This is a genomic window from Pandoraea sp. PE-S2R-1 (assembly GCF_002179865.1).
Taxonomy (GTDB): domain Bacteria; phylum Pseudomonadota; class Gammaproteobacteria; order Burkholderiales; family Burkholderiaceae; genus Pandoraea.
In genome coordinates this window covers 170,613-228,283 of record NZ_NGUR01000017.1, presented here as the reverse complement: position 1 = coordinate 228,283, position 57,671 = coordinate 170,613, and the positions used below count along the sequence as shown (strand labels likewise).

The 57,671-nt window shown below is 64.6% G+C and carries 48 protein-coding genes (2 of these 48 cut by a window edge); 30 read left to right on the top strand and 18 right to left on the bottom strand.

Features of this window, described 5'->3' with window-relative positions; translation table 11 throughout:
- The 6 genes from CDV44_RS25005 to CDV44_RS24980 form a co-directional block, all read left to right on the top strand.
- Nucleotides 1-517 carry the end of an ABC transporter ATP-binding protein gene (locus CDV44_RS25005; RefSeq protein WP_087691351.1) on the top strand. Its footprint begins 536 nt before the window's first position, so the window shows 517 of its 1,053 coding nt (coding positions 537-1,053); the start codon falls outside the window, past its left edge; it ends in the stop codon at nt 515-517.
- Nucleotides 518-592: 75 nt separating this feature from the next.
- The gene (locus CDV44_RS25000; protein ID WP_087691350.1) at nt 593-1,657 is read left to right on the top strand and encodes an extracellular solute-binding protein; all 1,065 of its coding nucleotides are present in this window, start codon (nt 593-595) and stop codon (nt 1,655-1,657) included.
- A gap of 35 nt (nt 1,658-1,692) precedes the next feature.
- Nucleotides 1,693-2,604 carry an ABC transporter permease gene (locus CDV44_RS24995; RefSeq protein ID WP_249277707.1) on the top strand — a complete coding sequence of 304 codons (912 nt, stop codon included), beginning with the start codon at nt 1,693-1,695 and terminating at the stop codon, nt 2,602-2,604.
- 100 nt (nt 2,605-2,704) lie between these two features.
- Nucleotides 2,705-3,901, top strand: a complete 1,197-nt coding sequence (locus CDV44_RS24990) for a Xaa-Pro peptidase family protein (protein WP_058375844.1) — start codon at nt 2,705-2,707, stop codon at nt 3,899-3,901.
- 104 nt (nt 3,902-4,005) lie between these two features.
- Nucleotides 4,006-5,247 (top strand): amidohydrolase family protein, encoded by a 1,242-nt coding sequence (locus tag CDV44_RS24985; RefSeq protein ID WP_087691349.1) that lies wholly within the window; start codon nt 4,006-4,008, stop codon nt 5,245-5,247.
- A 66-nt stretch (nt 5,248-5,313) separates the two neighbouring features.
- A complete protein-coding gene (locus tag CDV44_RS24980; RefSeq protein WP_087691348.1) occupies nt 5,314-6,228 on the top strand; it encodes a LysR substrate-binding domain-containing protein in 915 nt (304 codons plus the stop codon).
- A gap of 25 nt (nt 6,229-6,253) precedes the next feature.
- Here the strand turns inward: CDV44_RS24980 and gstA are convergent, their stop codons facing one another.
- Nucleotides 6,254-6,880, bottom strand: a complete 627-nt coding sequence (gene gstA / locus CDV44_RS24975) for a glutathione transferase GstA (RefSeq protein WP_087691347.1) — start codon at nt 6,878-6,880, stop codon at nt 6,254-6,256.
- 121 nt (nt 6,881-7,001) lie between these two features.
- Between gstA and CDV44_RS24970 the strand changes: the two genes are divergently transcribed.
- Nucleotides 7,002-7,340, top strand: a complete 339-nt coding sequence (locus CDV44_RS24970) for a helix-turn-helix domain-containing protein (RefSeq protein ID WP_087691346.1) — start codon at nt 7,002-7,004, stop codon at nt 7,338-7,340.
- A 9-nt stretch (nt 7,341-7,349) separates the two neighbouring features.
- Here the strand turns inward: CDV44_RS24970 and CDV44_RS24965 are convergent, their stop codons facing one another.
- Entirely contained in the window at nt 7,350-8,231 is an 882-nt protein-coding gene (locus CDV44_RS24965) for a LysR substrate-binding domain-containing protein (protein WP_087691345.1), read from the bottom strand.
- A gap of 206 nt (nt 8,232-8,437) precedes the next feature.
- Between CDV44_RS24965 and CDV44_RS24960 the strand changes: the two genes are divergently transcribed.
- On the top strand, nt 8,438-10,027 hold the full coding sequence (locus CDV44_RS24960) for an MFS transporter (protein ID WP_087691344.1): 1,590 nt from the start codon (nt 8,438-8,440) through the stop codon (nt 10,025-10,027).
- Between the two features lie 125 nt (nt 10,028-10,152).
- Here the strand turns inward: CDV44_RS24960 and purM are convergent, their stop codons facing one another.
- Nucleotides 10,153-11,199 (bottom strand): phosphoribosylformylglycinamidine cyclo-ligase, encoded by a 1,047-nt coding sequence (gene purM / locus CDV44_RS24955; RefSeq protein WP_058375851.1) that lies wholly within the window; start codon nt 11,197-11,199, stop codon nt 10,153-10,155.
- Nucleotides 11,200-11,313: 114 nt separating this feature from the next.
- Here purM and hda point away from each other — a divergent pair, with 114 nt between their 5' ends.
- From hda to CDV44_RS24920, 7 genes are all read left to right on the top strand, one after another.
- On the top strand, nt 11,314-12,057 hold the full coding sequence (gene hda, locus CDV44_RS24950) for a DnaA regulatory inactivator Hda (RefSeq protein WP_305790820.1): 744 nt from the start codon (nt 11,314-11,316) through the stop codon (nt 12,055-12,057).
- Nucleotides 12,058-12,097: 40 nt separating this feature from the next.
- Nucleotides 12,098-12,778, top strand: a complete 681-nt coding sequence (locus tag CDV44_RS24945) for an HAD family phosphatase (protein WP_058375853.1) — start codon at nt 12,098-12,100, stop codon at nt 12,776-12,778.
- Nucleotides 12,775-14,334 carry a polynucleotide adenylyltransferase PcnB gene (pcnB, locus tag CDV44_RS24940; RefSeq protein ID WP_087691343.1) on the top strand — a complete coding sequence of 520 codons (1,560 nt, stop codon included), beginning with the start codon at nt 12,775-12,777 and terminating at the stop codon, nt 14,332-14,334. The genes CDV44_RS24945 and pcnB overlap by 4 nt, the downstream gene beginning before the upstream one ends.
- Nucleotides 14,331-14,843 (top strand): 2-amino-4-hydroxy-6-hydroxymethyldihydropteridine diphosphokinase, encoded by a 513-nt coding sequence (folK, locus tag CDV44_RS24935; RefSeq protein ID WP_058375855.1) that lies wholly within the window; start codon nt 14,331-14,333, stop codon nt 14,841-14,843. The genes pcnB and folK overlap by 4 nt, the downstream gene beginning before the upstream one ends.
- Nucleotides 14,844-14,850: 7 nt before the next feature.
- The gene (locus CDV44_RS24930) at nt 14,851-15,507 is read left to right on the top strand and encodes a deoxynucleoside kinase (RefSeq protein ID WP_087691342.1); all 657 of its coding nucleotides are present in this window, start codon (nt 14,851-14,853) and stop codon (nt 15,505-15,507) included.
- 117 nt (nt 15,508-15,624) lie between these two features.
- Nucleotides 15,625-16,443 (top strand): 3-methyl-2-oxobutanoate hydroxymethyltransferase, encoded by an 819-nt coding sequence (gene panB / locus CDV44_RS24925; RefSeq protein WP_087691341.1) that lies wholly within the window; start codon nt 15,625-15,627, stop codon nt 16,441-16,443.
- 11 nt (nt 16,444-16,454) lie between these two features.
- The gene (locus CDV44_RS24920) at nt 16,455-16,976 is read left to right on the top strand and encodes a hypothetical protein (protein ID WP_087691340.1); all 522 of its coding nucleotides are present in this window, start codon (nt 16,455-16,457) and stop codon (nt 16,974-16,976) included.
- 29 nt (nt 16,977-17,005) lie between these two features.
- On the opposite strand, the gene CDV44_RS24915 is transcribed toward CDV44_RS24920, so the two are convergent.
- Nucleotides 17,006-18,394 carry a sensor histidine kinase gene (locus tag CDV44_RS24915; RefSeq protein WP_087691339.1) on the bottom strand — a complete coding sequence of 463 codons (1,389 nt, stop codon included), beginning with the start codon at nt 18,392-18,394 and terminating at the stop codon, nt 17,006-17,008.
- A complete protein-coding gene (locus CDV44_RS24910; protein ID WP_087691338.1) occupies nt 18,391-19,053 on the bottom strand; it encodes a response regulator transcription factor in 663 nt (220 codons plus the stop codon). Before CDV44_RS24910 ends, CDV44_RS24915 begins: the two co-directional genes overlap by 4 nt.
- A 144-nt stretch (nt 19,054-19,197) precedes the next feature.
- Here CDV44_RS24910 and CDV44_RS24905 point away from each other — a divergent pair, with 144 nt between their 5' ends.
- The 3 genes from CDV44_RS24905 to CDV44_RS24895 all read left to right on the top strand — a co-directional run bounded on the left by CDV44_RS24905 (nt 19,198) and on the right by CDV44_RS24895 (nt 22,041).
- Complete coding sequence (locus tag CDV44_RS24905; protein ID WP_058375861.1) at nt 19,198-19,995, top strand: ABC transporter ATP-binding protein; 798 nt, start codon at nt 19,198-19,200, stop codon at nt 19,993-19,995.
- Between the two features lie 4 nt (nt 19,996-19,999).
- On the top strand, nt 20,000-20,932 hold the full coding sequence (locus tag CDV44_RS24900; protein ID WP_371328819.1) for an ABC transporter permease: 933 nt from the start codon (nt 20,000-20,002) through the stop codon (nt 20,930-20,932).
- 80 nt (nt 20,933-21,012) lie between these two features.
- Nucleotides 21,013-22,041, top strand: coding sequence for an ABC transporter substrate-binding protein (locus tag CDV44_RS24895; RefSeq protein WP_058375862.1), 1,029 nt, complete (start codon nt 21,013-21,015; stop codon nt 22,039-22,041).
- On the opposite strand, the gene pabB is transcribed toward CDV44_RS24895, so the two are convergent.
- The 5 genes from pabB to grpE form a co-directional block, all read right to left on the bottom strand.
- Entirely contained in the window at nt 22,029-23,930 is a 1,902-nt protein-coding gene (pabB, locus tag CDV44_RS24890) for an aminodeoxychorismate synthase component I (RefSeq protein ID WP_170936097.1), read from the bottom strand. The genes CDV44_RS24895 and pabB overlap by 13 nt on opposite strands.
- 4 nt (nt 23,931-23,934) lie before the next feature.
- Nucleotides 23,935-25,083: a molecular chaperone DnaJ gene (dnaJ, locus tag CDV44_RS24885; RefSeq protein WP_087691337.1), complete on the bottom strand. Its 1,149-nt coding sequence runs from the start codon at nt 25,081-25,083 to the stop codon at nt 23,935-23,937.
- A gap of 135 nt (nt 25,084-25,218) precedes the next feature.
- A complete protein-coding gene (dnaK, locus tag CDV44_RS24880) occupies nt 25,219-27,144 on the bottom strand; it encodes a molecular chaperone DnaK (RefSeq protein ID WP_087691336.1) in 1,926 nt (641 codons plus the stop codon).
- A 95-nt stretch (nt 27,145-27,239) separates the two neighbouring features.
- Nucleotides 27,240-27,647 carry a co-chaperone YbbN gene (locus CDV44_RS24875; protein ID WP_087691524.1) on the bottom strand — a complete coding sequence of 136 codons (408 nt, stop codon included), beginning with the start codon at nt 27,645-27,647 and terminating at the stop codon, nt 27,240-27,242.
- A gap of 234 nt (nt 27,648-27,881) precedes the next feature.
- Nucleotides 27,882-28,427, bottom strand: coding sequence for a nucleotide exchange factor GrpE (gene grpE, locus CDV44_RS24870; protein WP_058375866.1), 546 nt, complete (start codon nt 28,425-28,427; stop codon nt 27,882-27,884).
- 306 nt (nt 28,428-28,733) lie between these two features.
- On the opposite strand from grpE, the gene CDV44_RS24865 reads away from it, so the two are divergent.
- Nucleotides 28,734-28,922: a hypothetical protein gene (locus CDV44_RS24865; protein WP_306439732.1), complete on the top strand. Its 189-nt coding sequence runs from the start codon at nt 28,734-28,736 to the stop codon at nt 28,920-28,922.
- Nucleotides 28,923-29,099: 177 nt separating this feature from the next.
- Here CDV44_RS24865 and CDV44_RS24860 read toward each other — a convergent pair whose 3' ends face one another.
- The 4 genes from CDV44_RS24860 to hrcA form a co-directional block, all read right to left on the bottom strand.
- Nucleotides 29,100-29,501, bottom strand: a complete 402-nt coding sequence (locus CDV44_RS24860; protein WP_087691335.1) for an RNA-binding S4 domain-containing protein — start codon at nt 29,499-29,501, stop codon at nt 29,100-29,102.
- Complete coding sequence (gene hemH / locus CDV44_RS24855; protein WP_087691334.1) at nt 29,498-30,655, bottom strand: ferrochelatase; 1,158 nt, start codon at nt 30,653-30,655, stop codon at nt 29,498-29,500. The genes CDV44_RS24860 and hemH overlap by 4 nt, the downstream gene beginning before the upstream one ends.
- Before the next feature lie 99 nt (nt 30,656-30,754).
- A complete protein-coding gene (locus CDV44_RS24850) occupies nt 30,755-33,217 on the bottom strand; it encodes a DUF6600 domain-containing protein (RefSeq protein WP_141118806.1) in 2,463 nt (820 codons plus the stop codon).
- A 303-nt stretch (nt 33,218-33,520) separates the two neighbouring features.
- Entirely contained in the window at nt 33,521-34,552 is a 1,032-nt protein-coding gene (hrcA, locus tag CDV44_RS24845) for a heat-inducible transcriptional repressor HrcA (RefSeq protein WP_058375870.1), read from the bottom strand.
- 93 nt (nt 34,553-34,645) lie between these two features.
- Between hrcA and CDV44_RS24840 the strand changes: the two genes are divergently transcribed.
- Both CDV44_RS24840 and recN read left to right on the top strand, forming a co-directional pair.
- On the top strand, nt 34,646-35,590 hold the full coding sequence (locus CDV44_RS24840; RefSeq protein WP_058375871.1) for an NAD kinase: 945 nt from the start codon (nt 34,646-34,648) through the stop codon (nt 35,588-35,590).
- 196 nt (nt 35,591-35,786) lie between these two features.
- Nucleotides 35,787-37,451, top strand: a complete 1,665-nt coding sequence (gene recN / locus CDV44_RS24835; protein WP_087691332.1) for a DNA repair protein RecN — start codon at nt 35,787-35,789, stop codon at nt 37,449-37,451.
- A gap of 104 nt (nt 37,452-37,555) precedes the next feature.
- Here recN and glnE read toward each other — a convergent pair whose 3' ends face one another.
- A complete protein-coding gene (gene glnE, locus CDV44_RS24830; protein WP_249277732.1) occupies nt 37,556-40,354 on the bottom strand; it encodes a bifunctional [glutamate--ammonia ligase]-adenylyl-L-tyrosine phosphorylase/[glutamate--ammonia-ligase] adenylyltransferase in 2,799 nt (932 codons plus the stop codon).
- A gap of 403 nt (nt 40,355-40,757) precedes the next feature.
- On the opposite strand from glnE, the gene CDV44_RS24825 reads away from it, so the two are divergent.
- The 4 genes from CDV44_RS24825 to aroG all read left to right on the top strand — a co-directional run bounded on the left by CDV44_RS24825 (nt 40,758) and on the right by aroG (nt 49,114).
- On the top strand, nt 40,758-45,089 hold the full coding sequence (locus CDV44_RS24825) for a YhdP family protein (RefSeq protein ID WP_087691330.1): 4,332 nt from the start codon (nt 40,758-40,760) through the stop codon (nt 45,087-45,089).
- A gap of 32 nt (nt 45,090-45,121) precedes the next feature.
- Nucleotides 45,122-46,042, top strand: coding sequence for a carbon-nitrogen hydrolase family protein (locus CDV44_RS24820; RefSeq protein WP_087691329.1), 921 nt, complete (start codon nt 45,122-45,124; stop codon nt 46,040-46,042).
- Between the two features lie 53 nt (nt 46,043-46,095).
- A complete protein-coding gene (tldD, locus tag CDV44_RS24815; RefSeq protein ID WP_087691328.1) occupies nt 46,096-47,556 on the top strand; it encodes a metalloprotease TldD in 1,461 nt (486 codons plus the stop codon).
- A gap of 484 nt (nt 47,557-48,040) precedes the next feature.
- The gene (gene aroG, locus CDV44_RS24810; protein ID WP_058375876.1) at nt 48,041-49,114 is read left to right on the top strand and encodes a 3-deoxy-7-phosphoheptulonate synthase AroG; all 1,074 of its coding nucleotides are present in this window, start codon (nt 48,041-48,043) and stop codon (nt 49,112-49,114) included.
- Between the two features lie 63 nt (nt 49,115-49,177).
- Here aroG and CDV44_RS24805 read toward each other — a convergent pair whose 3' ends face one another.
- Nucleotides 49,178-49,741 carry a cob(I)yrinic acid a,c-diamide adenosyltransferase gene (locus tag CDV44_RS24805; RefSeq protein ID WP_087691327.1) on the bottom strand — a complete coding sequence of 188 codons (564 nt, stop codon included), beginning with the start codon at nt 49,739-49,741 and terminating at the stop codon, nt 49,178-49,180.
- 321 nt (nt 49,742-50,062) lie between these two features.
- Here CDV44_RS24805 and CDV44_RS24800 point away from each other — a divergent pair, with 321 nt between their 5' ends.
- From CDV44_RS24800 to glcE, 4 genes are read left to right on the top strand one after another with little or no spacing between them, the layout of a single operon-like run.
- The gene (locus CDV44_RS24800; RefSeq protein WP_058375878.1) at nt 50,063-51,484 is read left to right on the top strand and encodes an FAD-binding oxidoreductase; all 1,422 of its coding nucleotides are present in this window, start codon (nt 50,063-50,065) and stop codon (nt 51,482-51,484) included.
- 7 nt (nt 51,485-51,491) lie between these two features.
- Complete coding sequence (locus CDV44_RS24795) at nt 51,492-53,015, top strand: FAD-linked oxidase C-terminal domain-containing protein (protein WP_087691326.1); 1,524 nt, start codon at nt 51,492-51,494, stop codon at nt 53,013-53,015.
- A 1-nt stretch (nt 53,016) separates the two neighbouring features.
- On the top strand, nt 53,017-53,886 hold the full coding sequence (locus tag CDV44_RS24790) for an ion transporter (RefSeq protein ID WP_087691325.1): 870 nt from the start codon (nt 53,017-53,019) through the stop codon (nt 53,884-53,886).
- The gene (glcE, locus tag CDV44_RS24785; RefSeq protein WP_058375880.1) at nt 53,886-54,968 is read left to right on the top strand and encodes a glycolate oxidase subunit GlcE; all 1,083 of its coding nucleotides are present in this window, start codon (nt 53,886-53,888) and stop codon (nt 54,966-54,968) included. The genes CDV44_RS24790 and glcE overlap by 1 nt, the downstream gene beginning before the upstream one ends.
- 45 nt (nt 54,969-55,013) lie before the next feature.
- Here glcE and CDV44_RS24780 read toward each other — a convergent pair whose 3' ends face one another.
- Nucleotides 55,014-56,582, bottom strand: coding sequence for a PLP-dependent aminotransferase family protein (locus CDV44_RS24780; protein ID WP_249277706.1), 1,569 nt, complete (start codon nt 56,580-56,582; stop codon nt 55,014-55,016).
- Nucleotides 56,583-56,740: 158 nt separating this feature from the next.
- Here CDV44_RS24780 and CDV44_RS24775 point away from each other — a divergent pair, with 158 nt between their 5' ends.
- Entirely contained in the window at nt 56,741-57,166 is a 426-nt protein-coding gene (locus CDV44_RS24775) for a hypothetical protein (protein WP_087691323.1), read from the top strand.
- A gap of 45 nt (nt 57,167-57,211) precedes the next feature.
- Here CDV44_RS24775 and CDV44_RS24770 read toward each other — a convergent pair whose 3' ends face one another.
- Nucleotides 57,212-57,671 carry the 3' portion of a glutathione peroxidase gene (locus tag CDV44_RS24770; protein ID WP_087691322.1) on the bottom strand. 56 nt of this gene lie beyond the right edge of the window, so only the last 460 of its 516 coding nucleotides appear in the window; its start codon lies beyond the right edge, outside the window — the gene reads right to left on this strand; it ends in the stop codon at nt 57,212-57,214.

Below are 57,671 nucleotides of genomic sequence, written 5' to 3'. Positions count from 1 at the left end.
GCAACAGCGTCTCGGCCTGACTACGATTTTCGTCACCCACGATCAGGAAGAAGCGCTCGCCATTGCCGACCGTCTCGCCGTCATGCACGACGGCCGCGTGCAGCAGATCGGCACCGCCGACGCCCTATACGAGCGTCCCGCCAACCCGTTCGTGGCGAACTTCCTCGGCAAGATGAATTTCCTCGCCGGCCGCATGAACGATGGCCACTTCGTCACCGCGAAGGGCGAGCGATTTGCCCTCGCCAACGCTGCGCCCGACGCCACCACGCTCGGCATTCGGCCGGAGCGCCTGCGCCTGACCGATGCGCCGGTCGGCAATGAAAGCGCCGTGCCGGTGACCGTCGATCAGACGATCTATCTCGGCTCCACGCTCGAGCTGCGCCTGAAGAGCCCGCAGGGCGAGATGCTGGTCGCGCATGTGCCGAACACGGCGAGCGACAGCGCCGGGCGGTATGCGCCGGGCCAGGTGCTCAAGGCGTGTTTCGCCCCCGGCGACTGCCTGCTGTTCAACGCCTGACCCTCTGTTTTCTTACCCGCGGTCCCGCACCGGTGCCGCCCTTTGTTTCGGCCTCACGTTAGGAAGGATGACGACATGACGCACGCCCTGAACCGCCGCACGTTTCTCAAGACCGCCTCCGGCCTGGTGCTCGCCCCGGCGCTCGGCCTCGAAGCCCTCTCGGCACGCGCGGCCGATGCCTGCCCGAACGTGGTGGTCGGCACTTGGGGTGGCGACTATCTGAATCTGCTCGAGCAGAACATCGGCAAGCCGATCATCGAAGCGGCCGGTGGCAAGGTCACGTACGACTCGGCCGATCAGGTCGCGCGCATGACCAAGCTGCGCGCCGAAAAAGCGTCGCGCCGCGGCTCGCTCGACGTCGCCTGTCTGGCCGATCTCGATATGTACGACATCAACCGCTCGGGCATTCTCGAACCCATCGACGCGAAGCTCGTGCCGAACCTCGCCAACACGCTCGAATCGCTGCGCCGTCCGTACTCGATTCCGCACATCTTCAGTGCGATGGTGATCGTGTACAACCCCGAAAAGCTCGGCACGAAGCCCGACTCGTTCATGGCCGCGCTCGATCCGAAGCTCAAGGGCAAAGTCGGCTTCTCCGACATCCTCTACAACTTCAACGTGGTGAGCAGCTCGCTCGCGGCAGGCCACAAGGACGGCGATACCGCAGGTGGCATGCAGTTCTTGCGCGAGTTGCGCAAGTCGCAGCAACCGAAGGTGTACCCGTCGAACGAAGCTGTGGCGTCCGCGCTCAAGAGCGGCGACATCTGGTTCACCTGCATGTGGAAAGCGCGCGCGCTGCAATGGAAGAAGGCCGGCGTGCCGATCGAATACGTGGTGCCGAAGGAAGGTGCCGTACCGGTGACGTTCGAAGCGGCCGTGCCGAAAAACTCGCAGTCGAAGATGTGCGGTTTCAACTATCTGAACGCAATGCTCGACCCGCGCGCACAGATCGGTTTTGCGGAAACGATGGGCTACGCGCCGACCGTGAAAAATGCCAACCTGCCGCCGGCGCTGCAACAGAGCGTGGGCTTCACGAACGCCGAACTCGATCGCATGGTCAAGCTCGACTACGCCAAATTCACCGCCGACAAGCCGGCGCTGCTCGACTTCTGGAACAAGGAATTCAAGGTGGGCCTGTGAACGCCGCAGCCGCGCCAGAATCGCCTGAGCCAACCATGCCATCGCCGACCCGCCTCTCTCCGACATCCCGAGCCGCCACCGCCCGCGCGGTGCGCGGCGCCTTCACGGGCGGTGCGCTGGCGTTTCCCGCCACGCTCGTCGTGCTGGTCGTGATCGTGTTGCCGGGGCTGCAACTGCTGCGCTACAGCCTGAACCGGTTCGATCCGGTCGACATGATGCAGGCCGCCATCACCGGCGAGAACTACATCAAGTTCTTCACCGACCCGTATTACCTGTCGGTGTTGTGGACCACCATCAAGGTCGCCACGCTGTGCACCGCGCTCGCGCTCGTGCTCGGCTTTCCGGTCGCTTATGTGCTGGCGCGCACGCAAAGCCGCTTCAAGAGCCTGCTGGTGATCTTGCTGGTGTTCCCGCTGCTGGTGGGCAATGTGGTGCGCGCGGCGGGCTGGATGGTGATGCTCGGCAATGCGGGCTTCGTCAACTCGTTGCTCGTCTCTCTGGGCATCGTGCCGCAGCCGATTCGCCTGCTTTACACGCCGTTTGCCGTGGTCGTGGGCACTACGGCGGTGGTGCTGCCGTACATGATTCTCACGTTGCAGAGCGTGCTCGAAGGCATGGACTTCTCTGTCGAGGAAGCCGCCCGCAACCTCGGCGCCACCTTCCGGCAAACGCTGACCCGCGTGATTCTGCCTATGGCAGCGCCCGGCATTGCGGCGGGCACGATGCTCGTGTTCATCCTGTGCATGAACGCTTATGCGACGCCCGTGCTGCTCGGCGGCACCGGCATCACGATGATGACGCCCTCCATCTACGACCAGATCGCGAAGGCGAACAACTGGCCGTTCGGTGCCGTGCTCTCGCTGGTCTCGATGGTGGTGACGTTTGCGCTCGCCATCGCCTCGCACTGGGTCATTCAGCGCCGCTATGCGAAGACGATGATGACCTGACTGATCTGATTGAGTTGAAGAACTGAATGTGCTGATCCCCACCGGCTCAGGGCCTGTTCACCCGACGCTGCCGGACATTACCGATCGAAAGGATTTCGCCATGCCGACACTCTCCGATGCTACCCGCCAGTACCGCCGCGATCTGATGAACGATCTGATGGATCACACGCGCGTCGATGCCCTGATCTTCACCGCCGCCGACTTCTTCCAGTGGGCGACCAACTTTCACGTCGACGTGCAGACGTGGGAGCGCCCGATTGCGGTGTGTGTGCCGCGTGACGGCGAGCCGTTCGCGGTCATGAACGAGCTGTCCACGCACCACCTGATGATGGCGCGTGAACGGGGCCATCTGTGGCTCGATCTCGATCGCGTCTCGCTGTACGCAGAGCATCCGCGTGTGACGCAGCGTCTGCCGTTGCTTGCCGAAGTGCCTTCGCTCATCGCCGAACGTCTTCGTGCCGCCGGGCTCGCGGGCGCGCGCATCGGCGTGGATGCGGCGGGCGGCCCGCTCGCGCGTGCCAGTGCGTCGCTGCCCGATGCGAAGCTGGTGCCGATGCTCGCCGAGATGCGCTCGCTGCGCTGGGTCAAGCATGCGGAAGAGATTGCGATCATGCGCGCGGCGTCCGAACTTGCCGACTGGGTGCAGGACCGCTATCGCGAGAACATTCGCCCGGGACGGCTCGTGCAGGAACTCGATTACTCGATGGCGGCACTGATGGTCACCGAAGGGGCGAAGCGGTTCCCCGGCGAGAATCTGGAAGTCATGCGTTGCTGGACACTCTCCGGCCCCGCGTCGGCTTCGCCGCATGGTGATGGCGCGTCGTGTGGTGCAGTGATCCGCGAGGGCGACGGGCTGGTGAATATCGTGATCCCGCGCTTGAACGGGCTCGTGATCGAGAACGAACGGACGTGGTTCTGCGGCAAACCGTCGAGCGATCAGGCGAAGTTTTACGAAGTGGCCCGCGCCGCCAACGAAGCCGCCGTGAACGCGGCGGTGACCGGCCGGCCCGTCTCGGGCATCGACGCCGCCGCGCAGGCGGTCATTGAAAAGGCCGGTTGCGGCGAATACATCCGCCATCGCACCGGGCACGGCATGGGCATCATCGGCCATGAATATCCCGACGACATGGCGTTCAATCATCGTCCGCTGCTGGCCAACGAGGTCTATTCCGCCGAGCCGGGCATCTACGTCTACGGGCTGGGCGGCTTCCGACTGGACGACTCGGTCGTCACCGGCGACACCCCTGAAATGCTCACGCGTACGCCGCGCACGCTGGCCCACGCCACCATTGACTGAGCGCGCACGAGACGCACACGAGAGACACACGAGAGACATAGGCATGGCACCGCGCACCCCATGCGTGCACGGTGCTTGAGAGACACCGTCTGGGAGGAGAGGTTATGGAGTCGATTCTGTTGTCGAACTGCGCGTTGCTCGATCCGGTCAAGGGCGAGTTGCGCGGTGATCACGCGGTGCTGATCGAAAATGGCCGCATCAAGGAAGTCTCGGACAAACCGATTCGCAGCCAGAGCGCGCGCGAAATCGACGTGCGCGGCAAGACCGTCATGCCGGGCCTGATCGATCTGCACGTGCATGTGCATGCCACGCAGCTCAATCTGTCGGCGCAGGCGCATCTGCCCAACGTGCTGGTCACGCTCAAGTCGGTGCCGATCCTGCAAGGCATGTTGCGGCGCGGCTTCACGACCGTACGCGATGCCGGCGGCGCCGGGCACGCGATCAAGCACGCGGTGGAAAGCGGCTTGGCCGAAGGCCCGCGTCTGTTCGTGTCGGGCCGCGCCATCAGTCAGACCGGCGGACACGGCGACGGCCGCCCGCGCACCGACTACATCGGCACCGACGGCCCGTGCCCGTGCTGTGTCCGTGTGGGCGCGCTGTCGCGTGTCGCCGACGGCGTGGACGAAGTGCGCCGCGCCGTGCGCGAAGAACTGCAAATGGGGGCCGATCAGATCAAGATCATGGCCTCAGGCGGTGTGGCGTCACCGACCGATCCCGTGGGTGCATGGGGCTATTCGGAAGACGAGATCCGCGCCATCGTGGCCGAAGCGCGCGGGCGCGGCACGTATGTACTCGCGCATGCCTACACGGCTGCCGCCATCGAGCGCGCCGTGCGATGCGGTGTGCGCACGATTGAACACGGCAATCTGGTCGATGCACCGACGGCTCGCTTCATGGCCGAACAGGGCGCGTACGCGGTACCCACGCTCGTGACTTACGATGCGCTCGCGAATGAAGGCAAGTCGCTAGGTCTGCCCGACGACAGCGTGGCGAAAATTGCCGACGTGCACGCCGCCGGGCTGCGTTCGCTCGAAATCTTCCGCGAAGCGGGCGTCAAGATGGGTTACGGGTCGGATCTGCTCGGCGAGTCGCAGCGGCTGCAATCGGATGAATTCCGGCTGCGCGCCGAAGTGCTCTCGCCTGCGGAGATTCTGCGCAGCGCGACGGTGGTCGGTGCCGAGGTGTTGGGACAGTCGGGCCAGTTGGGCGAAATCGTGCCGGGCGCACACGCCGACATCCTGATTGTCGACGGCGATCCGTTGCGCTCGCTCGACTGCCTGCTGGGTCAGGGCGAGCGGATTCCGATGGTGATGAAGGGCGGTAAAATCCACGCTTTTGCGCTCTAGGGTCTGCTCACCTTAGGCAAACGCGTCGGGGCACTCGGGTGCCCCGCCCTCTCTTCGGGAGACCTGATGGATTTTCGGCACGTCGACGCCTTTCGGGCGCTGATGCTCACGCGCACGACCACCAAGGCCGCGCAAGTACTCGGCACGTCGCAGTCGGCAGTGAGCCGGCTGGTGGCCGACCTTGAGCGGCTGACACGGCTCACGCTGTTCGATCGTGCACGGGGCCGGCTGGAGCCGACTGCCGAAGCGTTGGCCTTGTTCGAAGAGGTCGAGCGGCGCTACGCCGGGCTCGAGAACATCCGTGAGTTCGCGCTGAACCTGCGCAACCCCGATCAGGCCGTCATTCGTGTGGGCTCGGTGGTGTCGTTCGGGCTGGGCTTCTTCGCCCGCGTGATGGCCGGGTACCGCGCGGTGCATCCGAGTGTGCAGCTTGCGCTGGTCACGGGGGCATCGGATCTGATTCGCGATCAGGTCGTCACGCGTCAGATCGCGCTCGGGCTGCTCACCGACACCAAGGATGTGGCCGCCACCGACGCCGTCTCGTTCGCCAAGCTCGACGCCATTTGCGCGCTGCCGGCCGGTCATGCGCTGGCCCGCAAGAAGGTCATACGGCTCGCCGATCTGAAAGGGCAGCCGATCCTCTCATACGAGCCCACGGACATGGTGCGCTGGGGCATGGACCAACTCTTCATCGAGGGCCGCCTGCATGAGCAGGTCGTGGCCACGGCGCGCTACTCCGTGAACATCGGCACGATGGTCAAGGAGAAGCTCGGCATCGGCCTGCTGCACCCGGTAGCGGCCTACGACTTCCTCGACTCCGATCTCGTGCTGCGACGCTTCGAGCCGTCGATGCCCTTTCATACCTTGCGCGTGACGCCCCGCTCGGCGGCACCGAGCGCGCAGATCGACGACCTCGTGCGCGTGATGGAAACCACGCTCGACGATGTGATGCGCGCCGTCGAAGATCGCATGAAGCGCTGAGCGCGAGGCGCCACGGCAAAGCGCCTTATGCCGCGTCTTGCGCAAGCGCCTCACGAACCGACGTGCGCTCGCTCACGCGCGCAAACCATGCGCGCAGGTGGCGGTATTCGCTGAGATCAATGTCGGCGTTGTAGACCGACGTCATCCAGCTCGCCTTGCCCCAGCGCGTAATGGCGAACAGGTACGCGTCTGCTACCGTGAACGACTCTCCCATGAGGTACGCCTTGCCTTCGAGTTGGCGATCGACCCATGCGAATCGCGACGCCAGCTTCGGGCGCGCCGTCTCCACATACTTGCCTGCGGCCACCGCATACAGCAGCGGAATAAAGCCCTTGTGGATCTCCGCGCTCAGAAAATTGAGCCATTCGAGCAGACGGTATCGGGCAAGCGTGCCGTGCGCGGGCACCAAACCGGTTTCCGGGCGCTGATCGGCCAGATACTGCGCGATGACCACGCCTTCTCGCAGACACGTCCCGTCATCGAGTTCCAGCACCGGCACGTAGCCAAGCTCGTTGACGTCGTAGAAGCTGCTGCCATCGTTGAGCAGATGCTTGCGCGCGTCGACGCGAATCACTTCCGCGGCCAACCCCGTCTCCTGCAAACCGATGCAGATCGCCAGCGAACAACTTCCCGGTGCGTGATACAGCTTCATTGCGTTCTCCTTTTGAACCCTGATAGCGGTGAAGAAGCGACTATCGCTCACCCGGTATAAAAAGAGAAGAAGGCAAATGTTTGTGATATAGGTACAAAAAATATACCTACTCAGGTGCCCAATGAAGGAAAGTGCGACCGGTTGTTCTGTCGAAGAATCGATGCGTTTGCTCGGTGGACGCTGGCGATTGCTGATCGTCTCCTACCTGCTCGACGGGCCGAAGCGATTCAATGATTTGCGGCGCGACGTTCCGGGTATTTCACAGCGCATGCTCACGCTCGATCTGCGTGCGTTGGAAGACGCCGGATTGGTCAAGCGAACCGTGTTCGCCGAGGTGCCTGTCAGAGTTCAGTACGAACTCACCGAAGACGGTGAGCGCCTGCGCCCCGTGGTCGCCGTGATGCAGGAATTCGGCCTCTGGCTCAAGGCGCGTCCGGCGGCGGCTGACGGCGCACAGTGAGGTCAGCGTCTACAGCATCCGGTCGCACATGAAGTCCACGAACACGCGCAGCTTGGGCGAGAGATGACGGCTCGACGGCCACAGCATCCAGAACTGACCGGGATTCTCCAGATAGTCACCGAGAAAAACCTGAAGCTCGCCTGCGGCAAGCGCGTCGCGTGCGAGAAAGTCGGGCATGTACGAGATGCCGAGCCCGTGCGTAGTCGCACTCAGCAATGCCTCCATGTTGTTGCACGTGAGGCCGGTAGGCAGCTTGGGCTCGCGCGTGACATCAGCGACGAACGCCCACGGCTGCAACTTTCCGGAAGTCGGAAAGCGAAAGCGGATGCACGTGTGGGTTTCGAGATCGTTCGGTGTTTGCGGCGTGCCGTGCTTGGCAAGATAGGCGGGCGATGCGCACAGCACGAAGCGAAACGGCCCCGCGCGACGCGACATGAGCGTGGAGTCCGGTAGATCGCCGCTGCGAATGACGGCGTCCAGCCCGCTTTTGATCAGATCGACGATGCGGTCGTCGAAGTCCAGATCGAGTTCGATCTCCGGGTACTTGGCAGCGAACGCGGGCAACAACGGCATGACGAATCGATAGGCCGTCACCGGCAGCCCGATGCGCAACTTGCCGCGTGGCGTCTGCGATACCTGCGAGAGCATGGCGCGCGCATCGGCCAGTTCATCGAGCACGCGCCGGCAGCGTTCGTAGTACATCTGGCCAGCTTCGGTCAGATTCACCCGCCGCGTGCTGCGCTGAAAGAGCCGTACGCCAAGCGTCGCTTCCAGCCGCGCAATCTGCTTGCCGACTGCGGAAGCCGACACCCCGGTCGCCTGCCCCGCCGCCACGAAACTCAACGTTTCTGCCGCTCGCACGAACGCGGTGATTTCCGCCAGATTGTCCATCCTCATGCCCTCCAGTTCGGATTGCGGCGCATCGCCCGCGACCAGTCGACGCTAGCGCCATCCATCGACGCGTATTGCGGAATATTATTCCTTAATCTACGAACTCTCCGCCTATTTATCCCGCATTCACGATTTTTTAGCATGTATGGGCTGGTCCCCCTCTGCGTTTCGATGCGCGTCAGCGCGTCATCTTCAGGACTCTCTTCATGTCGCTCACCACTTCCCAGCCTTGGCCGCCCGCTGACGCGTCATTGCGCCGCCGGCTGCTGGGCTTGTTCTCCGCTTGTCTGGCCGCGTTGTTGCTGCCGATGAGCTTCTCCGGTGGTGCCGTCGCCACCCCGGCCATCGGCGCCGCATTGCACGGCAGTGCTTTGGAGATGCGATGGATTACCAGCGCGTTCATGCTGGCCTTCGGCGGGTGCCTGATGGCCGCTGGCGCGTGCGCCGACGCCTTCGGGCGCAAACGCATCTTTCTGCTGGGTGTGGGATGTTTGCTGCTCACTTCGCTGGCCCTCGCGATGTCGCATTCGGCGCTTGCCGTCGACTGGCTGCGGGCATTGCAGGGCGTCGCAGCCGCTGCCACGCTCGCGGGCGGTGGCGCGTCACTGGCGCAAGACTTCGACGGACATGCCCGGGCGCGCGCCTACGGTTTGCTGGGCACGACCTTCGGCGTGGGGCTGGCGTTCGGCCCGCTGCTCGCTGGGGTGCTCATCGCGCGCTTCGGCTGGCGGGGCGTGTTTGCCGCTACCGCGGCAATCGCTGCGTTCGCGCTGTGCATCGGCGCACGCTGCATGCGCGAGTCACGCGATCCGGCCGCCGCCGGGCTCGACTGGCCCGGCACGTTGTCCTTCACCGGCGCGCTCGCGTGCTTCACGTACGGCGTGATTCAAGCACCCGCCATCGGCGCGACGGCACCGGAGGTCATTGGCTCGCTCGTATTCGCGCTGGCGCTGACCATCGCGTTCGTCGTCATCGAGCGGCGTGTCGCGCATCCGATGCTGGACCTGACACTGTTTCGCTACGTGCGTTTTATCGGCGTGCAGATGCTGCCCATCGCCACATGCTGCTGTTACATCGTGCTGCTCGTGTTGTTGCCGTTGCGCTTTATCGGCGTGCATGGCGACAGCGAGATCGTGGCCGGGCTGCGCATGATGGCCATGTCGCTGCCGATGCTCGTCGTGCCATTCATCGCAACGCAACTGGCGCGGCGCATTCCGGCGGGCGTGTTGTGCAGTTCGGGATTGGTACTGGCGGCCGTGGGGTTGGTGTGGCTCGCGCGCACCGCAGGCGCACCGGGCACGTTGCACAGCGGTGTGCTGAATCCGGCGTTGTGGCCGATGCTGCTGATTGGCGCGGGCAGCGCGGTGCCGTGGGGACTGATGGACGGGTTGTCGGTGAGCGTGGTGCCGACCGAGCGCGCAGGCATGGCGATGGGTATCTTCAATACGACGCGCGTCGCAAGCGAAGGCGTCGCGCTGGCGCTCGTCGGGGCGGTGCTGATTGCGCTGATCGGCACGCATTTGCCTGATCTGCACGGCGCGGTGGCGCCCGACGTGGCACGTGAAGCCGTCAACCGGCTAGTAGCAGGCGACATGCGTGGCGCGATGGCCAGCGTTCCGGCATGGGGCGAAGCGGCGTTGCGCGAGGCCTACGAACAGGCTTTCGCGACCCTGCTCGACCGGCTCGCCATCGTCACCCTGCTGTGCGCGGCGGTCGTGTTCGCGTGTCTGGGCGGCAAACGCCGCGCGGGTGCCGCTGATCTGGGCGAACCGTCGACGGACATGAGCCCACGCTGACGCGCACGCCACGGCTACAAAGCTGCAAAAAAAGAAAGCCCGCCGAGGAGATCCCCGGCGGGCTTTTCTTGCATTCCTTGCCGGGAGGGCGGGCCCTCCCCGGTGTCTTGCGAGACGATCGAAACTTACGAAACGATCGTCTGCGCTTCACCTTCGCGGCGCTCGCGGACCGTGCCCAGACGGTAGACCGTCTCGCCCGAGGCTTCGAGGTGCTTGACCGCAGCGTCGGCATCCGCCGCCGAGACGATCACGGCCATGCCGATACCGCAGTTGAACACGCGGTGCATTTCAGCGTCGGCGACCTTGCCGTGTTCTTGCAGCCACTGGAACAGCGGCGGCAGCGTCCACGCGTCCTTCGACAGGTCGGCGGTCAGGTTGTCGGCCAGCACGCGCGGAATGTTCTCCACGATGCCGCCACCCGTGATGTGGGCCATGCCCTTGACCGGCAGCGTTTCCATCAGCGCCAGCAGCGGCTTGACGTAAATGCGCGTCGGAGCCATCAGCACGTCGCGCAGCGGTTGGCCGTGGAAGTCGGCGTCCAGATCCGGCTTGGCCACTTCGATGATCTTGCGCACCAGCGAATAACCGTTCGAATGTGCGCCCGACGAGGCCAGACCCAGCACCACGTCGCCCGGGGCGATGGTCGTGCCGTTGATGATCTTGCTCTTTTCCACCGCACCGACCGCAAAACCGGCCAGATCGTACTCGCCGTCCGGGTACATGCTCGGCATTTCCGCCGTTTCGCCGCCGATCAGGGCGCATCCGGCCAGCTCGCAGCCTTGGGCAATGCCCTTGACCACGGTTGCGGCCGTGGCCACGTCCAGCTTGCCGCAGGCGAAGTAGTCGAGGAAGAACAGCGGCTCGGCGCCTTGCACCAGAATGTCGTTCACGCTCATCGCGACCAGATCCTGGCCCACGGTGTCGTGCTTGTTCAGGGTGAAGGCAAGCTTGAGCTTGGTGCCGACCCCGTCGGTGCCCGAAACGAGTACCGGCTCCTTATAGCGCTTGGGCACTTCGAAGAGCGCGCCGAAGCCGCCAATGCCACCCAGCACGCCGTCGCGCAGGGTTTTCTTCGCAAACGGCTTGATCGCTTCGACCAGTGCGTCGCCTGCTTCGATATCGACGCCGGCGTCGCGATAGGAAAGTCCGGAAGTTTCGTTAGGGTGTGACATGACGGGAATGCATCAAGGTTCGGTAAAATGCGATTTTACCCGATGCGCGGCCCCTGCTGGCACGCAAACGGGATATCGGACGCCGGCCCAGTGCCGGCGTGCCCTGCAAACCGTATGGCGCCGGCCTTCCGCCGGCTTTCTTCGTTCGTGATCCAGCAACTGTTTCTCGACCTCGGCACACCGCCGCCCGCCACGTTCGACAATTTCATTGTCGGGCCCAATCGCGAGGTGGCGCAGACGCTCGCCGGTTTGCCTGCCGATTTGTCGGCCGGCACCGCACGCGACCGCGGCATCTACCTTTGGGGGAGCGCGGGGTCCGGGCGCACCCATCTGATGGAAGCGCTGGTTCATGCCGTGGGCCCGGGCGCGCGCTATCTGCGCCCCAACAGCCCGCTGGCCGCCTTCATGTTCGATGAATCGAGCACCGTCTACTGTGTGGACGACTGCGACAACCTCTCGCCGAACCAGCAGATCGCCGCCTTCAACCTGTTCAACGAAACCCGCGCCCGGCCGCACTGCGCCTTTGTCGCCGCCGGGTCACAGCCCCCGGTTGACATGCCGCTGCGCGAAGATTTGCGTACGCGACTGGGCTGGGGTCTGGTTTTTCATATTGTGGGTCTCGACGACGACGGCAAGAAACAGGCGCTGCAAAACGCCGCACGCGAGCGCGGCCTGCAACTGGCGGCCGACGTGCCGGCCTATCTGCTGACCCACTTCCAGCGCGATATGTCGAGCCTGATGGCCCTGCTCGACCGGCTGGACCGTTTTTCCATGGAGCAGAAGCGGGCCGTGACCCTGCCGCTGCTGCGCCAGATGTTGACTCACGCCGATCCCGCTGCCCCCGACAGCAAACACTGACTGGCACTGAGTGCTGTCCGCTTCAGGTAAAATTCGCGCAATGACCAATTTAGCTCTCTTCGATCTCGACCACACCCTGCTGCCTACGGACAGCGACAAGGAGTGGGGCCGCTTCCTCGTGCGCCAGGGCGCCGTCGACCGCGACACGTACGCGCAGGCCAATGAGGCCTTCTACCAGGACTACCGTGCAGGCCGGCTCGATATGCCGGCCTATCTGCGTTTCTGCCTCGCGCCGCTCGCCCGCTACCCGCGCGATCAGCTTGACGCCTGGCACGCGCAGTACATGGAAGAGTCGATCCTGCCGCACGTGCGCCCCGAAGCGCTCGAATTGCTCGACATTCACCGCAAGGCCGGCGATCTGTGCGCCATCGTGACCGCGACCAACACGTTCGTCACGCGCCCGATCGCCAAGGCCTTCGGCATCGATCACCTGATCGGCACTGAACCGCAAACCGTCGGCGACGACCCGCAGGCCCGTTACACCGGTGCCTACGTCGGTACGCCGAGCTTCCGCGAGGGCAAGATCACCCGCACCGAAGCCTGGCTCGCGAGCCTGGGCAAGACGTGGAGTGACTTCGACCACGCATTCTTCTATAGCGATTCTGCCAACGACGTCCCCCTGATGGAGAAAGTGAACCATCCGGTGGCGACCAATCCCGATGAAGCTCTGCGCGAAATCGCGCTGGCGCGTCGCTGGCCCATTCTCGAGTTGTTCCAGTGATACGCAAACTCATCAAGAAGCTGCTCGGCAAAGAAAGCGGCACCCCCGACGCCGCCTACAGTGCCACCCCTGCCGGCACGCCGGTCGTCATTCCGGTGTCGGTGCACGGCATCGACCCGACGCTGCTCTCGAAGAACGCCGTGCGCGTGACCGACACGCTGCAACAAGCCGGCTTCAAGGCGTTCATCGTCGGCGGCGCGGTCCGTGACCTGCTGCTGGGCATCGCACCGAAAGACTTCGACGTCGCCACGAGCGCCACGCCCGAGCAAGTGCAGCGCCTGTTCCGGCGCGCGCGCATCATCGGCCGCCGCTTCCAGATCGTGCACGTGCAGTTCGGGCAGGAGATCATCGAGACCTCCACGTTCCGGGCATTGGTCGACGCGATCGACAGCGAGCAGATCGGCGCACGCCGTCCCAAGAAAGGCGAACTCGATCGCAAGACCCACGTGACCGACGAGTCGGGCCGTGTGCTGCGCGACAACGTCTGGGGCGAGCAGGATGAAGACGCCGCCCGCCGCGACTTCACCGTCAACGCGATGTATTACGACCCGGCCGCGCAAACGGTGCATGACTATCACCACGGCTGGGAAGATATTCAGAAGCGCGTGCTGCGCATGATCGGCGACCCGGCCACGCGCTATCGCGAAGACCCGGTGCGCATGCTGCGCGTGGTGCGTTTCGCCGCCAAGCTCGGCTTCAAGATCGACGACGCCACGGCCGCGCCGATTCCGGAACTCGCACCGCTCATCGACAATGTGCCTGCCGCGCGTTTGTTCGACGAAATGCTCAAGCTGCTGCTCTCTGGCCACGCCTGGGGTTGCGTGCAGCAACTGCGCGAACAGGGCCTGCATCACGGCCTGTTGCCGCTGCTCGACGTGGTGCTGGAACAGCCGCTGGGCGAGAAGTTCGTGACGCTGGCGCTGGCCAACACCGATGCCCGCATTCGTGCGGGCAAACCGGTTTCGCCGGGCTTCCTGTTCGCCGCCCTGCTCTGGCACCTCGTGCTCGAGAAATGGCAAGCGTATCAACGCGCCGGGGAATATCCGATTCCTGCGCTGCACCTCGCGATGGACGACGTGCTCGACGCACAGACCGGCAAGCTGGCCATCCAGCGCCGCTTTGTCGCCGACATGAAGGAAATCTGGGGCTTGCAGGTGCGTCTGGACAAGCGCGTCGGCCGCACGCCGCTGCGCCTGCTCGAACACCCGCGTCTGCGCGCCGGTTACGACTTCCTGTTGCTGCGTTGCGAATCGGGCGAAGTGCCTGCCGATGTGGGGCAATGGTGGACCGACTTCCTCGAAGGCGACTCCGTCACCCGCGACGCACTGCTCTCGCAGGGCGCCACCTCTGGCAGCACGCCGGCCGCCAAGCGCCGTCGTCGCCGTCGCAAGCCGGGCTCGCGTGGCGATGGTGGTAATGTGGGTGGCGATGGCGGTGAAGGCGGCGGCCATTCGGGCGGTGAAAATTCGGGCGGCGATAGTGGTGAGAACGCTACCAGCGAGAAAAATGGCAAGCGGGTATCATCGCGACAGCATGGTTCCGAAGGTGCTTCATGACTGTTGCCTACATCGGGCTGGGTGCCAATCTTGGCGACGCCCGTCAATCGATGAAGGACGCCATCGTCTGCCTCGCGCAGCAAATTGGCGTCACGATCATCGGTAAATCCGATTTCTATCGCACCGCTCCCATCGAGTCGAGCGGCGACGACTATCTCAATTGCGTCGTTGCCGTCGAGACATCGCTGACTGCGCGTCAATTGCTCACGCTGTGCCTGAAGATCGAGCTGCACTTCGGGCGTGAGCGGCCGTACAAGAACGCGCCGCGCACGCTCGATCTCGACGTGCTGCTCTACGGCGAAGACCGCATTGCCGAACCGGATCTGATCGTGCCGCATCCGCGCATGGCAGAACGCGCCTTCGTGTTGCGCCCGCTCGCCGACCTCGCTCCCGAACTCGACATCCCCGGCGTCGGCCGTGTCAGCGCGCTGCTGCCGGCGGTGGCCGATCAGCGCATCGAACGTGTCGCGCAGTGCTGCTGCCCGACCAAGCGCGCCTACGCATCATGATCGCCCGATGAGATCGCCCGTCCTCGGGCGTTTTCGCTATCTGGCCGTCGAGGGTCCCATCGGTGTGGGCAAGACATCGCTCGCCCGGCGTCTCGCCGACGCGGCCGGTGCCGATCTGATGCTCGAACAGCCCGCGAACAACCCCTTCCTCGAACGTTTCTATCGCGATAGCGCGCGCTATGCGCTGCCCGCGCAATTGACGTTTTGTCTGCAACGCGTGGACGAAGCGATGGAAATTGCGCGACGCGATATCGACGGCAAGCCGATCTTCACCGATTTCCTGCCGGAGAAAGATGGCCTGTTCGCGCGGCTCACGCTGGCCGATGACGAGCTTGCGCTGTACCACCGGCTGGTCGCTCACATCGAACGGGCGCACCGCGCACCGGATCTCGTGATTCATTTGCAGGCGAGCCCCGAGACGCTGTTCTCGCGCATTCAGAAGCGCGCGATTCCGATGGAGCAGCAGATCCCCGACACGTATCTGCGCGCGCTATGCGACATCTACGGCGAATTCTTCTATCATTACGCCGCAGCGCCGGTATTGACCGTCGATACGGAACAATTCGACCCGGCGCACAATGACAGCGATTTCGCGCTGCTGATCGAACGCATCGATCAGATGCGCGGGCGCAAAGAAGTCTTCGTCAAGGGCGCGCGCCCCTGAGCCCACGAGGCTCGGCGGCGCCTCTGCCTATCCCTCCGATCCATGCGTCGTCGCGGGCGTACGACATCACCCGTCCCCGCCCGGCGCGCCAGTGACTCCTCCTGAACCGAGGCCGACATGAGTTATCTCCAGGAATCCAATCGCAAGGCCGTGACTGTCCCCGGGCTTGCCGACATGCGTGCGCGCGGCGAAAAGATCGCGATGCTGACCTGCTACGACGCCAGCTTTGCCGCCCTGCTCGATCGCGTGGGCGTCGACGTGATGCTGATCGGCGATTCGCTCGGCAACGTGATTCAAGGCCAGCGCACCACGCTGCCGGTGACGCTGCGCGACATCTGCTATCACACCGAAACCGTGGCGCGTAACGCCAGCAAAGCGCTGGTGGTGGCCGACCTGCCGTTCGGCACCTACGGCACGAAGGAACAGGCGTATCAGAGCGCCGTGGCCGTCATGCAGGCCGGTGCGCAGATGGTGAAGATCGAAGGCGGCGCGTGGCTGGTCGATACGGTGCGCTTCTTGGTCGAGCGCAGCATTCCGGTGTGCGCACACTTGGGTCTCACGCCGCAGTCGGTGCACGCGTTCGGTGGTTTCAAGGTGCAGGCTCGCGATGAAGCCGCCGGGCAACAACTGATTGCCGACACGCGTGCCTTGCAGGCAGCGGGCGCGCAGTTGGTGGTGCTCGAAGCCATTCCCGCAGCGCTGGCCACGAAGGTCACGCCCGAGTTGCCGACGATGCCGACCATCGGCATTGGCGCAGGCCCCGACTGCGACGGTCAGGTGCTGGTGCTGCACGACATGCTGGGCGTGTTCCCCGGCAAGTCGCCGAAGTTCTCGATGAACTTCATGGAAGGTCAGCCGAGCATCGCCGCTGCGGTGGAAGCGTATGTGCAGGCGGTCAAGCACGGTACGTTCCCGGCACCGGAGCACTGCTTCTAAGGGGAATCGCCATGCGCACGAGCATTTTCAAGCGACGACTGATGACGCTCGTGCTGCCGGCATGCCTGCTCGCAGGCGCCGGAAGCGTCGCGGCACAAGGGTCCCAGAGTACCTTCGTGCCCGACGCCAACATCGAGGCGGCCGCGCAGCACTATGCAGCGGACGCCGTGCGCTACGCGTTGATTCAGTACTCGGTGACCCTCGACGGGTCGGAGAAAAGCATCGCCGACGTCGAGACGGTACTGGGCAAGTTGCACGATGCGTACGCGTCACAAGACCCCAAACCCGCCGACACCAAAGTCCTGCAATATGCGCAGGTCTTCGGCAGCTACATCGGCGAAGTCTATCGTCGCAATCACGGTGGACAGTGGGGTCTGGTCACCCTTGGCGATCAACGTTTTCCCGGCATGCAGAGTGAAGGCGGCACCCGCTTTTCCCCATGGGCGAAAACGTACAACCGAATCACGCAGGGCAGCGAAGACAACATCGTCAGCTATTACGACGTTCTGCTAACGATGCCGGGCAATAAGTAAAAACGTCTTCGACGCTATCTCAAGCGCTGTCACGCGCTCGCCTTCGGCAGCATCAACACCACCGCAAACCCCTCGCCATCGATGCGCTCGAAGGCCATTTGGCCGCCATGCGCGCGCATCACTTCGGCCACCATCGCCAGCCCCAGACTCGCGCCTTCGCGGCCATCGGCACGTGACGAAAACGGCGTGCGTACGCGCTGCCACTCCGTCTCGGGAATGCCCGGACCATCGTCGAAGAAACGCAGGCGCCATTGATCGCCATCGTCAGTCACGTCCACGTACAGCCGATGCGGCGCGCCGTACGCGAGCGCGTTGACCAGCACGTTCTTGATCGCCTCGCGCAAGCTCAGCGCATCGCCCACGATCATCGCCGGTACGCTCGCCCCCGCCGACGTTTCAGGCATTTGCAGCGAGAAATCGATATCGCGATCGGCATACGACAGCGTCTCGCGCATCGCATCCTGCAACAGCTCGCCCAGATCGACAGGCACCGGCGCCACGCTATCGGCGCGGTGCTGCACCATCGCATGATTGATCAACTGATGAATGAGCCCGCCCAAGCCGCGCGCCTGTTTCTGAATGCGGGCAATGTGCGACTGCCGAGCGGTTTCGTCGTCGGTTTGTGTGAGCATTTCCGCTTGTGCGGTGAGCGCCGTCACAGGCGTTCGCAACTGATGCGCCGCGTCGCCGATCACACGCCGCATCAGCGCACGCGAGGTCGCCAGCCGCTGCATGAAGTCGTTGATCGCGCCGACTAATGCGAGCGTTTCTGCGGGTGCCGTGACCGCCAACGGCACGAGATCGTTCGAGTCCCGCTCGCGAATCGCCGCCTCGATCTGCTTGAGCGGTGCGAGCGCCTGACGCAGCGTCCATAGCGCCGCGAGCAACGTCAACACCCCGGTGGCAATCGTGATCAGCAGTGTGTTGTCCGCGAGATTTCGCGTGAATCTCACACGCGCGTTCTGCGTGTGCGCCATCGCCACGACCGCCCACGGATGCGCTGCCGGCACCGGCATGCGCCGCCCCACGATGGCGATGCGAATCGGCATCTCCTGATACGTGCCATCGACCACGATGGGGCCCTCGGCGAGCTTGTCCCACGGAATCGGCGGACGGAATTCCGAATCGCCCGCGACCGAGCGCCCGTTGGGATCGAGCACGGTATAGAAAATCTGATCACCGGGGGCAAGCGCAGAGAACGCCGCGAGTGGCACATCGACGTTCACTTCGCCGTTCTGATACCACGTGTTTTCCGCGACCTGAAGCGCACTGCCGAGCAACCACCGGTCATACGCGCGGTCGACGGCCGCGCGCGTGGAGAACCAGATACCGAGCAGCACCGCCGCCACCGCGAGCGCCAGCACCACGCCCATCCGGACGACGAGCCGGAGATACAGTGACCGGCCGGGAACGATCATGACAGCACGAGTTGGTAGCCCAGCCCGCGCAACGTGCGAATCTGGAATTGCGCAGCAGCGAGCTTCTTGCGCAGGCGCGCGACGTACTGTTCGAGCGCGTTGGCATTCGGCGGCGATTCGTCACCGTAAAGACGATCCATCAGCTCGTCTTTGCCGAAGATGCGCCCCGGACGCGCGGCGAGAATTTCGAGCAACGTCACTTCGCGACGCGTGAGTTCAACTGGCAGTCCGTCGATTTCCACACCGCGACTCTTGCGATCGAGCGTCAGATTCGCGCAGGCGAGTTGATTGGTCGCGTCCTGCCCGGTGCGACGCATGAGCGCACGCACGCGCGCTTCCAGTTCGCGGAAATCGAAGGGTTTGGTCAGATAGTCGTCCGCACCGAGATCGAGTGCGCGCACGCGTTCTTCGATTTCGGCGCACGCAGTGAGCATCAGCACACGCGTGGACAGCCCGCGCTCACGCACGCGTCGAAGCAGCTCCAATCCGTCGACGTGCGGCAGCATCACGTCGAGAATCAGCAGATCGTAATCGTCACCGATGCGCGCCGCCGCCGAGGCGCCGTCCGTCTCGCAGTCGAGCGCGTGTCCGAGCCGCCGCAACTGCGTGGCAATCGCTTCCGCCACATCGACGGTGTCTTCCACCAGCATGATGCGCATGGTTACAAAGTCTCCTTTTCTGACTTGGAGCGCGATCAACACAGGGTTTGTCCTAGCCCGGCTTATCCCGCTATGTCAGCTTCGTTACAGCTTCGCTGCTTAGTATCGGAGCCGATTATAAGAGCATCAATCAGGAGACAGGCAATGCCCAACAACCCCCATCCGGCCGCCGGGCCGGTGCCGGCTGGCGCACAGCCGTTGCTGGAAATCGATCAGGTCACGCTTCAGTACAAGACCGACGACTACCTCGTGACCGCCGCCCAGCAAGTCAGCTTCAACGTGTACCCCGGCGACCGGTTCGTGTTGCTCGGGCCGTCCGGTTGCGGCAAATCGACCCTGCTCAAGGCCATCGGCGGCTATCTGCCCCCCGTGAATGGCGAAATTCGCCTGAAGGGCCGCACGGTCACCGAGCCGGGCCCGGACCGCATGATGGTGTTTCAGGAGTTCGATCAATTGCTGCCGTGGAAGACGGTGCGCCAGAACGTCGAATTCGCCCTCACCGCCAGCGGCCGTCTGAAAGGCCGCGAAGCCGCCGATCGCGCCGCGCATTACATCGAGAAAGTCGGGCTGGCCAAGTTCATCGACAGCTATCCGCACACGCTCTCGGGCGGCATGAAGCAGCGCGTCTCGATTGCACGCGGCATGGCCATGGAGCCGGACGTGCTGCTCATGGACGAGCCGTTCGCCGCACTCGACGCGCTCACCCGCCGCAAGATGCAGGACGAGCTGCTGCGCCTGTGGGACGACACGCGCTTCACCGTGCTGTTCGTCACACACGGCATCGACGAAGCCATTCGCATCGGCACGCGCATTCTGCTGCTCTCGCCGCACCCGGGACAGGTCAAGGCCGAACTCAACAGCATCGCCCCCGAGCAACTGGGCACCGCCCATCAGAGCGCGCTCGAAACGCGTATCGACCAACTGCTGTTCGCGGCGCACTGAGGAGATTTCCATGACAACGTTGCAACCCGTGCAAGCTGCGCCGACGGCGTCCTCTGCTGAAGCCATCAAATCCGGCATCCAGCCCGTGTTCCGCCCGGAATTCGTACTGGAGCCGGTACCTGCCGAACTCTCGTCGATCCAGCGCCCGCTCTCCACGTTCGAGACGCTGTACCGCCTGAGCTGGCTGCGCAAGACCGTCATCCTGCTGGTGCTGGCGCTGATCTGGGAAATCTACGGCCGCTGGCTCGATAACGCGCTGCTGTTCCCGAGCTTCACCGATACGCTGGAAGCCTTCGTCGGCGGCATCACGAGCGGCGTGCTGCTGTTGCGCGCGGTGGTCTCGCTCAAGACCCTGCTGATCGGCTACGGCATCGGTATCGCGCTGGCCGCGATACTCACTACGGTGGCCATCAGTTCGAAGATCGGTAACGACCTGCTCGAAACCCTCACGGCCATGTTCAACCCGCTGCCCGCGATTGCGCTGCTGCCGCTCGCGCTCATCTGGTTCGGTCTGGGTAACGGCAGCGTGATTTTCGTGCTGGTGCACTCGGTGCTGTGGGCGGTGGCGCTCAACACGCACAGCGGCTTTCGCGGCGTGTCGAAGACGCTGCGCATGGTCGGCCAGAACTACGGGCTCAAACGCTTTGCGCTGGTGCAGCACGTGCTGATTCCGGCTGCGTTCCCGAGCATTCTCACCGGCTTGAAAGTGGGCTGGGCGTTTGCGTGGCGCACGCTGATCGCCGCCGAACTCGTGTTCGGTGTGTCGTCGGGGTCGGGCGGCCTCGGCTGGTACATCTTCGAGAACCGCAATTCGCTGGAGACGGCCAACGTGTTCGCCGGCCTGTTCTTCGTGATTCTGATTGGTCTGGCGGTAGAGAACCTGCTGTTTGCGCGCATCGAGAAGCGCACGCTGCACCGCTGGGGCATGCAGCACTGACTGATTGATAAGTACCGCGCCTGCGCTTGATTTACTGGCGGAGGCGTGAATAATTCCAACGATCCGGAGACAAGCACACCATGAATCGACGTCATTTCACGCGCTGGGTCAGCACCCTCGCGCTGGCCGCCACGACGGCACTTTCCACCGTCGGCAATCTGGCCCATGCCGAAGCCAGCACCGTGCGCCTCTCGCACGGTTACGGCATTCTCTACCTGCCGCTGATGGTCATGCGCGACCAGCATCTCGTCGAGAAGCACGCGAAGGCCCTGGGGCTGGGTGACGTGAAAACCACGTGGACGATCCTCGACGGCGGCAACGTGATCAACGACGCCATGCTCGCCGGCAATCTCGACGTGGCAGGTACGGGCGCGCCCGGCTTCATCACGCTGTGGTCGAAGGCGCACGGCATTCCGCGCTCGGAAGTGATCGGTCTCTCGGCGCTGTCGACCGGCCCGCTCTGGCTGAACACGAACAACCCGAACATCAAGTCGCTCAAGGACTTCACGTCGAAGGACAAGATCGCGATTCCGGGCATCAAGACCTCGCTCTCCGCCGTGCTGCTGCAAATGGCCGTGGCGAAGACGTTCGGTATCGAGAACTACGCGAAGCTCGACCCGCAGACGGTTAGCCTGAGCCATCCGGAAGCCGTGAGCGCCCTGCTCTCAGGCAAGACGGAAATCACGGCGCACTTCACGTCGCCGCCGTTCTCGTATCAGGAACTGAAGGATCCGCGCATCAAGCGCGTGCTCAACTCGACGGACGTGCTCGGCAACATCACGATTGACGTGGTGTTCGCGCCGAAGCAGTTCACGGTGCAGAATCCGAAGCTGGTGCAGGCCATCCTCGCCGCACAGGAAGAAGCGGCCGCCTATATCGCGAAAGATCACGTGGGCGCCGCACAGACCTTCCTGCGCGTGTCGAAGATGAACCTGCCGCAAGCCGAAATTGAGCAGATGATTGCCGACCCCGGCCTGCAATTCACCACGACGCCCAACGGCCTGATGCAATACGTGGAGTTCATGGGCCGCGCCGGCACGATCAAGACGCGTCCGGCCAAGTGGAGCGACCTGTTCGTGCCGCAGATCGCGTCGCGTCAGGGCAGCTGAACGACTACGGGCACTGCGCCTCGCAGTGCATTGCACACGACGATGGCCTGCGCACTCAGCAGGTCATCGCGTGTAATCACCGCTTCGACCGCGTTGAATGCGCGGTCTTCGAGCAACACACTTCGCATCACCCCGGGCAGCACACCGCACGCGAGCGGCGGTGTCACCCACTGACCACCCAGCTTGACGAACACACTGCTTCGTCCGCCTTCGGTCAACTCCCCCCGGTCATTGAAGAACAGGGTATCGAACGCGCCGTTGGCTTCGGCGTGCTTCCACGCGGCGTCGTAACGCTCGCGCACGGTGGTCTTGTGACGCAGAAACAGATCGTCGGCGCGCGTCGTATTGGTGGCATCAGTGGCATCGGCCAGCAGCACTTTCACGGTGCGAGGCAGTGGCGTCAGCACGCCATGCGTGATGGCCGGCGTGCCGTCATGCGAGATCGCCAGACGCACGCGATGCGTGTCGTCTTCCGACAACGTCTTCACCACATCGCCCAGTTGCGTGCGCAGTGCGGCTTCGTCGAAACGGAAGCCAAAGTACTGCGCTGACTTGGCAAGACGGGCGAGATGACGATCGAGATGCGCGATGCCCTTGTCGCGGGTCGCCTGCATCGTCTCGAAGATCGCGAAGCCGGGATCGAGCGCGGTCAGAAAACGCGCCTTGAGTTTGCACTCTTCCCACTCTTCGTCCGCTTTGCTGTCGAGCACGATGCCCGCGCCAACACCGAGCCGCCCGCGACGCAGACCGTCCGTGCGCGGCGATTCGAGTTCGAGCGTGCGAATTGCGACCGACAGACAGAAGTCGCCCAGCTCGCCCGGGGCATCCTCACGGGCATCGAGCCAGCCGATGGCGCCGGTATAGAGGCCACGCGGCGACGATTCCAGCTCGCCGATCAATTGCATCGTGCGATGTTTTGGCGCGCCCGTGATCGAGCCGCACGGATACAACGCGCGCAGCACCGCGTGAAACGGCGTCTGTTCGGGCAGCGTGGCCGTGACCGTCGAGGTCATCTGCAACACGCTGGCGAAGCGCGTGACTTCGAACAGCTTCGGCACCTTGACCGTGCCGGGCACCGCGATGCGGCCGAGATCGTTGCGCAGCAAGTCCACGATCATCAGATTCTCGGCGCGGTTCTTCTCGTCGGCGGCCAACGCTGCGCTGAGTTCGCTATCTCTCGCGACATCGCCCGAGGCGGGCGCCGTGCCCTTCATCGGCTTGGCTTCGAGTTGTCCGCGCGAATGGCGCAGGAATAGCTCGGGCGACAGCGAAAGAATCGCCCGGCCGGCCACGTTACGCGCGCCGGGCAGCACCACCAGCGCGCCGTAAGGCACCGGCTGACGCGCACGCAGGCGGCGATACAACGCGACCGGCGAGCCGAAGGCGTCGAAGTTCAGGCGATACGTGTAGTTGATCTGGTAGCACTCGCCTTGCGAGAGCCAGTCGTGAATGCGAGCGATGGCGTCGTCGAAGGCGGGTTCGCTGACATCGCGCTGAAGTGCGGCGACACCGGCGACACCTGCATTTCCGGCATTACGCGCGACGTTGGCGTCCGGCGCATCGTCCTGCGCCGCCAGCCAAGCCTGCGTCTGTGCCGCATCGAGCTTCTGCAATTCCCGGAACAGCAGCGCGCGGAATTGTCCGGGGGTACGGCGTGTGGCCACCGTGTGCACACCGGCCAGACGCACGCCGAATTCGTAGTCAGCCAGCAGCACGGCGTGCAGGCCGTGACGCGTGGCGTCTTCAATCTCGCGTAGCGCGTCGGAAAGCACACCGGGCTCGTCGCAAGTTACCTCGCGTACGAGCCCGGTATACAGACGCGCCCCGCCGGCCGGGTCCGCACTGTCGTCCAACAGTGCAAACGCGGCCAAGGGCGCTTCAATAGCCATGAAATTACTCGAAGAACTGCTTCACACGGTCGAACCAGCCCTTGGTCTGCGGGCTGTGACGTGCACCGCCTTCCTTGAGCGAAGCGTCGAAGTCGCGCAGCATCTGCTTCTGCTTGTCGTCGAGCTTGACCGGCGTTTCCACCTGCACATGCACGTACAGATCGCCCGGATAGCTCGCGCGCAGCCCCTTGATGCCCTTGCCGCGCAGGCGGAACGTCTTGCCCGTCTGCGTGCCTTCGGGCACTTCGAAGGTAGCTTTGCCGTGCAGCGTCGGGGCGTCGATGTCGCCGCCCAGTGCTGCCGTCGCGTACGAAATCGGCATCTGGCAGTGCAGATCGTCGCCGTCGCGCTCGAACACGTTGTGCGCCTTGATGTGGATTTCCACATACAGGTCGCCCGCAGGACCGCCGTTCACACCCGGCTCACCGTTGCCCGATGAGCGAATGCGCATGCCGTCTTCGATACCCGCCGGAATCTTGATTTCCAGCGTCTTGGTCTTCTTGAGCTTGCCCGAGCCGTGGCAGTTGGTGCAGGGCTCAGGAATGTACGAACCCGTGCCGTGGCACTTCGGGCAGGTCTGCTGAATGCTGAAGAAACCTTGCGACATGCGCACCGAACCCGAGCCGTTACAGGTCGGGCAGGTTTCGGGCTTGGTGCCCGGCTTGGCGCCGTTGCCGTGGCAGACTTCGCACTCTTCCCAGCTCGGCACGCGAATCTGCGTGTCGAAACCGTTGGCGGCCTGCTCCAGCGTAATTTCCATGTTGTAGCGCAGGTCGGCACCGCGATACACCTGCGGACCGCCGCGGCCACCGCCACGGCCGCCACCGGGGCCGCCCTGACCGAAGATGTCGCCGAAGATGTCGCCGAACGCATCGGCGAAGCCACCGTAGCCCTGACCGCCTGCACCGCCGAAGCCGCCCATATTCGGGTCGACGCCTGCGTGACCGTACTGGTCGTACGCTGCGCGCTTCTCCGGCTCGGAGAGCATCTCGTAGGCCTCTTTGACTTCCTTGAACTTCTCTTCGGCGTCCTTGCTGTCCGGATTGCGGTCCGGATGGTACTTCATCGCCAGCTTGCGATATGCCTTCTTGATTTCGTCGCCGTCGGCGTTCTTGGCGACGCCAAGGACTTCGTAGTAATCACGTTTGGCCATAACTCTTTCCAATGTTGGCGCATGTCGCCATCAGGCAAAAAGCCGGGTCGAGATTCTCCGTACGGAGAACTTCGATACCCGGCCCATACGCACGACACCGGCAGACTCCTGCCTGTGCCGCGCGCCATGCACGCTTTACTTCTTGTCGTTGACTTCCTTCACTTCGGCGTCAACCACGTTGTCGTCATGCGGCTTGCCTTGCTCGGCACCGGCAGCACCTGCGGCGCCTGCCTGAGCCTGCATGTCGGCGTACATCTTTTCGCCGAGCTTCTGGCTCGCGGTACCCAGCGCTTCGACCTTGGCATCGATATCTGCCTTGTCCGAACCACGCAGTGCGCCTTCGAGTGCCGTGATGGCCGACTCGATCGCTTCTTTTTCCGAAGCCTCGATCTTGTCGCCGTACTCGGTCAGCGCCTTGCGGGTGCTGTGCACCAGCGCGTCGCCCTGGTTACGGGAGTCCGCCAGTTCGCGGGCCTTCTTGTCTTCTTCGGCGTTCAGCTCGGCGTCCTTGACCATCTTCTCGATCTCGGCGTCCGACAGACCCGAGTTCGCCTTGATGACGATCTTGTTTTCCTTGCCGGTGGCCTTGTCCTTGGCGCCCACGTGCAGAATGCCGTTGGCGTCGATGTCGAAAGTCACTTCGATCTGCGGCGTGCCACGGGCGGCCGGCGGAATGCCTTCGAGGTTGAACTCGCCCAGCGACTTGTTGCCGGCGGCCATCTCGCGCTCACCCTGATACACCTTGATCGTCACGGCCGGCTGATTGTCGTCAGCCGTCGAGAACACTTGCGAGTGCTTCGTCGGGATCGTGGTGTTCTTCGTGATCATCTTGGTCATCACGCCGCCCAGCGTTTCGATACCCAGCGACAGCGGGGTCACGTCGAGCAGCAGCACGTCCTTGCGATCGCCCGAGAGCACCGAACCTTGAATCGAGGCACCTGCGGCCACGGCTTCGTCCGGGTTCACGTCCTTGCGCGGTTCCTTGCCGAAGAACTCCTTCACCTTGTCCTGCACCTTCGGCATACGGGTCATACCACCGACCAGAATCACGTCGTCGATGTCGCTCACCTTCACGCCGGCATCCTTGATGGCCAGACGGCAGGGCTCGATCGTGCGTTCGATCAGCTCTTCGACCAGCGCTTCGAGCTTGGCGCGCGTGATCTTCAGGTTCAAGTGCTTCGGACCCGAGGCGTCAGCCGTGATATACGGCAGGTTGATTTCGGTCTGCTGGGCCGACGACAGTTCGATCTTGGCCTTTTCAGCGGCTTCCTTCAGGCGTTGCAGCGCCAGCACGTCCTTCGACAGATCGACGCCTTGTTCTTTCTTGAACTCGCCGATGATGTAGTCGATGATGCGTTGGTCGAAGTCTTCGCCGCCCAGGAACGTGTCGCCGTTGGTCGACAGCACTTCGAACTGGTGCTCGCCGTCCACGTCGGCAATTTCGATGATCGAGATGTCGAACGTGCCGCCACCCAGGTCATACACGGCAATCTTGCGGTCGCCGCCTTCTTTCTTGTCCAGACCGAAAGCCAGTGCGGCGGCGGTCGGCTCGTTGATGATGCGCTTGACTTCCAGACCGGCGATGCGGCCTGCGTCCTTGGTGGCCTGGCGCTGGCTGTCGTTGAAGTACGCCGGCACCGTGATCACGGCTTCCGTGACCGGCTCGCCCAGATAGTCTTCGGCGGTCTTCTTCATCTTGCGCAGCACTTCGGCGGAAACTTGCGGCGGGGCCAGTTTCTGGTCGCGCGCTTCCACCCATGCATCGCCGTTGTCGGCCTTGACGATCTTGTAGGGCATCAGGCCGATGTCCTTCTGCACTTCTTTTTCTTCGAAACGGCGGCCAATCAGGCGCTTCACCGCGTACAGCGTGTTACGCGGGTTGGTCACTGCCTGACGCTTGGCCGGCGCGCCGACCAGAATCTCGCCGTCTTCGACATAGGCGATGATCGACGGCGTGGTGCGAGCACCTTCCGCGTTTTCAATGATCTTGACCTGATTGCCTTCCATCACGGCCACGCACGAGTTCGTGGTGCCCAAGTCGATACCGATAATCTTGCCCATAAAATTTCTCCTAGCGTCCTTTGCGTCTTTCCGTCAGGCCTGTGGCCCGTTCAATTCATTGATCTGCACGACATATGGGTGCCGCGCGGTGCTTTTCAAGACCCTTCTTGCGGTCCGGTTTTGCCCCCGGCCGCCGCGATCTTCTCGCGGGCGGCAGCTACCGCCAGCCGGAACTGGGGCAAGCCCTGCCAGCCGGTCGCCCGGCCCAGTTTCTTACCGTGATGGAAGAAGAAAAACGTCGGCACCCCGTGCAGCGCGAAACGCCGGCCCAGCGCCATATCGGCATACACATTGGCGTGAAACCAGCGCAAATCCAGCGCTTCGATGGCCTCACGCTGCGACAGCATGGTTTTCTTGGCGACTTCGCAGTTAAAGCAGTCGACGCCCCAGAAAAACACCACGGCGAGTCCGTCGCCCGCCGCCAGCAAGCCCTCGTCGAACGTCGCCGCCGTCAGCTCGCGCATCGAGAATGCCTCGAAAGCCGTGCCGTCTACGCCGCGCATGCCCGTAAGATCGCTTGCCATGATGTCGTTGTTGCCGAATTTGCCGCTGATCCGCTGATCGTCTACGGGCACCGTGTTGCCATGCCCGCGCCGTACCGCGCATCCTGAAAAAACCAAAGCTTGCCATGATGTCATGACAAGCTCGGTCATTCTGGATGCCTTCCTGCCGGTGCTGCTCGTTTTTTGAGCAGCTTTCCGGTTAATTGCAGTCCTGCTTACTGCTTGCCGCCCGCATTACTTGGCGGCGGCCACGGTCACCAGCGCCGGGCGCAGCACGCGCTCGGAAATCAGGTAACCCTTCTGGAGCACTTGCACGACGGTGTTCGGCTCCTGATCGGCCGGCACCATCGAGATGGCCTGATGCTGATGCGGGTCGAACTTGGCGCCTGCCGGGTCGATCACGCTGACCCGGCCGCGCTCCAGCGCCGCCAGCAACTGGCGCAGCGTCAGTTGCACGCCTTCTTGCAGCTTGGTCACGTCGCCGCTGGTGTCTGCGGCAGCGGCCTCCAGACTGTCGATCACCGGCAGGAGGTTCTCGGCGAAGGATTCCACGGCAAACTTGTGGGCCTTGGTCACGTCTTCCTGCGACCGGCGGCGGATGTTCTCGGTCTCGGCGCGCGCGCGCAGGAGCTGGTCGCGCAGATCGGCCGCTTCGGCCTGTGCGGCAAGCAGCAGTGCCTCGACCGAGGGCAGCGCGTCGGTCGCGCCGGCAGCATCGGTCGGGGCCGCGTCGGCCTGGGACGGAATCGGCTGGTCGGGAGTGTTTTGCTGTTCAGTCATGAGAATGAGTCGTCAAAAGGTTCTTGCAGCGCACCACGACGATGCGCCACCGGTTCAAATCCCTTTGGATAGTAGGGGCGTTCACACCGATTTCAAGAGTGGGCGGGCATTCTGTGCCCCGTGTCGGTGCGCGCGGCGTGCCGAAAAATATCCGGTTACACGCGTTACGAGTCCTCTATTGTATCGGCCGTTGCTGCGACCTAACATGAATTACGGTCCAGTCAGAATTTGTGCCGATTTCTGGACCCGGCCGCTCGCCGGACACCCCCCGTCCCGTTGAGCGTTATGTAGCGTTAGGAGCGCATCATGAAGCTGCCACTGGCTGTCGTCTTCATCCTTGCGTTGGTGACGATGGTAACGATTACGATCTGCCTGTCCGGTGCAGTCACCCGGCGCGACACCGAATATGGTGGCGTGCGCGCGGTGCTGAACCACTATGTCGACATGCCGGGCGTGCCAGCCCATCAGTCTTCGAACGGATTGCCCACTCGTTGATCTCAGTCTGACCGGACCACGCTGGACGCCCCGTTAGCCGTCGATTTTCCGGACTTGCCTGTCTCACCGTCTTACCGTTTTCCCGACTGCCCTGGTTCATTTCCGCTCCCTCTCGTCCGCCGCCGCGCATTTCGCCGGCGGCGGCGTTCATTCGGGCATCGAAAACACGGAAACGGATCAGTCGCCCAATCCGCCGATGCGGCGGCGGTCACGCTTGGTCGGGCGGCCGTGCATCTGCGCCGCAGGCTCCTGAAACAGTTGCCGGCGCTCACTTTCTTCAGCACGCGCACGAATACTGGCTTCGGTTTCCTCGTAGAGCGACTGGGCGATGGGCGCGGAGCCGCGTACCTCGGCAATCGCCTTGATACGGACCTCCCAACGCGTGCTGCCGTTATCGACCGACAGGATGTCACCGGGACGCACGTCGCGCGCCGGTTTCACGCGCCCTTCGTTGCACAGCACGCGACCGCGATCCACCGCCTGCGTGGCGAGCGAACGGGTCTTGAAGAAGCGTGCCGCCCACAGCCATTTGTCGATACGCGTGGCGGCGTGGGCAGAATCGTCGACCTTCACCGTCATGCGCGCGCTCCGGGGTTGGCCGCCGCATTCGCTTCGTCGAATGCCGCCACGGCCGCGACCTGACGCGCCCGTGTGGACGCGGCAGCGGCAACGGCGGCGTCCGCCTGCCCTTCAGGGGACAGCACCGGCCAGCCTTGCAGATTGCGCGCGGCAATCTCGCCAAGCGCCGTAATCCATGCGCTCGCGCCGTTCAGGCAGGGAATGAAGTGGAATGCCTTGCCGCCCGCCGCCTCGTAGATGTGGCGGCCTTCCATATTGATTTCTTCCAGCGTTTCGAGACAGTCGGACGTGAAGCCCGGGCAGAACACGTCCACGCGCGGCGTGCCGCCACGGCCCAGCTCTTCGAGCGTCGGCGCCGTGTACGGCTGAAGCCATTCGGCCTTGCCAAAGCGCGACTGGAACGTGAGACGGCAGGTGGTCTCGTCGAGTCCGAGCGCCGCCGCCAGCAGGCGCGCGGTCTTCACACACTGATCGTGGTACGGGTCGCCCAGATCGAGCGTGCGGCGCGGCACGCCGTGAAAACTCAGCAGCAGACGCTCGCCGGCGGCGAAGTCAGGGCGTCCGTGCTGCTGCCAGTAGCCTTCCACTTGCTGGCGCAGTGCCTCGATATAGGCGGGATGGTCGTGATAGTCGCGCACCGTGCGCACGTCGGGCTGGTTGCGCAGGCGTGCCAGCACGCGGTACACCGCGTCGGTGGCCGTCGCCGTCGTGCTGCTCGAATACTGCGGATACAGCGGCAGCAGCAAAATGCGCTCGACGCCGTTCTGACGCAGCGCGCGAATACGGTCCGGAATCGACGGATTGCCGTACCGCATGGCGTAGTCGACGATCACGTCGTAATCGTTCGCGTGCAGCAGATTGCGCAGCGCGGTGGTCTGGTGCTCGGTGTTGACCTTGAGCGGCGAGCCCTCGCGCGTCCAGACCGTGGCGTACTTCTGCGCCGACTGGCGCGAGCGGAACGGCAGGATCACGAGACGCAGCAGCGGCTGCCAGATGAGCGGGGGAATTTCCACCACGCGCGGGTCAGACAAAAACTCGCGCAGGTATCGGCGCACGGCCGCCGGACGCGGCTCGTCGGGGGTGCCGAGGTTGATCAGCAGAACGGCGGTCTTGCCGGACTGGCCATGCGAAATAGGTTCGGGATCGAAGCGCATGAGGCGTACTTTACCGCAAACCGGGACGAAATCCGGTGCGGCAACAGGCGCCAGCCGCCGTCCCCGGTCATGCGGGACGGCGGCGGGACCTGCACCGGATCAGCCGTGCTGATGGTCGTCTTCGTGGGCCGGACGATGTTCGGCCGACGGGTGCTGGCCTTCATGCGCCGGCGCGTGCGCCTCGGGTTTGTTTTCCTTCGGAGCAGGTTTTGGCTGCGGATGCTCCTGCGGCTGCGGGCGCGGGGCCGGTTGCGGACGTTCCTGAGGTTGCGGGCGCTCTTGGGGCTGCGGACGTTCCTGAGGCTGCGGACGCGGTGCGGCCTGCGGGTGCTCCTGCGGTTGCGGTTGCGGTTGCGGACGCGGTTGCGGCTGCACGTGCTCCTGCGGTGCTTGCGGCGCCTGCGGCTGCACGCGAGGCTGCGGCTGCGCCGGTTGCTGGAACGGCTGCGGTTCCGGACGCTGGGCCTGCGGACGCGACTGATACTGCTGCGGGCGACGCGCTGCCTCGGCGTCATTGGGTTCCGGACGCTGCGGCTGGGCGGCCGGTGCTGTCGGCGCTGTCGGCGCTGTCGGATTCTGACGGTGCATCTGCATGTCGCGCTGTGCCGCGTCATGTCCCGGCTGGCCCGGCTGCACCGGTTGTGCCTGCTGTCCGCGCTGCCCCGGTTGCCCCGGCTGTCCATTCACTTCGCCACGCACCGTGGGCTGTTCCGGACGGCCCGGCTGCCCCATCTGACCCGTTACACCGGGCGGATGCGGCACACCGGGTTCGCCCGCGCGATTCGGCACGCCCGGCTGACCGGGGACACCCGGTACGCCGGGTTGGCCCGGTACGCCCGGTTGGCCCGGCACTCCGGGCTGTCCCGGCACACCCGGCGCGCCATGCATCGCCGGCACGGCACCAGTGGCAGGCAGCGCACCGGTATGGTTCAGCGCGGGTTGCGCACCGTTCGGACCATTAGCACCGTTAGGACCGTTCTGCCCGATCGGCGCGCCCACTGGCCCACGCGTCCCGACCACGGTCACGCGCGGCTGAACGTGCGCTTGCGGCGCAGCAGCGCCCGGACGGTTATTCGGTGTGAACGCCAGCGGCGTGCCGCCGGCATTGGGCACGGCATGCAGGTTGCTCGTCAGTTCACGCGATGCCATCGGACGCGTCACCGGCGCGCGCGTAGCCAGCACCGGGCGGTTGAATGCGGCCATCGGCGGCACCCCGGCGGCCGGGCGGCTGTTGCCCACCAGACTCTGCTGCACCGGCGCAACGCCCGGTGTGTTGCCCACTCGCCAGTTCTGACCGGCACGCGGCGCCGCCAACGCCGTCGGCGCACCGACCGGGCGGCCCTGCACGAAGGCTTGTGCGGGCATGGTCGACACGGCACCGCGCACGTTGCGGTTCACATAGATGTTATTGATATTCGTAACGTTGTGGACGTTATTGATGTTGTTGATGTTGGTCGTACTGATCACCGTCGAACGATTGATGTTGGTGACGTACGACGAACTGGCGTGATACGCCGGGCGATACGGGTCGTGCGGTCCGAGTGCGAACCATGCCAGTCCGACGCCGCCCGCAGCAAACGCCACGCCCCACTGGTTGCCGCCGCTGCTGCCGCCGACCCAGCCGACGAGTGCCGGTGCATACACCGGACGCACGGCCACCGGCCCCGGCACCCAGCACCAGCGCGTATCGACGTACGCCCAGCGGCCATAGTGATAAGGTGCGAAGCCCCACGGCGCTTCGTCCACCCACGTCCAGCCCCACGGATCGACCCAGACCCAGTGCCCCGTGCGGTACGGCGCCCAGCCGGACGGCACGCTCGACGGCACCCACACGGCGCCATAGGTCGGCGTGTCTTGCCACGATCCGTAATCGTCGAGGCTCTCAAAGCCCGTCATGTCGCGCGGCACATAGCGGGCGGAGACGGACGCGTCTTCGCGAGCATCGCGCTCGCGCACCCATTGATCGAACGCGTCGGCGGCCAACGGCCCGGTCGGTTGCTGCACAAGGTTCTGCCCGGTGAAGGCGACGCGCTGCCCCTGACGCAGCGGCACCGACGCGCCTTGTCCGTACACGGTGCCCGCGCCTTGCCACACGCTGACGGTGGTCACGCCATTCGGGTCGACGTCGATGCGGTACTCGCCCGCCTGCTGCGGCACGAAGGCGAGATTGGGGGTATCGATTTCGTAAGGCTGGTTGGGATCGTAGCTGCGCAGACGCAAGCCGACGGTGCCTTGCGTTACGTTCAGTTGCACATTCTGGTCGGTCACGGCCGACAACGTGACGCTGGTGGAGGCACCGATGCGCACTGCCGTGCCACCGACATGCATTTCGGCGCGGCTGTTGCGGTCGACCCAGACGGCGTCGCCGGTGGTGAGCGGCCGGTTGCGGTCGGCATAACGCCAGTCGGTGGTACCGGCGGGCGCGTAGGTCACGGTGCCGTCGAACTCGCCGAGCCGCGCCACGCGTCCGGGCGGGTCGGCGCTCTGGGCTTGTGCCAGCGCGGGGGCGACCAGCGCACCGATGGCGCCGAACATCAGCCCGGCGCCAACTAAGCGAACCACGGTCCGCCATGAATTCAGGGGTTTCATACCGACTCCCGGCCCTTCCGGCGGACCCGCATGCGTAGCGTGTGCCGCGTGCCGCCTTGTTGTTCTGTCCGAATCCTTCGGCGAGTCAACCAGCCCATTCACCCCGCCGTAAGTGACACCTTGAGCGTAAGCCTGCCGCTTGTGACAGCGTGTAAATGAATGCTACGGGTTTGTAACGCGAATTCGGCGCGACGACAGGTGAAGACAGGTGAAGACACGGCAATAGACAGGCTGGCACCGGAATCGCGCGGGCGCCCTCACTCGGGCGCCTCGGGCTCAATGCTGGCTGAGCGCGTTCGAGAGCAGCTTGGCCGTGATATCGACGATGGGAATCACGCGCTCGTAGGCCATGCGTGTCGGGCCGATCACGCCCAGCGTACCGACCACTTCGCCGTCCACTTCGTACGGCGCGGTCACGACGGTCATCTCTTCGATGGGCACCAGACTCGACTCGCCGCCGATGAAGATCTGCACGCCCTGTGCGCGGCTCGATACGTCGAGCAGTTGCAGCAGGCCGGTCTTCGACTCGAACACGTCGAACAGCTTGCGCAGCCGTTCCATGCTGGACGACAAGTCTTCGACACCGAGCAAGTTACGCTCGCCCGAGATCAGCACGCTCTCTTCGCGCGTGGTATCGGCCATGGCGTCACTGCCGGCATCGACCGCCGCCTGCATCAGCGCACTCATGTCGGAACGCAGTGCATCGAGCTCGCCGCGCAAGTAAGCGCGCACATCGTCGAAGCTGTGACCGCCGAAATGGGCGTTCAGATAGTTGCCGGCTTCGACCAGTTGGGCGGGCGAGTAGTCTTTTTCGGTGAGGATGATGCGGTTCTGCACGTCGCCGTCGGGGGTGACGATGATGAGCAGCACGCGTTTTTCAGACAATCGCAGGAATTCGATCTGGCGGAAAACCTGACTGCGCCGCGGGGTCAGCACCACGCCCGCGAACTGCGACAGGTTGGACAGCACCTGCGCGGCAGACGCCACCAGTTGCTGCGGTCCGGCCGGTTGCAGGCGATTTTGCACCTGCGACGCGAGGCGATGCACGGCGTCTTCGAGCGGGCTCACGGAGAGCATGGTGTCGACGAAGAGGCGGTAGGCGCGCGGCGTGGGGATTCGACCGGCAGACGTATGGGGGCTGGCGACGAAACCCAGCGCCTCAAGGTCGGCCATCACGTTGCGGATGGTCGCCGGAGAGAGATCGAGGCCTGAATAACGGGAAAGCGTGCGCGAACCGACCGGTTGGCCATCGGCGATGTACCGTTCGATCAGGGTTTTGAGGAGAGTCTGCGCACGTTGATCTAGCATGGCAAAAATTGTAACGCGAAACGTACGCACGCGGCGTTTGGCGCGCAGGCGTGTCGGCACAATGGCACAGCCTGACTTTGCGCGGCATACGCGATGGTTGCTGTCATCGACTTATGGTGTAATGGCGGCATGAAAACAGGGAGCCCTTTCAAGACCGTAGCGCTCGTCGGGAAGTACCATGCCGACGGCGTTGCCGAACCGTTGCTCACGCTCGCGGCATGCATTGCCCAGCGCGGGCATCACGTCGTCTTCGAGCGCGATACGGCGCATAACATCGGCGCCGGTGCCGACCCGTACGGCACGCTCGATATTCAGGAGATCGGCACACAGACCGATGTCGCCGTCGTCGTGGGTGGCGACGGGACGATGCTCGGCGTCGGCCGTCAACTGGCCGCCTCAGGGGTGCCGCTGATCGGCGTGAACCACGGGCGCGTGGGTTTCATCACGGATATTCCGCTCGACGATATGCGTCAGGTGGTGCCGGCGATGCTCGAAGGTCATTTCGAAGCGGAGCAGCGCACGCTGCTCGCCGCACGCATCGACCGCGACGGGCAGACGCTTTTCGAGACGCTCGCGTTCAACGACGTTGTGGTGAACCGCTCGGGCATCTCGGGCATGGTGGAACTGCGCGTGGATGTGGACGGGCGCTTCATGTACAAGCAGCGCTCGGACGGCCTGATCGTCGCCACGCCGACCGGCTCGACGGCTTACGCGCTGTCGGCGTCGGGCCCGATCCTCCACCCGCGTCTCGGCGGTGTGGTGCTGGTGCCGATTGCGCCGCACGCGCTGTCGAACCGTCCGATCGTGCTGCCGGACTCCAGCGACATCGTGATCACGATCACGGGCGGACGCGAAGTCGGCGCGAATTTCGACATGCAGTCGTTTGCGGAACTGCGTCAGGGCGACAAGATTCTGGTGAGCCGCTCGGAGCATCAGGTGACGTTCCTGCATCCGGTCGGCTACAACTATTACGCGACGCTGCGCCGCAAGCTGCACTGGAACGAACATATCTCGGACGAAGACGCGCCGCAAAACTGAGTCTGCCCACACGCCACCCCACCCGGTGGCGTGTGTTTTTATGCGTACCGAGCGCAGGCCCGCATAAACGCCAGCCCAACACCGGTCCAACACCGACTCAACACCGGCCCTCCCGTTCGTCGCAAAGTCCCCTTATCATTGACGCTTCCCGCTGGCCCGCCGGGCCGGTGTCCGAACGTCAGGCACCCGATACCCCATGCTACGCAGTCTCTCGATTCGCGATTTTGTGATCGTCGATCGTCTCGATCTGGAATTCTCCGCCGGCTTTACGGTGTTCTCCGGCGAGACCGGCGCAGGCAAGTCGATTCTGATCGATGCGCTCGCGCTGGCCATGGGCGAGCGAGGCGACGCCAGCATGGTGCGCACGGGCCAGACGCGTGCGGACATCACGGCAGAATTTGCGGCGGATGCCGAAGCACGCCCGGATCTGGAAGCGTGGCTGCAAGCGCAAGCGCTCACGCTGGAGGAACACGGCGGCGTGCTGTTGCGCCGCGTGCTGGATACGACCGGGCGTTCGCGCGCGTTCATCAACGGCACGCCCGCGACGCTCACGCAATTGCGCGAACTCGGCGAGATGCTGGTGGACATTCACGGCCAGCACGCGCACCAGCAATTGCTCCGCCCGGACGCGCAGCGCCGCCTGCTGGACTCGCACGCGGGTGCCACGGGGCTCGCGGCCGATACGGCAGCGGCACATAAGGAATGGCGCCGTCTGGTCAAGCGCTGTGAAGAAGCGCAGGGCCGCGATCGCGAACTGCAACTGGAGCGCGAACGTCTGGAATGGCAGACGGCCGAACTGGACAAGCTCGGCCCGCAGGAAGGGGAATGGGATGAGGTGAATGCGGAGCATCGCCGCCTCTCTCACGCCGCGAGCCTGATCAACGGCGTGCAGAGCGCGCTCGATGCGCTGGCCGAAGCGGACGGGGCCATCGTCCCGTCGCTCGGGCATGTGGTGCATCAGATTCGCGAACTGGCCGAAATCGACACCGGGCTCGCCGACGCGCTCGCCGCACTGGAACCCGCCGAGATTCAACTGCGCGAAGCGGTGCATTCGCTTTCGCACTACGCGCAGCGCATCGATCTCGATCCGGAACGGCTGGCTGTCGTGGAGCAACGTCTCGACGCACTGCATTCGGCAGCGCGCAAGTTCCGCGTGACGCCTGAGAACTTGCCCGCCGAACACGCGGCGCGACGTGCGCAACTGGAAGAACTGACAGCGTCGCAAGATACGGCGGCGATGCAGGCCGCCACCGATGCGGCGCACGCGGCTTATCTCGAACTCGCCAAAGCGCTGTCGAAAGCCCGTGCGAAAGCCGCCGCCTCGCTGTCGCGCGAAGTCACCCGCGCGATGCAAGACCTGTCGATGCCCGGTGGACGCTTCGATGTGGCCATCACCCTCGCCGCCGAGCCGCAATCGTTCGGCCTGGAGACGGTGGAGTTTCTCGTGGCCGGTCACCCCGGTGTGCCGACGCGACCGCTCGCGAAAGTCGCTTCAGGCGGCGAACTGGCACGCATCAGCCTCGCGCTGCAAGTCATCGCGAGTAGCGCGAGCCTCACGCCCACACTGATCTTCGACGAAGTGGATTCAGGGATCGGTGGCGCCGTCGCCGAGGTGGTCGGACGCCTGCTGCGCGAACTCGGCCAAGGCCGCCAAGTGCTCTGCGTCACCCACCTGCCTCAAGTCGCCGCGCTCGGCCATCAACACCTGCGCGTGAAGAAACGCAGCGACGGCGACTCCACCATGAGCGAAATCGAACCGCTCAATCGCACGGAACGCGTCGAAGAAATCGCGCGCATGCTCGGGGGCGTTGAAATCACCGCGACGACCCGCAAGCACGCCCGGGAGATGCTGGCGCTTTAGTCCAAGCCCCCTCGCCCTCGCTGTTCCCCCGCCCTAATGAAAAACGCCGGGGCTCGCCCGGCGTCCTTCTCACCACTGTCGTTCAACTCACACCGGTGCCGCGATCAAACCGGCCCGGCGTCCGCGAACACGGAATCCCACAATGCCATGACGGCACTGCGCTCGGTCTCGATATCGACCGCCGGGACTCGCGCTGCCTCCACGCCGTCCAGCCGCAGTTTGTGCTGGCGCTTTCGATACGTCCGGTAGGCCGCTGCGGCATCGTCTGCCAACTTCGCATCGATCAGCCCCAACTGTGCCGCCTCGCGCAGCAACGCGATGTTGCCCGCGTTACGCAGCAATGCCGGATGGGCGCCGGAGTGCAGCAAGACCAGATACTGCACGGTGAATTCAATGTCCACCATGCCGCCACGGTCGTGCTTCAGATCGAATAGCTGCGTCGGGTTCGGATGCCCCTCCAACACCTTGCGGCGCATCGCCACAATCTCTTGTGCCAGCGGCAGTGCCTCGCGCGGTGTCGCCAATACCTGCTTGCGAATGTCCTCGAACGTCGCGCCAATCGCATCGTCGCCCGCACAGAACCTCGCCCGCGTCAGCGCCTGATGCTCCCAGACCCACGCGGTGTTCGCATTCCCCTCTCGGAACTGATACTGGCGGAAGCTCTCGATGTTGGTCACCAACAGCCCCGACAACCCATTGGGGCGCAGCCGCAAGTCCACATCGAACAACATGCCCGCGCCCGTGTGCGTGGTCAGCCACGTCACAAAGCGACGCGCCAGTGCCGCGTATGCATCCGGCGCGCGATCGTCATCGTCGTCGTACAGGAAAATCAGGTCGAGATCGGACGCGTAGCCCAATTCCTTGCCACCCAGCTTGCCGTACGCAATCACGGAGAAACGCGGCACTTCGCGGTGACGCGTCGCCACGTGCGGCCATACGGTCGCAATCGTCACGTCTACGATCACATCGGCCAACTCGGACAACCTGTCGCCAATCACCTCTACCGACAAGGTGCCCTGCAAATCGAGCAACAGAATGCGGAACACTTCGGCATGATGCGCACGCCGCAAGATATCCATCTGCACTTCGACATTGCCCACCGCGCCCGACGCATTCAGACTCAGCAACAACTGCGTCTTGAATGACGGCCAGTCGAACGGTGCCGCCAGTGCCTCGTCGTCGAGCAATTCATCCAGCAACTGCGGATGGCTGATGAGATAACCCGCCGCCCACCGCGACCCCGCCAGCACCTTGACCACGCGCTCAAGCGCACGCGGATACTCGGTCAGCAACGCCAGATAGGAACTGCGACGGCTGATGGTCGAGAGCAGGTCCAGCATCCGGCCCAACACGGCGTCGGCTTCTTTCGTGCCCGAGGCGCCTTCGACGGCACGCTGCACCAGTTGATCGAAGCGCCGCCGGCTGGTCTCGTTGAGCGCCTTGTATCGTGACGATGTCCACACGGCGCGCAAGCGATCCAGCGCGCCTTCGGCATCGCTGAAACCCAACTTCGTCAGTTGGTTGCCCAAGTCGCCGGTCTGCGCTTCATCCGCGAGACACTCGCTCCACAACTCGGGCGGACACTCGCAATCGCCCTCGCCTGCCGAACCGCCCTTCTGAGCGTTGGCGCCGGCCTTGTCGGCAAAAATCTCGTCGAACTGCGCCGCGACAAACTCGCGATGCTCGTCGAGCACGGTCATGAACGCCGCCTCGTCGGGAAAACCCATCGCCCTCGCCACCGCGAGACGGTCGTCTCCGGGCGTGGGCAGGATGTGGGTCTGCGCGTCGTCGAGATACTGAATACGGTGCTCAAGCTTGCGCAGGAAGAGATACGCATTCGCCAGCGCATCGGCCACGCTCTGCGCCAGCCACCCACGCCGGGCGGCAACACCGAGCACCGCCAGCGTCGGGCGCACCCGCAACTCCGGCTCCTGCCCGCCGCGAATCAACTGGAAGACCTGCGCCGAGAACTCGACTTCGCGAATGCCGCCGCGCCCCAACTTGATGTCGTTGATGCGGGCGGGCTTGGCGCGCGCGCGGCGTTCGGCCTCGTGGCGAATCTGTTCGTGCAACGCGCGAATGGCCCCGATCACGCCGTAATCGAGATAGCGACGGAACACGAAGGGCTGCACCAATGCCGACAGCAGCCGCTCGATTCGCTTGCCCGGCTCACTCGCCACCTCGGACACGAGACGGCCCTTGATCCACGCGTAGCGCTCCCACTCGCGGCCCTGCACGTAGAAATACTCTTCGAGCATCGGCAGACTGCACACGAGCGGTCCCGAATCGCCGTTCGGACGCAGCCGCATATCTACCCGGAATACATAACCGTCCGGCGTCAGTTCCGAAATCAGCCCGATCAGCTTGCGGCCGAGCTTGGTGAAAAATTCATGATTGGACAGCAGCCGCAGCCCGGTGGTGGTGCCGCCATCGGGCGCCGTGGTGTCGCCGTCATCTTCATAAAGGAAGATCAGGTCGATGTCGGACGAGACATTCAACTCGCGCCCGCCCAGCTTGCCCATGCCGACCACGCCCAGCGTCTGGGGCTCGCCTTCAGTATTGCGCGGCACGCCGTGGATCGCTTCCAACTCGCGCGACAGCACGGCGATGCCTGCCTGCACGGCGAATTCGGCCAGCGCGGTCATGGCGCCGGTCACTTCGGCCAACTCGGCGCGCCCATCGAGGTCGCGCTGCATCACGGCGCACAACGCCTCGACGCGCAACACGCGAAGCGCCCGCGTCAAACCAGCTTCGTCGATGCCGCTCACGCCGGACGGCTGGTCGGGCGGTGTGAGCGTCACACCCGCAATGGCTTCGAAACGCCGCGCCAGCCAGCGCGCGTCGACGGGATGCTCACTCAACGCAGGCAACGCTTCGGCCAGCGCAGGGCGGCTCGCCAGCATGCGCGCGGCATAACGGGAGTAAGTCTGGATGTCAGTCTGAATTTCGGGTGAACTCACTGGCGGGGTTCCGGTCAGCAATGAGAATGGAGACACACGATGTCTGTCGGCAAGACAGAAACACACCCCCAGCCGGACGGCGAGCCCCGCGCAGCGAGGCTTTGCGGGCATGCGGCCGCATGTCGAAACGCGCGCGTACCGGGGCGTCGGACACCCTTTGCAGCACCTTGTGGATACCGCGCGGTGAACTTTCACGCACTTACGCGAGCTTTCGCCGGCTTACCCGCGTGAAATTAAACGGCGGAATACCTGTCTCTTTGTGCGACGGTCCGCCCGTCGAACGGCCATGGGCTTGTGTTACAGTCTTTGCCACAGAAACTACCACATTCCCTCGTAGACGAGCAGCATGACCGACCGTAAGCCGCCTGCCTCGCCCACTGCGACCCGGTCCTGGTTCTCGTCACTGCCGCGTGGCATGCGCCTGGGCCTGGAATGGCTGCTGGCGCTCATCGTGGTCGTGTATTTCGGACTTGGCGCCGTCGTGCTGGCGACCCGGTACGTGATCCTCCCCCGTGTGTCGGACTACCGCCCTCAAATCGAGGCGGCCGCGTCGCGCGCGCTCGGTTTACCCGTCTCGATCGGCCGCATCGACGCCGTCTGGCGCGGTTGGCACCCCTATCTGACGCTCGAAGACGTGCGCATCCTGCACGCGCGCGCGCCCGCAGCAGCCCCCGCCAAGCCCCGCAACGGTGCGAAAGCCACCGCACAAACCTACGCACCGCCCGGCGCGCCGCCGCCCGTGGAACCCGGCCTCACGCTCCATCGCCTCGACGCGGTGCTGTCGTGGACGAGCCTGATCCACCTCGACCTGCGCCTCTCGAGTCTGACGCTCTATCAGCCGGATCTCAGCGTCGAGCGCCTCGCCGACGGCTCGATTCTCGTCGCCGGCATGCCGGTTTCCGGCAACGGCAGCGACTCGGACACGCAGGCGACCGACTGGCTCATGCGTCAGGCGCGCGTGATCATTCGCGGCGGCACGGTGCGCTGGCGCGACGCCACCCGCGACGTACCCGAAACCGTCATCACCAACGTGAACGCAATGCTGCGCAATCGCGGGTTGGAACATCGCTTCGGCATGCAGGCCACGCCCCCCGCCGGCATGGTCGCCCCGCTCGACGTTCGCGCACGCTTCACGACCCCGCTCTTCGCCCGCCCCGGCGAACTCAAGCGCTGGCGCGGTGAGATCTACGCCGACATCGGTACCATCGATCTCGCCGCCCTCGCCCAACACGTCGATCTGCCAGGCGAACACGACGCTCGCGACACGCGCGGCCGGCTCGCTGCGCGCGCGTGGGTGAACTTCGACAACGGCGCCATCACGGGCGCCACGCTGCGTGCCGCCGGGGAAAACACGTCGGCACAGCTCGCCGACGACCTGCCGCCGCTGTCGTTCGATGCGACGCAGGGCCGGATCGACATCACCCGCATCGGGCCGCAGGCGGACAGCGGCTGGAACTGGCGCGTGCGCGGCCTAACGTTGCAGGCGGCCGGCCGCCCGACGCTCGATGTCCCCGACATGCGCGGCAGCTACGCCCCGACCACGGCCGACCGCGGCCTGCATGTCACGCTGGCCGGTCAACGCTTCGATATCGGTGCCGCCATGGCACTGGTGCCCGCACTCCCGATCGACAAAACGACCCGCGACCAGCTCACGAGCTTCCAGCCGCGCGGCCGCCTTGCGAACTTCGACCTGAGCTATCAGGCACCCAAGCCCCACGGCAGCACCAACTGGCGCGATCTGCCCGGCATCCGGCAACTGCCGCCGGAACGCGATCGCTACCGGGTGGTCGCCGACTTCGAAGACGCGGGCATCGATAGCCTGCCCAATCCGAACCCGCCGGCCCGCGCTGGCGGCCCGAATGCCGGACGCCCCGGTTTCTCGCACTTGAGCGGCCACGTCGACGCCGATCAGTCGCGCGGCAGCCTCACGCTGAATTCGAAGGGTTCGGTGCTCGATTTCCCGGGCCGCTTCGATCAGCCCCGTATCGCCCTCGACACGCTCACGGCGCGCACCAGTTGGCGCGTCTCGCATCCGGTCACGAAACGCGACGCCCCCGCCGAGATACACGTGCGAGTGGACGCGCTGCATCTGCAAAACGCGGAACTCGCAGGCGACGTGAGCGGCACATGGCAGAACGGTGGCCGCGATAACGGCATCGTCGATCTGAAAGGCACGATCACGCGCGCCAATGCGAATGCGGTGCCGCGCTATCTGCCCACCGATATCGGCGCCGCCGTGCGCGACTACCTGCAACGCGCGCTCATCGCCGGCACGGTGCAAAACGCGCCGTTCGCCGTGCAGGGCGATCTGGAATTCTTCCCGTTCGATAAGGGGCACGGCAAGTTCCGCATCGACATTCCGCTGGTCGACGTGACGTTCAATCCGTCGCCGCTGCGCCCGGGACATACGGAAGTCTGGCCGGCGTTCGAGAAGGTGCGCGGCAATCTGCGTTTCGATGCCGACAAGCTGCATATCGCCATCGACACCGGCTCGATCTATGGGGTCACGCTCACGCAGGTGATCGGCGATATCGACAAGATCGGGCAAGAGGATTCGACGCTCGTCCTCAAGGGCGATGCGCGGGGCCCGGCAGCGGACTTCGTGAAGTACATCAATTCGAGCCCGGTCGGGCACTGGATCGGCGATTTCACCGACGAAACGCGCGCGAACGGCACGGCACAGCTCGCCCTCCAACTCTCGATGCCGCTCGAACACACGGACCGCTCGAAGGTGACCGGGCGGGCGCGCTTCCTGCGCAATGACATCGCCTTGCTGAACGGACTGCCGACGTTCGGCGCGGTCGACGGCGAACTGGCCTTCACGGAACGCGGTATTTCGCTCGACAACCTGCGCGGCACGTTCCTTGGCGGCGATGTGCGCGCGTCGGGCGGCAGCCGCGACGACGGCACCATCGCCCTGAATGTCGCCGGCACGATGAGCGCGCAAGGTCTGCGCGAGAACCGCGAAAATGCTTCGCTGGCCCAGTTGGCAAAGCGCATGACGGGTGCCACGCCCTACACGGCGGTGGTCACCGTGCGTCAGGGCATGACGGAGGTCGCCGTGCAATCCTCGCTCGCCGGCCTCGCGGTGAATCTGCCTGCGCCGCTGGGCAAGAGCGCCGACGTGTCGTTGCCTGCGCGCTTCTCGCTACGTCCGCAGCCGAACGCCGGAGGACGCCGCATCGATACGCTCGATTTCGCCATCGGCAGCGTGCAAGGCAATTACGTGCAGCAGCGTAACGGCAACCGCGTTGAGGTGCTGCGCGGCGGCATTGGCATCAATCAGCCAGTGCCCGCACCGCGTGAAGGCGTGCAGGCCACGGCGCAGTTCGACACGCTCGACGTGGATGCGTGGCGCAGCGTGATCGCGTCGCTCTCCACCGATGCCGCCACGCCGGGCACGCAAGGCACGCCGCCCTCGCCCGCCGAGACGGCCGCCGCCGCCCGCGAGGAATTCGGTGCGCTCACGCCGTACCTGCCGACGCGACTGGCGTTGCACGCGAAACAGGTGCGGCTGATGTCGCGTCTGTGGCCGGAGCTGGTGCTGGGCGCGCAACGCAATGACCGCGACTGGCAGGTGAGTCTGGCCTCGGATCTGGTCTCGGGTTTCGCCGAATGGCGCGCGCCGGACGCGAAGAACCCGTCGGGCGCGATCCGCGCGCGGCTCGCCAAGCTGGTGATTCCCAAGGAAGAACACGGCGACGACGTGCTCACGCAAGTGCTCGACGAGCCCAGCGACGAATTCCCCGCGATCGATGTGGTGGCCAACGATTTCGTGCTGCGCGACAAGCCGCTGGGACGCCTGGAACTCAATGCGCATAACGATCTGGAAGATGGCGTACCGGTCTGGCAACTCACCAAGCTGGAGTTGAGCAACAGCGCCGCCACACTGGACGTGACGGGCAACTGGCGCACGTCGCGCCGGCGCGCAGCCGCCGCCACAGCCGCTGGCTCGAACGACGATATCCCGCGCCGCACGGTCCTCGACTTCAATCTCGATGTGAAGAATGCCGGCGCGCTGCTCGACCGGCTTGGCCTGCCCAAGACGCTCAAGGATGGCTCGGGCACGGTGTCGGGCCGTTTCGGCTGGCGCGGCGGCCCCGATGCCATCGACTACCCGACGCTCGGCGGGAAGGTGAAGGTCGAACTCAAGCGCGGTCAGATTCTGAAGGCCGACCCGGGGCTCGCGAAGTTGCTGGGTATTCTTTCCGTGCAGACACTCGCCAAGATCCTCACGTTCGACTTCAACAGTGTGGTCGGAAGCGGCCTGCCGTTCGACAACATCGACGGCAACGCGACGATGCAAGGCGGCGTGGCGACGACTGACGACCTGACGATTCATGCGAATGCGGCCACGATTCGCATCGACGGGCATACGGATCTGGCGCGCGAGACGCAGGACCTGAACGTGCTCGTGCTGCCGAAGATCAATGCGGCGTCGGCTTCGCTGGCTTGGGCGATCATCAACCCGGCACTGGGTATCGGCTCCTTCTTCGCGCAATTGGCGCTCGGCGAACAGCTCTCGCGTACGCTCTCGACGACGTATCACGTGACCGGTTCGTGGGACAACCCCATCATCGGACAGGCGAGCGGCAATCAGAGTAAGATCGATCCATCCCCGGAATCCCGGCCCGAAGCCCAGAACACCGCCACGCCCAACGGGCTGCACGGCAACTGAGCCGGCTTTGCGAGCGTCTTTTCAGCGACTTCATGACGAGCCCCGATAGTTCAGCCACCCGCGCCACGCCGAACGCTCCCAACGCGCCGGCACGCGTGGCCGCAGTACAGATGGTCAGCGCCCCCGACGTCGCACGCAATCTCGCGGACGCCGGACGCTGGGTCGCCGAAGCGGCTGACGCCGGCGCGCAACTGGTGCTGCTGCCCGAGTACTTTTGCTACATGGGCCAGCGCGACACCGACAAACTCTCCCTGCGTGAACAACCCGGCCACGGTCCGATTCAGGACTTTCTGGCGGAAACGGCACGTCGCAACGGCGTCTGGCTGATCGGCGGCACGATGCCGCTGGCCGCCCCGGAACCCGGACGCGTCCTCAACACGACGCTCGTCTACGGCCCGGATGGCTCGTCCGCCGCGCGTTACGACAAGATTCACCTGTTCAATTTCGTCAAAGGCGAAGAAGCCTATGACGAAGCGCGTACGATTCGCCCCGGTGAAACCGTACGCACGTTTGAAGCGCCGTTTGGCCGCGTCGGCCTGTCGGTCTGCTACGACCTGCGTTTTCCCGAGTTGTACCGGGCCATGGGCGACTGTACGCTCATGGTCGTACCCGCCGCTTTCACCTACACCACAGGGCGCGCGCACTGGGAGTTGCTGCTCCGCGCGCGTGCCATCGAAAACCAATGCTACGTGCTGGCGTCCGCGCAGGGCGGCGTCCACGAGAACGGGCGGCGCACCTGGGGGCATTCGATGCTGATCGATCCGTGGGGCGATATCGTCGCCCAGCGTGAAGACGACGGCGCCGGCGTGGTCGTCGGCGACATCGATCCGGCGCGGCTCGCGGCCGTTCGCCAGAGCCTGCCGGCGTTGCGACACCGCGTGCTGGGCGCCATCGGCGATGCCCACGACGCCCCGGCGCCTGCGCCCGCCACGCCTGCCCGCGCGCAAGGTTGACATTGCGTCTTCCGTCCCCATATTCCGAACATATTTCCTTGGCCTGACACCGCATGAAAATCATCGAACCCGGCATTCAGAACCTGGCCACCGCCCGTGAGCTGCTGCTCACCCCGTACGGCCTCGACGAAACCCACCTGCAACGCGCGCTCGGCGACATCTTCACGCATCGCGTGGACTACGCCGATCTGTACTTCCAGTACACGCGCAGCGAGGCGTGGAGCCTTGAGGAAGGCATCGTCAAATCCGGCTCGTTCTCGATCGATCAGGGCGTCGGTGTGCGCGCCATCGTGGGCGACCGCACGGCATTTGCCTACTCGGACGACATCTCCGAGATCGCGCTGAAGGAAGCCGCCGCCGCCACGCGCAGCATCGCCACGGCAGGCCGTGGCCGCGTGAAGGTGGGCAGCAAGCTCTCGAACGTCACGGGCCGCGCGCTGTATCTGCCGTCCGATCCGCTCGCCTCGCTCGACGCGAACGGCAAGATCGCCCTGCTGGAGCGCATCGAAAAGCTGGCACGCGCCAGCGACCCGCGCGTCTCGCAGGTGATGGCCGGTCTGGCCGGTGAATACGATGTGGTGCTGGTGGCTCGCAGCGACGGCGTGATCGCCGCCGATGTGCGCCCGCTGGTGCGCGTGTCGGTCACGGTCATCGTCGAATCGAATGGCAAGCGTGAAATCGGCAACAGCGGCGGCGGTGCCCGTCTCGACTACGGCTACTTCACCGACGATCTGCTCGCCAAGTACGTCAAGGAAGCCGTCGACGGCGCCATCGTCAAGCTCGACGCCCGCCCGGCCCCGGCCGGTGCGATGACCGTGGTGCTTGGACCGGGCTGGCCCGGCGTGCTGCTGCACGAAGCCATCGGCCACGGTCTCGAAGGCGACTTCAACCGCAAGGGCTCGTCGGCATTCTCGGGACGCCTCGGTGAGCGCGTCGCGGCCAAGGGCGTGACAGTGGTGGATGACGGCACGCTGTCGAACCGCCGCGGCTCGCTCAATATCGACGACGAAGGCAACCCCACGCAGTGCACGACGCTCATCGAAGACGGCATTCTCAAGGGCTATATGCAAGACAGCCTGAACGCCCGCCTGATGAAGATGCCGGTGACCGGCAACGGCCGCCGCGAATCGTACGCCGCCCTGCCGATGCCGCGCATGACGAACACATACATGCTCGGCGGTGACAAAGACCCGGCGGAAATCATCGCCTCGGTCAAGCACGGCTTGTATGCGGTGAACTTCGGCGGCGGTCAGGTCGACATCACCAACGGCAAGTTCGTGTTCTCGATGTCCGAGGCGTACATGATCGAAGACGGCAAGATCACGTATCCGGTCAAGGGCGCCACGCTGATCGGCAACGGTCCGGAATCGCTCAAGGACGTGACCATGATCGGCAACGACATGGCGCTGGATTCGGGCGTGGGCGTGTGCGGCAAGGAAGGCCAGAGCGTGCCGGTCGGTGTCGGCCAGCCGACGCTGCGCATGGAAAACATGACGGTCGGCGGCACGGCTTAACCTGTCATTAGGCCCGCACCACAGCGCGTCATCGCTTCTGTTGGCCGAATGTCACGGAAAAGATGGCGCACTGCAAAAAATGCGTGAAGCTTAGCAAAGCGCCCGGGTCAAACCGGGCGTTTTTGCGAGAATTTGAAATATCACGCTTTCGCCACGCATTTCGCAACCATGAAATGCAATATTTCCGCGCGTTTTGCAGGCGATTAGCGCGGAGTCACGGTTGCAGCGTCATCCGATTCGGCGTATAAAGTTGATTCTGTGCACGGCAAACGCCTGCGATGCAACGTCAGATATCCCTCATGACCGCCAATAAGTTTTACTTTTACTTTTTTGCGTATCTCACACCGCTGGCGGATGGAGAGGGACAGTTGCAGCAGTAAGCACCGAAACGAATCCTGAAAAACCGCCAGCGAGTCTGGCGGTTTTTTTTTGACCCGAATTCCCGAGAACCGAACCGCAGTCCGAACTGCCCAGGAGAAAAACCATGCCTCCCCACAACACCGATGATGTCCGTATTCGCGAGCTCAAGGAACTGACGCCCCCGGCGCACCTGATTCGCGAATCCCCCTGCTCGGAAAAGAGCGCGGACCTCATCCATCGCTCGCGCGGCGCTATCCACCGCGTGTTGCACGGCATGGAAGACCGTCTCGTCGTGATCATCGGCCCGTGCTCGATCCACGACCCGAAAGCCGCGCTTGAATACGCCGCGCGTCTGGTCGAACAGCGCGAGCGCCTGAAGGGCGAGCTCGAAATCGTGATGCGCGTGTACTTCGAAAAGCCGCGTACGACGGTGGGCTGGAAGGGTCTGATCAACGACCCGCACATGGACAACAGCTTCAAGATCAACGACGGCCTGCGCCTCGCGCGCGAACTGCTCGCCGAGATCAACGAGCTGGGCCTGCCGGCCGGCACCGAATACCTCGACATGATCAGCCCGCAGTACATCGCGGATCTGGTGTCGTGGGGTGCCATCGGCGCGCGCACGACCGAGTCGCAGGTGCACCGCGAACTGGCCTCGGGCCTGTCGTGCCCGGTTGGATTCAAGAACGGCACCGACGGCAACGTGAAGATCGCCGTCGACGCGATCAAGGCCGCCTCGCAGCCGCACCATTTCCTGTCGGTGACGAAGGGCGGCCACTCGGCCATCGTGTCGACCGCGGGCAACGAAGATTGCCACCTGATCCTGCGCGGCGGCAAGGCGCCGAACTATGACGCTGCCAGCGTGCAAGCCGCTTGCGACGACATCGCCAAGTCGGGTCTGGCCGCACGCGTGATGATCGACGCCTCGCACGCCAACAGCCAGAAGAAGCACGAGAACCAGATCCCGGTGTGCGAAGACATCGCCCGCCAGATCGCCGGTGGCGACGACCGCATCATCGGTGTGATGGTCGAATCGCACCTCGTGGCTGGCCGTCAGGACCACGTGCCGGGCAAGCCGCTGACCTACGGCCAGAGCATTACCGATGCGTGCATCAACTGGGAAGACAGTCTGGGCGTGCTCGACACGCTGGCCGAAGCCGTGCGTGCCCGCCGTCTGGCGCGCGGTTCAGGCAACTGATCCGGCAGGAAAACGCGCACTCACCGTACCCGACGCCCGTCGGGTGTCCGGTGATGCGCGGATTCAGGCAGCGTTGCCGGTGTCCCGCTCGCGCTGCCACAGCACGTCGTCACCGCCACCGGCGCGGTTGAGCACACGGGCCAGCACGAACATCAGATCCGACAGACGGTTGATGTACTGACGCGGCGCCGGTCCCACGGTCTCTTCGGCACCCAGCGCAACCATCGCACGCTCGGCACGGCGAGCCACCGTACGCACCACGTGCGCGAGCGCCGCCGCGCGCGTGCCGCCGGGCAGGATGAATTCCTTCAAGGGCGGCAGTGCCGCGTTGTAATGCGCCAGCCAGCCGTCGAGTCTGACGACGTGCGGGGCGCCCAGCAAGGTATGACGCGGCGTGCTCAGTTCGCCGCCGAGATCGAACAGATCATGCTGGATCGCCACCAGCACGTCGCGCACGTCCACCGGCAGGTCTTCACACAGCAACACGCCGATATGCGAATTGGTTTCGTCGACTTCGCCGATGGCGACAATGCGCAGGCTGTGTTTGTCGACATGGGCGCCGTCGCCCAGACCGGTTCTGCCGCCATCGCCCGCGCGCGTGACGATCTTGCTCAAACGATTCCCCATCTTGCGATACCTGCTCCTTGCGGCATGCCATGCCCGCCGGTTGTCATGCCCCGGTGGCGGTTCGACTTACCTTCTTGTGATAGAAAAACGTCATCTGCCATGCGTTGCCTGTTTTTCAGGCAGCCCTCACGACGCATGTCGACGACAAGTTCGTATGATATGACGCAAAGGGTGGGGAAAAACGCCGTCCCGGCGTAAAATCCACGCTCATGAGGTGTCAGGGTAGGCGCGGTCTCCGGCCAGCGCCCCCGAGACCCCGCCTAATAGGGGCACGCCATCGCCATCCCGCGCTGGCCGCCCGGAGACCCGAAGGAGAAAGCCGTGAATCACCCCCATTTGCCGTTTGCCGCCAAGCGTCCCTTCCCCGACGCCTTGCTCACCGAGTTGCAAGCCCTGCTGGGCGAGCGCGTGAGCACCAAGGAGGCGCTGCGCGAGCACCACGGCCGTGACGAATCTCCCTTCGACCCGATGCTGCCCGACGCCGTCGCGTTCGCGCACAGCACCGACGAGGTCTCGCAGATCGTCAAGCTCTGCGCCAAGTACAACGTCCCCCTGATTCCCTACGGCGCCGGTTCGTCGCTAGAAGGTCACCTGCTGGCCGTCGAAGGCGGCCTGTCGCTCGATCTCTCCGAGATGAACAAGGTCGTCTCGATCAATGCCGAAGACCTGACGGTCACGGTCGAGCCGGGCATCTCGCGCAAAGCGCTGAATGAAGCGCTGCGCGATACGGGTCTGTTCTTCCCGATCGATCCGGGTGCCGACGCCAGCATCGGCGGCATGTGTGCAACCCGCGCCTCGGGCACCAACGCCGTGCGCTACGGCACGATGCGCGAGAACGTGCTCGCCCTCACCGTGGTGCTGGCCGACGGCCGTGTGATCCACACCGGCACGCGCGCCCGCAAGTCCTCGGCCGGCTACGACCTGACGCGCCTGTTCGTCGGCAGCGAAGGCACGCTGGGCATCATTACCGAGGCCACCGTCCGCCTGTATCCGCAACCCGAAGCCGTGTCGGCCGCCATCTGCTCGTTCCCGAGCATGACGGACGCCGTCAACTGCACGATCCAGACGATTCAGCTGGGCGTGCCGGTGGCGCGCGTCGAGTTCGTCGACGCCCTGGCCGTGCGTGCGATCAACAAGCACTCGAAGATGGAACTGCCCGAAACGCAGACGCTCTTCTTCGAATTCCACGGCAGCGAAGCCGGCGTGAAAGAGCAGGCCGAGACGGTGCAGGCACTGGCCGACGACAACGGCGGCACGGGCTTCGAGTGGGCCACCCGCACGGAAGATCGCAACCGCCTGTGGGGCGCACGTCACAGCGCGTACTTCGCGATGCTGCAACTCAAGCCGGGCTGCCGCGCCGTGACGACCGACGTGTGCGTGCCGATCTCGCGTCTGGCCGAATGCGTGGGCGAGACGGAAGTCGATCTGCGCGCGTCGAGCCTGCCCTGCCCGATCGTGGGCCACGTCGGCGACGGCAACTTCCACGTGGCGATTCTGATCGACCCGGACAAGCCCGAAGAGATCGAAGAAGCCGAGCACCTGAACCAGCGTATCGTCGAGCGCGCCATCCGCATGGGCGGCACGTGCACGGGCGAACACGGGGTGGGCCTGCACAAAATGGGCTTTCTCGTGACCGAACACGGCGAAGACGCCATCGACGTGATGCGCGGCATCAAGCTGTCGCTCGATCCGCAGAACCTGCTCAATCCGGGCAAGATTTTCCGGTTGCGCTCGGCGGGCTGAGCACCGCATGAACGCTCCCGCGATTTCGCAAAGCCCACGCGACGCCGACGTGCCCGATCGGCAGACGCCGCTTGAAGAACGTCAGCGCCAGTTGCTCGATGCGCTGACGCAGATTCTGCCGGCGCACTGCATCCTGCATCGCCGCGAGGACACCACACCGTACGAGTGCGATGGCCTCGCCGCCTATCGGCGCGTGCCGCTAGCCGTCGCGCTGCCCGAATCGGAATCGCAGGTGCAGCGCATCTTGCAGGCCTGCCATCAACTCGGCATCCCCGTGGTGCCGCGCGGTGCAGGCACCAGCCTGTCAGGCGGCGCGATGCCCATTTCCGATGGGCTCGTGCTGTCGCTGGCCAAGTTCAAGAAGATTGTCGAGATCGACCCGTATGCGCGCACGGCTACCGTGCAGCCCGGCGTGCGCAACCTCGCCATCTCGGACGCGGCCGCTACCTACGGCCTCTACTACGCGCCCGATCCGTCGTCGCAAATCGCCTGCACCATCGGCGGCAACGTGGCGGAAAATTCCGGTGGCGTGCATTGCCTGAAGTACGGTCTGACGGTGCACAACGTGCTGCGCGTACGCGCCATCACGATGTCGGGCGAAGCCATCGAATTCGGCTCGCTCGGCCCCGACGCGCCGGGCCTCGATCTGCTCTCGGTGTTCATCGGCAGCGAAGGCATGTTCGGCGTGGTGACCGAAATCACGGTCAAGCTCATCCCGAAAGCGCAAACGGCGCAGGTCATCATGGCGAGCTTCGACGACGTGGAAACCGGCGGCAACGCCGTGGCCGCGATCATCGCCGCCGGCATTATCCCGGCGGGGCTCGAGATGATGGACAAGGCCGCCACGCAGGCGGTCGAAGAGTTCGTGCACGCGGGCTACGATCTCGACGCCGCCGCCATTCTGCTGTGCGAGTCGGACGGCACGCCGGAAGAAGTGGCCGAAGAGATCATGCGCATCTCGCACGTGCTGCGCACATCCGGCGCCACCCGGCTTCAGATTTCGCGCAGTGAAGAGGAGCGCCTGCGGTTCTGGTCGGGCCGCAAAAACGCGTTCCCCGCCGCCGGGCGCATCTCGCCCGACTATTACTGCATGGACGGGACCATCCCTCGCCGCACGATTGGGACTTTGCTCAAACGCATCGAGCGGATGGAACAACAATACGGATTGCGCTGTATTAACGTCTTTCACGCGGGAGACGGCAATATGCATCCGCTCATTCTTTTCAACGGCAACGACCTCGACGAATGGCATCGCGCCGAAGCGTTCGGCAGCGACATTCTCGAAGCGTGCGTCGAACTTGGCGGCACGATCACGGGCGAGCACGGCGTGGGCATCGAGAAAATCAACTCGATGTGCGTGCAGTTCTCGGCCGAGGAGCGCGACGCTTTCTTCGGTGTGAAGCGCGCCTTCGATCCGGTCGGCCTGCTCAACCCGGACAAGGGCATTCCCACCCGCGCGCGCTGTGCCGAATACGGCAAGCTGCACGTGCGCGGCGGCCTGCTGCCTCACCCCGACCTGCCGAGGTTCTGACGTGCGAGCACTGTCGGAATGGCTGCCGCACGACTGGCGGCAGCGGCTTTACATCATCATCTTCGAGGCCGACACCCGCGAAGGGCGTCTGTTCGACATCGCGTTGCTCATTGCGATCGTCATGTCGGTGTTCGTGGTCGTCATCTCCAGCGTGCCGATGGTGCAGAACACGCTGCCGCTGCCGATGGCCATTCTCGAATGGTTCTTCACGCTGCTGTTCACGGCCGAATACATCGCGCGTCTGTTGTGCGCGCACCGGCCATTGCGCTATGCGCTGTCGTTCTACGGCATCATCGATCTGCTCTCGATTCTGCCGACGTATCTCGCCATTCTCGTGCCCGAGTTGCACGGCCTGATCGACGTGCGGCTGCTGCGCCTGATGCGCGCGTTCCGGATTCTGAAGCTCACGGCGTATGTGAACGAAGCCGGCGTGCTGAGCCTCGCGCTGTATAACGCACGCCGCAAGATCTTCGTGTTTCTCGGTTTCGTGTCGATCATCGTGGTGATCTTCGGCACGCTGATGCACATCATCGAGGGGCCGGAGCATGGCTTCACGAGCATTCCCGTGGGCATCTACTGGGCCATCGTCACGCTCACGACGACCGGCTACGGCGACGTGGTGCCGGTCACCGGGCTGGGCAAGGCGATCACGGGTTTCGTGATGCTGCTCGGCTACAGCGTGATTGCGATTCCGACCGGGATCATGGGTGCCGAAATTCATCTGGCCATGCGCAAGCAGTCGATCACGACGCGCACCTGTCAGGACTGCCTCACCGAAGGGCACGACGCCGACGCCCGCTTCTGCAAGCATTGCGGCAGCGAGCTTGGCCCCTACCAAACCGACACGCCGCCACCGGCCGAACCGAGCTGATGACCGACACGAACGATACTCTCGATCACTTCCGCGCCGTCATCGAACACGCCACCGCCCGGCGTCAGCCCCTGCAATTGCGTGGCGGCGGAACAAAGGCCTGGTACGGCCAGCAACGAGTGGGCGAAGTGCTGGACACACGCACGTATAGCGGCATCGTGGCCTACGACCCGGCCGAGCTGGTGATCGTGGCGCGCTGCGGCACGCCGCTGGCCGATATCGAAGCCGCACTCGCCGAGCGCAATCAATTGCTGCCGTTCGAGCCGCCCTACTTCGGGCCCGGTGCGACGATCGGGGGCGCGGTGGCTGCCGGGTTATCGGGGCCACGCCGCGCCGCCGTGGGCGCGGTGCGCGACTTCGTGCTGGGCGCGAAGCTGATGGACGGCCGGGGTCATGTGCTGAACTTCGGCGGACAGGTCATGAAGAACGTGGCCGGGTTCGACGTCTCGCGCATGCTGGCGGGCTCGCTCGGTACGCTCGGGCTGATTCTCGAAGTCTCGATCAAGGTGTTGCCGCAGCCGTTTGCCGAACTGACGCTGCAATTCGAAATGAACGCCGTGGACGCGGTGCGCAAGCTCAACGAATGGGGCGGACAACCGCTGCCGATCACGGGCAGTGCGTGGCGCAACGATTTGCTGGTGATTCGTCTGGCAGGCGCCTCGGCGGCGATCAAGGCGGCGCGCGTGAAGATGGGCGGCGAGCTGGTCGATGCGATCCATGCGGCCAAGTTCTGGCATGCGATTCGCGAGCAGACGGATAACTTCTTCGCCGATGCCGGACCGGGTCAGGCGCTGTGGCGTCTGGCCGTACCGTCCACGGCGGAGCCGCATCGTCTGCCGGGCAAGCAGTTGATCGAATGGGGCGGCGCGCAGCGCTGGTGGATCACGGACGCCGACGCGCAGATCGTGCGCTCGGCGGCCCGTCAGGATGGCGGACACGCGACGCTGTTCCGCTATGGCGAACCCGGCGTCAGTGTCTTCACGCCGCTGCCCGCGCCGGTCATGCGTATTCACCGCAACCTGAAATCAGTATTCGACCCGGCGGGCATCTTCAACCCGGGGCGGATGTATCCCGAGTTCTGATCGCTGTCAGCGGTTCGCGACAGCGGTTCTCGTCAGCCGGCCGCATCACCCCTTCGCGTCGACCAGACGCGTGACTTCCGTTGCGAGCGTGCGCACCGCACGGTCGATCTCGCGCGTGAACGGGTGCCCGGTATTCATGCGCAGGAAGTGGTCGTAACGCGTCGAATTGGAGAACAGGCTCCCCGGCGCGATGCGAATGCCCTTGGCCAGCGCCGCATCGAACAGTTGCTCCGAACTCACGCCGCCCGGCATTTCTACCCACAGACTCAGTCCACCGGTCGGCAGCGTCAGACGCGTGCCGGCCGGGAAATACGTGGCAATCGCCTCGGCCATCGCCGCACGCTGCTCACGCAAGTGAGCACGCAAGCGACGCAGGTGCCGGTCGTACTTCGGCGAGTCCATGAATTCCCCCATCGCGATCTGCGCCAGCGCTTCGTTCGGGCGCGTCTGCGCGTACTTCAGCATCTCGATACGCGACTGCCACTTGCCGCCCGCGATCCAGCCCAAGCGCATGCCCGGGGCGAGGGTCTTGTGCAGCGAGGCGCAGTGAATCACGTTGCCGGTGGAGTCCCAGCCGCGAATGGCGGCGGGGGTATTGTCGTCGTCACCGAGCGCTGAATAGGTGTCGTCTTCGATGATCGCGATGTTTCGCGTTTCGCCCCATTTGACGAGGCGCGCCTTGTGGGCGTCGGGCATCACCGAGCCGATCGGGTTCTGGAAATGCGGAACGACGATAACGGCCTTGATGTTGTCGTAGGTCTCGCAAGCGAGATCCAGCGCTTCTAGCGAGATGCCGGTCTGCGGGCTGGTCGGGATTTCGAGCGCGCGAATGCCCATGCTCTCGAGCGTTTGCAGCAACGCGTAGTACGTGGGCGACTCGACGGCCACCACGTCGCCGGGGCTCGCTACGGCACGCAGCGCGAGATTGATGGCCTCGATGCAGCCATGCGTGACGACGATTTCCTCCGGCGCGATATTCATGCGGGCGGCCAGCGCGCGGCGGGCGATGGCGGCACGAAAGCGGGCTTCGCCGCCGCCCGGAGGCGGTACGCCGTAGAGCAGCGGATTGTCGCGTAGCGCACGCAACGTGGCCTGACGCAGTTCGGTCACGGGATACAGCGGGGGCGCACCGTGGGCGACCGCAAAGTTGGTGTGCACGCTTGCCTGAAGGCCGCGCGCAAGAATCGACGACACACGCTGATTGATACCGACGTACTGCGCGAGATCGGGCACCCACGGGCGTGGTTCGTCCAGCGGCGCGAGCGTGGCACGCGCGGGCGTGCGCACAAAATACCCGGAGCGCGGACGCGCTTCGAGCACGCCCTGTGCTTCCAGATGCCGGCACGTCTGCAATGCGGTCGACAGGCTGACCTGATGCCGCTCCATCAGCGTGCGCACGCTCGGCATGCGGTCGCCGGGCACGAGCGTACCGGCCTCGATGGCGAGCAGATAGTGTCCGGCGAGCTGGCGATACAGCGGCAGGGCCGGAGCGGCTGACGGAGATGGAGACGAAGGCGATGCCGACGGATTCACGTCCGATCGAACGTCGGGCGTAGTCGTGGCGGCTGAGGGCGGGGGGGCGATGGCGGCATCCATGGGGAGATCATCAGGCATCGGCGGCCACCATAACAGATACAGATTTGCGGAATTGGCATCGTAACAGATGCCCGAAAGCCCTTCTGTTATGGGCAAAACCGGCGAGCTGTGTGCCTACCGGCAGGGGTCTCGGGTCGATACGCTATTCGTACCTGTTCAACGCACCGGAGTCTGTCATGGCAAAGCGCCCCCAAACCCTCCAGCCTATCTTCTCGCCGGATCTCGCCCTCACGCAAGGCCGCCGGGACACGCGCGCTGCCGCCACGCACTCCCCCAACACCGCTGGTGACCTTGTCGCGCTGCCGGAGCAACTGACGCTGGCGAGCGCTCAGGCATTCCACACGTATGTGCGCCGTGGCGCGGTATTCCATGTGAAGCGCGGCAGCGTGGCGCTCACCCCTGCCCCGCGCTGGCTCGCCGCGACGGTTTGGGCGGCGCCGGTGCAACTGACTGCCGGTCATGCCTATGTGGTTCAGGAAACCGGCTGGCTGGTGCTGAGCACTGACCAAGGCGCAGAACTGACCTGCCACGACAGCGACGCACCGGCCGAACGCGCGCTCACGATGCCGTGGCGTGTGCTGCGGGCGCGGTTTGGCTTTTGAGTCGAGTCTTGACCGACCGTTGACCAACACTTACCGGGCCTGACGTCACGCCGGCAACAGGCGCTCGATATCTGCACGGATCGCCTGAGGCTTGGCGGTCGGTGCGTAACGCTCGATGACCTTGCCGTTCGCATCGACCAGAAACTTGGTGAAGTTCCACTTGATCGCTTTGGTGCCCAGCACGCCGCGCTTTTCGTCGGTCAGATACTGGTAAAGCGGCGCGGCGTCGGGGCCTTTGACGTCCACCTTGGCGAACATGGGAAACGTAACGTGAAAGCGCAAGTCGCAAAAGCTGCGGATCGCCTGCGCATCCCCCGGCTCCTGCTTGCCGAACTGATTACACGGGAATGCCAGCACCTCGAAACCGCGCGGCGCCAACTCCGCATACAACGCCTGCAAGCCCTCGTACTGTGGCGTGAAACCACACTCGCTCGCCGTATTCACGATGAGCAAAACCTTGCCGCGATACTGCGACAAACTCACCGTCTCGCCCGCCAACGTCTGG

Bases quoted from the DNA above. Each gene is read 5' to 3' on its own strand.
- CDV44_RS25000 (WP_087691350.1), top strand. From the start codon at position 593: ATGACGCACGCCCTGAACCGCCGCACGTTTCTCAAGACCGCCTCCGGC.
- CDV44_RS24995 (WP_249277707.1), top strand. From the start codon at position 1,693: ATGCCATCGCCGACCCGCCTCTCTCCGACATCCCGAGCCGCCACCGCC.
- CDV44_RS24990 (WP_058375844.1), top strand. From the start codon at position 2,705: ATGCCGACACTCTCCGATGCTACCCGCCAGTACCGCCGCGATCTGATG.
- CDV44_RS24985 (WP_087691349.1), top strand. From the start codon at position 4,006: ATGGAGTCGATTCTGTTGTCGAACTGCGCGTTGCTCGATCCGGTCAAG.
- CDV44_RS24980 (WP_087691348.1), top strand. From the start codon at position 5,314: ATGGATTTTCGGCACGTCGACGCCTTTCGGGCGCTGATGCTCACGCGC.
- gstA (WP_087691347.1), bottom strand. From the start codon at position 6,880: ATGAAGCTGTATCACGCACCGGGAAGTTGTTCGCTGGCGATCTGCATC.
- CDV44_RS24970 (WP_087691346.1), top strand. From the start codon at position 7,002: ATGAAGGAAAGTGCGACCGGTTGTTCTGTCGAAGAATCGATGCGTTTG.
- CDV44_RS24965 (WP_087691345.1), bottom strand. From the start codon at position 8,231: ATGGACAATCTGGCGGAAATCACCGCGTTCGTGCGAGCGGCAGAAACG.
- CDV44_RS24960 (WP_087691344.1), top strand. From the start codon at position 8,438: ATGTCGCTCACCACTTCCCAGCCTTGGCCGCCCGCTGACGCGTCATTG.
- purM (WP_058375851.1), bottom strand. From the start codon at position 11,199: ATGTCACACCCTAACGAAACTTCCGGACTTTCCTATCGCGACGCCGGC.
- hda (WP_305790820.1), top strand. From the start codon at position 11,314: ATGGCGCCGGCCTTCCGCCGGCTTTCTTCGTTCGTGATCCAGCAACTG.
- CDV44_RS24945 (WP_058375853.1), top strand. From the start codon at position 12,098: ATGACCAATTTAGCTCTCTTCGATCTCGACCACACCCTGCTGCCTACG.
- folK (WP_058375855.1), top strand. From the start codon at position 14,331: ATGACTGTTGCCTACATCGGGCTGGGTGCCAATCTTGGCGACGCCCGT.
- CDV44_RS24930 (WP_087691342.1), top strand. From the start codon at position 14,851: ATGAGATCGCCCGTCCTCGGGCGTTTTCGCTATCTGGCCGTCGAGGGT.
- panB (WP_087691341.1), top strand. From the start codon at position 15,625: ATGAGTTATCTCCAGGAATCCAATCGCAAGGCCGTGACTGTCCCCGGG.
- CDV44_RS24920 (WP_087691340.1), top strand. From the start codon at position 16,455: ATGCGCACGAGCATTTTCAAGCGACGACTGATGACGCTCGTGCTGCCG.
- CDV44_RS24915 (WP_087691339.1), bottom strand. From the start codon at position 18,394: ATGATCGTTCCCGGCCGGTCACTGTATCTCCGGCTCGTCGTCCGGATG.
- CDV44_RS24910 (WP_087691338.1), bottom strand. From the start codon at position 19,053: ATGCGCATCATGCTGGTGGAAGACACCGTCGATGTGGCGGAAGCGATT.
- CDV44_RS24905 (WP_058375861.1), top strand. From the start codon at position 19,198: ATGCCCAACAACCCCCATCCGGCCGCCGGGCCGGTGCCGGCTGGCGCA.
- CDV44_RS24895 (WP_058375862.1), top strand. From the start codon at position 21,013: ATGAATCGACGTCATTTCACGCGCTGGGTCAGCACCCTCGCGCTGGCC.
- pabB (WP_170936097.1), bottom strand. From the start codon at position 23,930: ATGGCTATTGAAGCGCCCTTGGCCGCGTTTGCACTGTTGGACGACAGT.
- dnaJ (WP_087691337.1), bottom strand. From the start codon at position 25,083: ATGGCCAAACGTGATTACTACGAAGTCCTTGGCGTCGCCAAGAACGCC.
- dnaK (WP_087691336.1), bottom strand. From the start codon at position 27,144: ATGGGCAAGATTATCGGTATCGACTTGGGCACCACGAACTCGTGCGTG.
- CDV44_RS24875 (WP_087691524.1), bottom strand. From the start codon at position 27,647: ATGCGCGGCGTAGACGGCACGGCTTTCGAGGCATTCTCGATGCGCGAG.
- grpE (WP_058375866.1), bottom strand. From the start codon at position 28,427: ATGACTGAACAGCAAAACACTCCCGACCAGCCGATTCCGTCCCAGGCC.
- CDV44_RS24865 (WP_306439732.1), top strand. From the start codon at position 28,734: ATGAAGCTGCCACTGGCTGTCGTCTTCATCCTTGCGTTGGTGACGATG.
- CDV44_RS24860 (WP_087691335.1), bottom strand. From the start codon at position 29,501: ATGACGGTGAAGGTCGACGATTCTGCCCACGCCGCCACGCGTATCGAC.
- hemH (WP_087691334.1), bottom strand. From the start codon at position 30,655: ATGCGCTTCGATCCCGAACCTATTTCGCATGGCCAGTCCGGCAAGACC.
- hrcA (WP_058375870.1), bottom strand. From the start codon at position 34,552: ATGCTAGATCAACGTGCGCAGACTCTCCTCAAAACCCTGATCGAACGG.
- CDV44_RS24840 (WP_058375871.1), top strand. From the start codon at position 34,646: ATGGTTGCTGTCATCGACTTATGGTGTAATGGCGGCATGAAAACAGGG.
- recN (WP_087691332.1), top strand. From the start codon at position 35,787: ATGCTACGCAGTCTCTCGATTCGCGATTTTGTGATCGTCGATCGTCTC.
- glnE (WP_249277732.1), bottom strand. From the start codon at position 40,354: ATGCTGGCGAGCCGCCCTGCGCTGGCCGAAGCGTTGCCTGCGTTGAGT.
- CDV44_RS24825 (WP_087691330.1), top strand. From the start codon at position 40,758: ATGACCGACCGTAAGCCGCCTGCCTCGCCCACTGCGACCCGGTCCTGG.
- CDV44_RS24820 (WP_087691329.1), top strand. From the start codon at position 45,122: ATGACGAGCCCCGATAGTTCAGCCACCCGCGCCACGCCGAACGCTCCC.
- tldD (WP_087691328.1), top strand. From the start codon at position 46,096: ATGAAAATCATCGAACCCGGCATTCAGAACCTGGCCACCGCCCGTGAG.
- aroG (WP_058375876.1), top strand. From the start codon at position 48,041: ATGCCTCCCCACAACACCGATGATGTCCGTATTCGCGAGCTCAAGGAA.
- CDV44_RS24805 (WP_087691327.1), bottom strand. From the start codon at position 49,741: ATGGGGAATCGTTTGAGCAAGATCGTCACGCGCGCGGGCGATGGCGGC.
- CDV44_RS24795 (WP_087691326.1), top strand. From the start codon at position 51,492: ATGAACGCTCCCGCGATTTCGCAAAGCCCACGCGACGCCGACGTGCCC.
- glcE (WP_058375880.1), top strand. From the start codon at position 53,886: ATGACCGACACGAACGATACTCTCGATCACTTCCGCGCCGTCATCGAA.
- CDV44_RS24780 (WP_249277706.1), bottom strand. From the start codon at position 56,582: ATGCCTGATGATCTCCCCATGGATGCCGCCATCGCCCCCCCGCCCTCA.
- CDV44_RS24775 (WP_087691323.1), top strand. From the start codon at position 56,741: ATGGCAAAGCGCCCCCAAACCCTCCAGCCTATCTTCTCGCCGGATCTC.